This is a genomic window from Desulfitobacterium sp., assembly GCF_035539115.1.
Classification (GTDB): Bacteria; Bacillota; Desulfitobacteriia; order Desulfitobacteriales; family Desulfitobacteriaceae; genus Desulfitobacterium_A.
In genome coordinates, this window is sequence record NZ_DATLJA010000029.1 from 115,344 (window position 1) to 173,014 (window position 57,671).

Sequence of the window (57,671 nt, forward strand, 5' to 3'; positions counted from 1 at the left end):
AATTTAATAAGCCAGGTCACTCTAGCTATCAATCTCCTCCATAGTGGAATCAGCGAAATGACCCAAGACCAGAATTTTGAAAAGCGTCAGGAAATCGCCCTTCGGATCAGCATGGCCCAGGAAGAAGAGCGTCGGAGGGTTGCCCGCGAAATTCATGACGGTCCCGCCCAAAACTTGGCGAATATTGTTTTACGTTTGGAAATTGCGGAGAAACTATTAGAGCTTGACCCAAAGCAGGCCAAAAACGAACTCCAAGATTTAAAAGTCCTCGTCCGCGCTAACTTGCAAGATATTCGTCGAATAATTTTTGATCTTCGTCCAATGGCACTCGATGACCTTGGAATTGTTCCAGCCTTACGAAGGTTTATGGATAATTTTCAAGCAACCTACAACATTCAATGTGAATTTCAAATAACGGGACGGGAAAAGCGTTTACTGCCAGCAATGGAAGTAGCTGTCTTTCGACTGATCCAAGAAGCGATGACTAATGTTGCCAAGCATGCCCATAGTGAACACGTGAAAATCGAGCTTATCTTCAAAGATGATATAACCCTTGCCCGAATCATTGATTTTGGGCAAGGATTCAACGTTGATCAGGCTTTGGATAACCCTGGTGATCATTTTGGGCTCATTGGAATGAAAGAAAGGGTAGAGATGTTTTCTGGACAGTTTTCGATTATATCACCCTCGGGTGTTGGAACAACAGTTGAAATGACAATCCCATCTAAGAAAGAGGAGGACATTGAATGATACGTGTCGTAATTGCGGACGATCATCCGCTCCTCCGTGAAGGTTTAAGACGAATTCTCGAATTTGAAGATGGTATTCAAGTTATTACAGAAGTCGGTGATGGTCAAGGAGCCATTAATATCGCGAGAACTCAAAAATTTGATGTTTTACTTATGGATTTAAATATGCCAAGAGTCAATGGTTTGGAAGCGTGTCGCGTTATCCGACGAGAACACCAAGAAATTGGTATTCTCGTACTCACGGTTGATGACTCAGATGATAAAATCTTTCAAGTTCTTCAACTCGGAGTTGCAGGATATTTACTCAAAGATGTGGAACCGAAGACCTTAGTTGAATCCATTCATAAAGTCTATTCCGGTGAACCCATTCTTTCTCCAGCTGTCACGGGTAAACTACTAGGACAATTAGCTAACCCCGCCTTGCATAAAGAAAATCATGGACTTAGTGATCGAGAATTGGAAATCCTCACCTATGTCGTAAAAGGCGCTTCGAACAGAGAGACGGGACAAGCTCTCTTTATTAGCGAGAAAACAGTGAAAAACCACCTCTCCAGTATTTTCCGAAAACTCGAGGTAGAAGATCGCACCCAAGCCGCCTTAAAGGCAATTAAGCTCAAGTTGGTAAGTCTGGATTAGCAATTTCTATTAATGGAGGATTGTCTATTGATGAAAATTAGTTTTTTCGGCGCTGCCCAGGTTGTCACAGGTTCTTCATATCTAATTGAAGTTGATGGGTTCCGACTCCTGATTGATTGTGGGTTATTTCAAGGGACAAAAGCACTTAAAAAACTGAATTACAATGATTTTCCTTATAATCCAGGCGATATCGACGCTATGATTTTAACCCACGCCCACACCGATCACTCCGGACTTATTCCTAAGCTTATTAAAAAAGGTTACCAAGGAAAAATCTGGGCAACCGCTGAGACGATTGAACTTTGCACTGTCATGCTTCCTGACAGTGGACATATTCAGGAAATGGAAGTAGAACGTCTCAATCGCAAACGTACGCGTGCCAACTTAGAGTTGTTAGTACCTATTTATACGGCGGAAGAAGCACTCGAATCACTCCCATTTTTTCAACCCGTCAATTATCTTGAGAAAATTGAATTGGCTCCAGGTCTAACTTTCACACTTTATGATGCGGGCCATATCCTTGGTTCAGCTCATATTTTTCTTGATATTGCAGAACCCAACTTCCACAAAAAAATTGTCTTTTCTGGGGACATTGGAAATCAGGATCAACCGTTTATTCAGAATCCTCAAATTCTTAGCGGTGCAGATGTCGTTCTTATGGAAACAACCTATGGTGATCGCTTACATAACCAAAAAACCAACCGAAGTGAACAGTTGGCTGAAGTTATCCGTTCTGCCCATGAAGCAGGGGGAAATCTAATTATTCCTGCTTTTGCCATTGAGAGAACTCAAGATCTCTTATATTATATTCACGAACTACAAGCATCCAAGCGAATCCCTGTCTTACCAATCTATATTGATAGTCCTCTCGCAATTTCAGCGACGAAGATATTTCTTACGAATACCGCTCATTTTGATGATGAAACACGGGCTCTCCTTAACCAGGGCGAAAACCCGCTCATGATGTCAAACCTCCATTTTAGTCAATCGACTGAAGAATCAATGGCCCTGAATAAGATTGAAGGAGGCGCGATTATTATTGCAGCCAGTGGTATGGCCGATGCTGGACGAATCAAACATCATTTAAAACATAATCTTTGGCGGGAAAATGCCACAGTAGTATTCGCCGGTTATCAGGCCGAAGGAACTTTAGGACGACGCATTGTTGAAGGCGCTAAGGAAGTTACGATTCATGGCGAAAAAGTGGCTGTTCGGGCACGGATTATGAGGATTGAGGGTTTTTCAGCCCACGCGGATCAATCCGAACTGATGAACTGGTTATCCAGCTTAAGTACCCAAGCCGGAAATATCATTTTGGTACATGGCGAACCCGATGCTCAGCACGTATTTGCTGAGCTTGTCGAGAAAACATTTAGCATCAAGCCGTTGATTCCGCAACTAGGAGAAACCTTCGAATTTACAGATCAAACGCTCGATCGCATTTTACCTGACCATACTTGGTTACGCCCTGAACTTACATTTCCTACAGCCTCGAAGGCCCAAGAATTGGAGTTAGATCCACCGTCAACGCAGATTCATTTCCAACCCATTTCTCCCAATCGCTCAGAACGTCATATCTCGCAATCTCAGGTTAACAAGTCTTACCTCCGTTTACAGCATAAGTTAAAAGCATTAATTTCTCAGGGGCAAAGAACGTATCAATTAGATCAAGTCCTTAATCAACTCGATACCATCTCACGTTGGTTAGATGAACTGCAACATCGAAAGAAACATTAGCCTTTAGATCCTCGCGGTGTAAAATTACACCGCTTCCTTTTTCAGTTATAGTACCGCAGCGAATTCAGCTGCTTGCCGTTTTATTCCTGAGAGGAAACGTAACATTTCCTCTCGCCGTTTTACAGCTAGACGTCGTCCAGCTTTTGTCGAGACTTTATTGGGTAAGGCTTCAGCAAAGGTCCGAGCCCGTTCGAGTGCATCTTCAGGTGTTTGGATTAAATCATCCTGACCGATCAGGCTAAATAACCTCATTAAGCCGATGTTTCCCAAATTATCTAAGATATCCGCATCTCTTAGATAGACTGCGACATCGCTCCGGCCTGGTTCGGAATAATACATATGCGCTTCGATCGCTTCAAGGACAATCGGAATCTTTTGAGGAGAAAAGGCCATACGTTGCAAGATATTACTCGCCACTCCCTTAGAACGGAGAGTATGATCGATATTGGGCCGTGCATAGGCTGGATATCTTCCCGTATCATGGAGCATCGAAGCGATATAAAGGATTTCCTCATCCAGGCACAAATTTGGGGAAAGCTCTTTACTCAAATGATAGACCCTGGTACAATGTTTGATGCCCCATGCAGAATGTGCCCCTGATTTATCAAAGATACGTAACACATCTTCTCTTTCGCTCATGCGACTAACCTCCTTGTTAAACTCCTCTAAAGGTATACTCCAGAACAGTGAGTTATACCTTCCATATATTGGGTAAATTATCTCTATTATCTTGTATAACGAGCTCATTTTTTTATACTCACCATGAATCTCGTCATTTAACGCTTAGATTCGGAAGGATTAGTGTAATTAATATCGAATAAATAATAGCTGAATTTTTGCATTTCTTCATAATCCCTACTATTGAGGAGTGAATTGGATGTCTAAAGTCAATGTTTATGGGAGCTTTATGCAAGCTCTTTTCTTTTCGAACACGGTCTCCGTACCAAGTTATTTTCTTATACATTATTCTGAGCTAGGACTGAGCAATGAAGAAGCAATGCTCATTATTCATATTTTCGGAGAAGTCAATAATGCGAATGCTTTGAATCCCAAGAGCTTAGCTCAACGGATGAATCTTGATTTATCTCAAGTAGAGAAAATTCTCGCCAATCTAGCCAAACGAAACCTATTGACCGTTGAAAAACGCTGGAACTCTGCTGACAAGGTTTGGTATAATGGATATAATTTTGTAGGGTTAATCGATGAATTAGCAGAACGTTGGGCCATTGAACAGGTTAAACAATTTGAAGAAGAACAAAATCAGGCTCACCAAACTCAATCTCAATCAGACCCCTCCTTAGAACGTATAATGGGTGCTTTTGAACAAGAGCTTGCACGTCCTTTAACAGAAATCGAATGTAACTTCATTCGTGATTGGCTTACGGCGCATTTCACCGAAGAAATGATCTTAGAAGCATTAAAGCGGGGAGTCAGTGCTGGAATTCGTAATTTCCGCTATCTCGATTCCATCTTAAGAGAATGGGAAAAAAAGGGGCTTCGTACTCGGGCTGAAGTAGAAACTGATGATGCCTACTTCCAAACGCGTCAAGAAAACAAAGGGAAAGCCAAAGCGAAACCCGCTCGTAAAGTTCAACCCGATAAATATGAGAACTTTTATCTCTAAGAGAGGAGGAAAAATATGAAAAGCCTTAAAGAACTCATTCAAGCCGATTACCTTGATGAACTCAAAAAGCGCAGGGATTTAGTTCCAACTTCCGGGTCATCATCCCCAACTGAAATCCAGAACCAATGCCCGATCTGCTTTGACCGTGGAATTATTGTGAAAGACGACGTTGCTTATCCTTGTTCTTGCATGCAGCAAAAGAAAATGGAAAACCAATTTCGGCATGCACGCATGGCTAGGGGATTGCTCAATTGCCGATTTGAAAACTTTCGTCAGGACTTCTACCACTCTTTAAACTCCCAGGATCGAACCTATCTTGAATATGCACTAAAAGCATACACTGCTTCACAAGAATTTGTTCGGCAGTGTATACTAGAGTCCCATGGATTAGGACTCCTTTTCACTGGTCCAGTCGGTTCTGGAAAGACTTTTCTTGCTGCTGCTATCGCCAATGCTTTAATGGAAAAAGACAAACAAGTCTTATTCCTAGTGGTTCCAGATCTTTTAGATGAATTGAGAGCAACGTATAAATCTGAGGCCAACGAACTTGACCTTTTAGACACAGCTCGAGAAATTCCTATTCTGATTCTTGATGATCTTGGAGCTCATAACTATACGGAATGGACTCGGAATCGCCTGTATTCCATTATTAACTCCCGTTTAAATGAAGAATTACCAACCGTAATTACGAGCAATCTGTCCCTCGAGGAAATGGAAGAGCATCTTGGAGCTCGTACGACTTCACGTTTAATTCAAGCCTGTCGTATTTTTAGACTCAATGTTGATCAGGACATCCGCCTAAGCAAATACCAAGAACGAGAAAAAAGATAAAATAAATAATTTTATAAAAGTATGCATGTCTGACAAGGACATGCATACTTTTTTCTAAGAGAATAATTTATGGAGGTGGCTAGTCATGGCCAGAATTATTGCGATCAATCGTAAATATTTTACCCTAACCCTAAGTGTACTCTTAATTTGTTTTCTTGGGATTGCTGGAGTAACGCTCTGGAAAACAGCAAACGCTAGCGCGACTAAGACAGACATGGTTCCTGAAGTAAAAATGTTGGGCCTGGCTGTAGAACCGGCTTCCTTTACTCGTGATTTAACGTATGGCTCCGTAACGCTGAAAGGGAGCCAAGTTATATCCAGTAAAAACTTTGATCTCATCGTGACCGTGCAAAATACAACCGGACAAAAGATGTCCAATATTCCTATTGAATTAGAGGCTTCTCTTATCGGAGATGATAGCAAAAAGGTCAGCAAACTAGGAAATCTACCTTCTCTTGATCCCGGAGCAACGGCTCGGGTTGCTTTTAGACAAGTAAACGCACTGGGAGACGCTCAAGGGAAGAGTGCAACCACAGGGCAACATAAAATCACCTTAAGAGTTAAACCCAATGCAGCTGGGGGAGTAAATCAAGCCACAGAGGCCACGTTCTACTTCAATGTCGATACTACTGTAAAATCTCCTAAAGTAGCGACTCCTGTACCCCAAAACAATTAATTTCACACCTAGCAAGCACGACCTGTAACCTCGTACCAGTTATTCTGGGTACGGGGTTATTTTATACTAACAGAAAGTATAAATTTAGGGGCAGATAGCATAAGTGCAACTAAGGCTTCCGCCTACGCCAGAGGCTTGGCGCAAGCCAAGTTTTCTTTACTTTTCAGAAAAGAGCATAGTACTATTCACTCTAGGGTTATAATATTCGAGGGGAGGTATTTGCCGTGAAAATTCTCGTCGATCTACATACGCATACAATGGCAAGTGGGCACGCTTATAGCACGCTCTCGGAAAATGCTGCGGCGGCAGCCCGTAAAGGGTTAAGGCTTCTTGGCATGACTGACCATGGCCCGAGTATGCCTGGGGCACCTAATCTCTATTACTTTGGGAATTTTTCGATTCTTCCTCAGACGTTATCTGGAGTTCGAATTCTGCCTGGTGTCGAAGCTAACATCACCAGCCATGAAGGAGAATTAGATATTCCTTTACGATATTTAAAGCAAATGAGTATTGTTTTAGTCGGTTTACACGTGATTTGTTACCCTGGTGGCAACTCCGAGCAGAACACACAGGCTTACCTTAAAGCGATGTCCAACCCGTATATCGATATCATGGTGCATCCAGGCCGTCCCGATTTTGAGATGGATTTAGAGAAAATTGCGTACACTTCAGCACAATTAAGGATTCCTGTTGAAATTAATAACAGTTCTTTGGGTCAGGAAAAGGGTGGAGCCTGGGGCAATTGTAGCTATTTCGCCCGCAACGCAGCAAAGTATGGCGGGCCTGTTGTTCTAGGCAGTGATGCCCATTTCTGGGACCGGGTGGGAGTGTTTAATCTTGCACTTGAAATAACCGAGGAGGCTGGAATAAAAGAGGAGCAAATTCTCAATTATTCACCAGACCGGATTCTGGATTATCTTACCCAGCGGAGAGAACAAAGATCTTTGATTGATATGTAATAGCTGAACACAACGTTCTTTCTCCATCCATATATTGTCATAGATAAAGAAACTTACTTCTTCTGAAGTTTAATTAAGTATTTATCAGATAACGGAACGGAGGGAAGCTTATGAACCTCAATGATCCTTCCGTAACTCAAGAAACATTTACCCCCTTTAAAATGGGGTTGTTCTTGTCCGTCCCAATTAGCGCTACAACTGGCAGCCCAAGTTTATCATATCTACAACCTTTTATTTCCGGACATATTTTTTCCTCAGCTGGAGTATTAATTGGCGCCGAACTATTCCTTATTATTGCACAGTTTCTTTTTAAACTTGAATCTATTCCCATTTTAGACCTCCCGAATCAGCAAATTATTCAAATGCCTGTTCAGGATTTTCAGGAGTTTTTAAAGACCTTTACCCGGAATACAACAGGTTCATCCTTTTCTACTCAACCTTCAACAAGTTCGGCAGGAAGTAGAGGCTTTATTTCTCCATTGCCCCCAGAGGCACCTTTCGTCATTTCTTTGTATGTAACCTCAGATTTCTCAAATAACTTTTATTCTCCAAGTGTTTGGATCATTATCCCCATTATTGCTTTACCCGGCTTGCGAGGAGCTTTACCTTTATTAATTTTAAGCCTGCTGGCCACGATTTTTGTTCGTACAGTTGTGTCTCCACAAGCAACTGGGGCAAAACCAGTGCAAAAACAGGAAGAACTGCCAAATTCGTTCCTCAATATTAGCCCTGAAGAATTGTTGCGCTTTCTCAGCCGTTTTGGTAAATTTTTTAGCTCTCATTAATTTGTTCCTAATAAAGATTTATAGTACAATGAGCAATGTGTTAAACTAATATAAAGATTATCAAGAAAAGTAAAAGGACGTGCAACGTTTCATGCAACAAGAAAAATCTTTTTATAGGGAGCACTTCGCCGGGTTAATAATCTTCTGCTGCTTAGCTCTGATCATTCTTTCGATGATCGGTATTCAAGTTTTGGATGTAAAGGTTATTAATGTTGAAGGGGTTGATCGCGGACTCTATACCGTGATAACACAAAAGGGACCCGTAAATGTGGAACCTAATGACGTTTTAAGAATTGAACGAACATATACTAAGGCAGCTATTACGGGTACATCTGTAGAACTTGATAAAATCTATACCACTAAAGGTTTTATTTACGCTTCTTCGATTGATTCCTATCACGAAAATATAAGTCAATTAATGAACTCAGTTGACTTCGATGGTTTACCGACGTGGGAGCGTGAGAATACAACCTGGCAGTCGGTACAACCTTATGCTTTTGCAATTGGGACGCCTGAGCAAAAGATACCCTGGTTATTTTTCCTGCTATCTTTACAATATTTCATGCTAAGCATTGGAGGAATAACACTTGCAATTCTAGTTTTCCCATTTCATTGGAAAGAATCGAAGGAAGAGAAAACGGGTAAACGCCCCAGCCAACCTCATGACCAAGACTATTGTGCTGAGGAACAGCTGAGTGCGGTTGCCAAATAAAATTTATGAAACGCGCATTATTAATCGGCAATTCCCGGCAAATTTCAGAACTTAGAACAGTAATTCCCTTAGCAAATTACCAGGCTATCGCTACGACCTCCAGCGGGATTGAGGCTTTACGTCTACTTCATCGTTTTGAACCCGAATTAGTGATTATGACCTGGAATATTCTTGGTCTAAGTGCCTTTGATTTGTTGCAAAGCATTCTAACCCAGCAGCTTTGTCCAGTCATCGTCGCCATTTCCCAAGAAGATATTAATGCTTTACCTGAAATTATTAAGTCAAATGCGCATTATGTGCTTGTGCAACCCCTTCGCGCCTTTGATTTAATAACTGCCGTACTCTATACTGAACATCATTTTTTGCAAGAACAAGAGGCCCAGAAAAAAATAACCCGTTTAGAGGATGACTTGAAAATACGCAAGATTCACTACCAAGCGCTACTCACGGTCATTCAAAAAACAGGGCTCGACGAAAAAACTGCCTATCGAAAGATCCAACAATATGCAATGTCGAAGAGAAAGACTTTATCTTCTGTCTCGATGGAGATACTCAAAGGAAATTGGTTACCTGACTAAAAAAGAGCCCGAAGGCTCTTTTATTTTACTAACAGAAAGTATAAGTTTGGAGGCAGATAGTATAAGTGCAACCAGCGGCTTTCGTTCTCCTACGATGCAAGTGGTTAAGTCCGGCAGGATAAGGCAACTAGGCATACCACCTTCGCTAGGGTTTGGTGCTAGCCAAGTTTTCTTTACTAAAGTTGGCGTCCAACCCATTCAACTAAGTCGAGGACTCGGCAGGAATATCCCCATTCATTGTCATACCACGCTAAGACTTTTAATAGATTATCCTTCATTACCATCGTCGATAGCCCGTCGACGATCGAAGAGGCGGAACTGCCATTAAAATCACTAGAGACAAGTGGAAGCTCAGTGTAATCCAAAATACCCTCAAGTGAACCTCGACTTGCGTCTCTAAAAGCGGCATTAACTTCTTCCCGAGTGGTCGCTTTCTCAACTTCAAGCACTAAATCCACCACTGAAACATTCGGCGTAGGAACTCGCATCGAAAATCCATTAAGTTTACCCGCCAATTCCGGTAAAACTAAGGCCACCGCTTTGGCCGCACCCGTTGTCGTTGGAATAATATTTAGGCCTGCAGCCCGCGCTCTGCGAAAATCTTTATGAGATACATCTAATATTTTTTGATCATTAGTATAAGAATGAACTGTCGTCATGAATCCACGTTTAATATGAAAGGCCTCATTTAAAACTTTAGCGACAGGAGCCAAACAATTCGTAGTACAGGAGGCATTGGAAATCACATGATGAATCGAGGGATCATAACTCTGTTCATTAACTCCCATCACAATGGTGACATCTTCCTCTTTACCGGGAGCAGTTATAACTACTTTTTTGGCCCCATTTAGAATATGTTTGCGACAAGCAGGGCCGTTATTAAATTTTCCACTGGATTCAATGACTACATCAACGCCTAGGTCTCCCCAAGGAATATCAGCGGGGTCAGTATGAGAAACAACGTTAATCATCTGATTGTCAATCCGAAACCCGCCCTCCGTATATTCAACCTTTCCAGGGAAAACTCCATGAACAGAATCATATTTGAGTAAGTGGGGTAGGATTTCCCCTGTTGTTCGGTTATTAACTGCCACGATTTCTAAATTCTCGCGGCCATAAGCTGCTCTTAGAACATTTCTTCCAATTCGGCCAAATCCATTAATACCCACACGTATTGCCAATTACCGCACCCCTTTTCTTTAATGGTATTTCATGCATAATTATCTTAGCATTTTTTTAAGTATGACACAATTACTTTTTATGCATTACTTTATTCCTTAAGTAATTTTATTGTGACATACTTTAAATCAAGAAATAACCATTATACAAACTTTTTATCTGAGCCTGAATGAGGTACAATAATGATATTAAGCTTCAAGGAGGATTGGAAATGCAAGTTAAAGTTAGACATATTAAGGGAATGCATTTTGAAGGAGAAGGACAATCCAAAATTCGTACCCAATTCGATTCAAGTGTGACAGCTGGTGGAACTGGGATAGGATCAAGCCCAATGGAAATGGTCCTCATGGCCATCGCCGGTTGTAGCGGAATGGATGTCGTATCCATTCTTGAAAAAATGCGTGTTTCCTATCAACGTTTTGAGATTAGCGTCCAGGGCGAAAGGGCTGCTGAGCATCCCCGAGTTTTTACAGATATTGAAGTAATTTATTTTTTTTGGGGAGAAGGACTCGAGGAAGAACACATTCAAGATAAAATTAAGCGAGCCCTCGCTTTATCCATGGAAAAATACTGTAGCGTCGCTAATATGATTGATAAAGTTGCCAATTTGACCTATAAGTTGGAAATCAACCCAGTATGATCCTATGTGATGTTAAAATGGTTCTTTCGGGCTATTGAATGAATATAACTCATTTGCTATACTATGTTTGTCAAAGATAAAAAACGAATGCCGCACTCTTCAATGCGGCTTGTTTTTTTGAGCTTAGACTTACAAATAAACCATTTTAATCGCGAAAAAGATATGAAAAGGAATAATTTATATGAAAAAGAGAACTACGAAAATTCGTTGGAAGATGATTATTGGCTTTATAACCTTTAATCTTGCTTTAGCTGCCATTCTCGCTCCATTTATTGTTTTTTGGGGACCCTTTGAGGCGATAAAGGTCATGGCTGTAGGCTCCATAGCAACCTCCCGTCATCCGCAAGTTGTTGAGCTCTTTCTTTCTGAAGCTAAAATTAGTGAAATCATGCATACGTATGATGCCTCAGGCGCGGCATCTGGATCAAATGTCGAACGCGGTAAAGTCGTGACCGATCCGTCCTCAGGCATTACCATTGAGGATATCAAAGGTCAGAATTTTAAAGGAAAAGTAATGTTGATTAAAGATCCGAAGCGTGTCAAGGTTGCTGTGACCAAAGAAATCGGGGTAGCAGGTGAACGCGTGAGTGATTTTGTTAAAGATACCGGAGCGGTTGCCGCAATTAACGCAGGAGGATTCTACGACCTCAATGGGAAAGGAAATGGAGCCTTCCCTGATGGGTTAACCGTTCATAATGGAGAACTTGTTCACAACAATGTTGGTAATAAAGAGGTAAATCTGATTGCTCTTGATAATAACGGTAAGCTTACGATTGGGAACATGTCAGCCGATCAACTTTCTCAAAACCATATTCAAGAAGCTGTGACCTTCGAGCCTAATCTTGTTGTTAATGGCCAGCCCGCGGTTTCCGGGGATGGAGGATGGGGGATAGCCCCTCGGACTGGTATCGGTCAGACAGCGGATGGAACCATTATCTTTGTTGTCATAGATGGCCGTCAACCTACCTGGAGCATAGGTGCAACTTTACGTGATATGATGAATGTCTTTATCGACTACCATGCAGTTAATGCTGTTAACTTAGATGGTGGCTCTTCCTCTGAGTTAGTTTATGATGGAAAAGTTATCAATAAGCTTTGGAATGTTTTTGGCGAGCGGTATATCCCAACAGCTTTTGTTGTTCTGCCAAAATAATATTCAGAGTTAAAGAAGGAATTGAAAAGGGGTAACACTTTTGAAAAAAAAGTTACGAATGATCGTGAGCTGGACCCTAGTGTCCTTAATGCTTCAAATTCCAACTTACTATTATTTAAATCACCTGATCGAAAAAGTAATGGCACCACCCGTAACAGCTGTTACTGTCCGCACTCTAAAAACTACTATTCCAGGATCTGCTCTTGAAAGTATGCAGATTTCTTACGCTAAAGATTATATCGCCTATAAGGAAAATGGCGTTTTAAAAGTTTATAACCTCATACAAGAGAAACAGGTTTTTTCAAAAACAGCCCCGAGCAATGATAAAAATCTGGGTGTTCTCTATTTTCAATGGTTGCCAGATCGGAATACTTTAATCTATTTTTATGCCCGCAAGAACCCCAATCCTATGACTACTGAAGTAGTCCCAGTGACACCCACCCCAAGTTCCACTAATTCAACTCAATCTTCGAGCTCAAATACGTCTACAAAGAAATCTTCAACTTCTATAAATCAACCTCAAACCTCTCAAACATCCAAAGGAAACACTGCCCTTACTCAATCCACTCCATCAACACAAGCCACAAATCCCGATTCTATTAAGACTGAGGATCCGCAGCAAGCCCCTGCTACGAACTCTACTCCTGCCCCTAAACAACGGATTATCACGCACTACAATAACCCTCAAATAACAGATCTCTATACTCTCGAATTACCGGATAGTGACGAAACAACTGCCCCTGATGATCGATTCAATGAGAGCATTAATGGTTTTCCTGCAAGCGGACAGATAACCAATATGGTCGTCTCGACTTTTACCAATCTAATGTACCTAACCATCAAAAATGGGACGAATCTTCAACTCATGGAGATCGATGTCATGAAAAATGTAAGAACCTTAAATCAGTCTGGAGAGGTAATAACCGAAATGGCTGCTTCGGATAAATTTGGTACACTCTACATTGAGAGTAAAACAGGAAATTCAAAGATCATTCAAGCACTCGAAGGAACTAAACGTCAAACGATATCGAAGGATGAGACGGAAACGATTCTTGGAAATAGGGCAGGTACCCTTTATCTAGGGCAGATTGAAGGGAATAATCTGGTCCAAGTACGTTCAGCTGCTGATACTTCTGATTCCTCGAAAATAGAATTCAAGACAGTCTGGCAAGGTTCAATTCCCTTCAAGGATGTCAAGGTAGTCATCGGCACAAATAATCAAATTGTAATTTCTTCCAATCAAATGGCCTATATCATTCAAAGTGACGGTCAACAAAAACAAGTAACCTTAACTGGAAAAGATAACTTTGTTTCTCAAGATGGGGCTGAACTTATTGAACTTACCCCCAATGGCAATTCAACTGATATTGAACTTAAACCTCTTCAGTAATTCCAAGACGACTAACCTTCATTCTTCACTGATCCTAAAAGCTAACTATTCCAAACTAGATTTCGCTTTGCTTACCTTTCACAGTGAATCAAAGTAAGAAGAACCAAGCACTGCTTCATCGAAGTTGTGCTTGGTTCTTTTTGGTACTAACAGAAAGTATAAATTGGGGGCAGGTAGCATAAGTGCAACCAGCGGTTTTCGCTTTCCTACGATGCACGTGGTTAAGTCCGGCAGGATAAGGCGACTACGGCCATCGCTTTGGCGCTGGCCAAGTCTTCTTTATCCTACGATGCAAGTGGTTAAGTCCGGCAGGATAAGGCGACTACGGCCATCGCTTTGGCGCTGGCCAAGTCTTCTTTATCGCCAAGCTCGGCGAAAGCCGGGTTTTCTTTAACTATATCTTTCTCATCTTAGGGATAGGTAGCTGGTGCAGGCTGTAAAGACTTTAATTTGGTTTCCAATTGATCTAACATAGAGCGAAGTTGGCTCATCTGATCCAAGATCTTGGTAATATCATCCGTACTCATTGTTGGTGGATTAACTTTTTGATTCGGAGTTTGCGTCCCAGTGGGAGAAGAAACACTCTTGCCTGGTATCATTGTTTGGGGAGCATCTGAACCAAAAATCTGCTTTAGCGCTTCTCCTAAGGTTTCGGTCATTACAAGCTTATCCTGATAGGCCATGATCACCCGTTTCATTTCAGGGATACTTCCCGCTTTAGTCGATTGTAAGTAAATAGGTTCGATATAAATGAAGTTCCCATGCATCGGTAAAACCAGAAGATTACCCCGGACGACACTCGAACCTTCTTGATTCCAAAGTGAGAGTTGCTTGGAAATTTCAGGATCTTGGTCGATCCTTGACTCGATCTGTAGAGGCCCATCAATTTCTGTATTCTTGGGTAATTTATATAAAAGGAGTTCTCCATAATGAGCTCCATCCATTCTAGCGGCCATCCAAGCAATCATATTATTTCGTGTGTTCGTACTACTCGAAGCTGGGGTAAAGGGTAACATTAAAACAAACTCAGACTGCTCGGTACCAGGGATTTGCATTATCGTATAATAAGGATCCACATTCTGGGGTTCTGCCCCAAAAAGCTCTTTGGCGATATCCCAGGCATCCTCCTTATTATAAAATGCGGTAGGATCTGTCATATGAAAGTTCTTAACCATATTACTTTGGATGGTAAAGAGGGTTTCTGGATAACGCAAATGAGCTTTTAAGCTCGGGGACATCTGGGATAGATCCTTAAATACTCCTGGGAATATCTTCATATAGGTTTGAACAATCGGTTCTTGGGGATCAACAACGTAAAAATTGACCGTTCCATCATAAGCATCAACAACGACTTTTATCGAATTACGGATATAATTGATATTTCGATCGGGATAGATACTTGAGTAGGGAAGAGCATTAGACGTCGTATAACCATCAATGATCCATTGAAGATGTCCTTGATCAATAACTAGGTAGGGATCTTGATCATATTCTAAAAATGGGGCTAGTTTCTTAACGCGTTCCATTATGTTTCGATGTAATAAGATCCGGCTTTGGGAATTCACTTCATTGGCTAAATAGAAGCGAGCTGTTCCATGCTTGAGTGAAAGCATCAGCTTATTAAGAGGACTCATATAGATCCCCGTTTTGCCCTCGTAGCTGCTTTCGGCATTCACAACCCCTTGGGGATAATCGAATTCCTTGATTTTAGTATTTACTACCACCCAATCACTCGCCAATTCGCCATAATAAATACGAGGCTCCCGGAGATTAAATTCCGAGAACTCTGTGACAGAGGGAACATCCTTAATCGCAAAACTTGGAAGGCCTTCTGGGGTAACAGCATTGGCAAAAGATGCAGCAACTCCATAACCATGAGTATACTTAAAACGAAGATTGACAAAGGTCTTCGCATTGCTATCTAAATCAGTCGTTGACAGTTCTCGGCTGGCAAGCATAACCTGGCGATTTTCGCCCTGGATTTTGTAGCGGTCAATGTCAATATCATTAAATTTATAGTAAAGTCTGATCCCTTGTTTCTGATTAAACGTTTGGAGTAAGGGACGTGGATCATTTAAACGGATATTGTTAAGGGTTGATCGTTCCGCGCTTAAGCTTTGGGCTGTTAAGGGAATATTTCCCTGATAATCTTGCTCCTTAATTAAATCTAGGCCATAGCCAAAACGGGTCATAGCGATTTCATTCTGAATATATGGCGTTTCCTTCGCTAATTCATTGGGTATAACGACAAAGGATTGGATCAGAGTAGGATACACTCCATAGAGGAGTGTGCCTACGACAACGAGTGCAACAAGGGGAACCGTCAAGAGTCTTTCCTCCCGTATAAAAAGGGTGAGAAAAGCAGTCCCAAAGGCAAGTATGCTTAAACTAACGAGAATATTTAAAGCAGGCAAACTTGCCATTAAATCGGCGTAACCTGCCCCGACCACATGACCGTGCTGAGAATAGAGGAGTTGATACTTATCTAAAAAGTAACCGAAGGCTCTGAACGCAAACACTACCGCGAGTAATAAAGCCAGATGACGCCGTGCTGCAGTATTAAGCTCAACCGCATTCTTCTTCCAGAATTTAAAAGTGTGGAAACGCAAAACACCTGTAACGGTGTAGAAAAGTGCTGTAAAAAAGGTAAGAATAAAGAGGGGACCATAGAAAGCATTATAAATCGTTTGTAAGAAGGGCAACTGAAAAAAATAAAAACCTAAATCCTTGCCATAGACAGGATCTCCCTGCCCAAAGGGAGTATATTTCATAAAGGAAAGGACTTCCAACCAACCTGTAAATCCTGCGACAAAACTAACTCCAAAGCTGACCAAGGCTGAAATGACTAACAACCAAACCGTGACTCTTTTTTGGCTTAAATGATAAATTGGACGATCCATTTCATGGACTACGCGAAGACGGTTCCTCAGTTTTTCGTTAACAAAGGTCAAAATGGCATGCCGAATCGAGAAAAGCGTCCCGGCTATAAAGAGGAAGAGGATCGTTCCATTGACAGCTTGGATAAGCCCTTTACTTAAAAGTGGAGTCCAAAATAATTGTTCATACCCTAAATCTTTAAACCATACCCAATCTTCATATAAGCCACTCGACGTAGTTAAAAAAATAATAATTAAAGTAATTCCTACGATTATCCTTACAATACGGCTCAAAGCCAGACCTCCTTTGACTTTTTATTATGCCCAATGCCAACCTTTTTAACATAATTAGCATATATATTCTAACTAACGTTTGAAAATACCTTCAACAAAGGTAGAAGATGATTAATCTGAGTTCTTTATTATCTTTTATTTTATGCTATACTATAGATACCTACAAGGGGTATAAATTATCAAGTGGGAGGATTTATTTTGATGTATGATGTCCTCATTATTGGAGCTGGCCCAGCAGGACTGACTGCTGGAATCTATGCTGCCCGTGGTGGATTAAAGACCGGTATTATTGAAATGGGAATGCCTGGAGGGCAGGCTGCCTCAACAGAGAAAATTGAGAACTATCCAGGGTTTCCAGAAGGTATCGGCGGATATGAGCTCATGAATAACTTTCATCTTCAAGCCGAAGCCTATGGAGCTGAATTCATTTTTGAAGAGACTCAAACGCTTGAACTCCAAGGACCAGTAAAAAGAATCGCCACGGACACAAAAATTTTGGAGGCCAAAGCGGTAATCCTAGCTGCAGGTTCAAAACCACGTCTCTTAAATGTTCCTGGGGAAAAGACCTTTCATGGTCGAGGCGTTTCCTACTGTGCGACCTGTGACGGTGCTTTCTTCAAAGGTAAAAAAATCATCGTTGTTGGCGGGGGAGATGCAGCCTTAGAAGAAGGAGCCTACCTCACTAAATTTGCCAATGAGGTAACTATTATTCATCGCCGTGCGAATTTCCGAGCCACGCAAATTGCCATCGAACGAGCTAAGAATAATCCCAAAATCAGTTTTATTTATAATGCCGTTGTCGAGGAAGTCTTAGGCTCTGAGCATGTCGAAGGAATAAGGCTTCGTGATCTTCAAGCGCAAGAAACGAAGATCTTACCTGCAAGTGGAGTCTTTATCTATATTGGAACTGAACCGAACGATAAGTTTCTCCATGGGGAACTTGAAGTTGAGGAGCGGGGTTATATTAAAACAGATAATCTTCTCCAGACAAACATCGCCGGTATCTTTGCTGCGGGTGATATCCGCGACACTCCCTTGCGTCAAGTTGCCACTGCCGTCGGAGATGGTGCCCTTGCAGCTGTAGCAGTAGAAAAATACTTGACCCGACTTCAAAAATAGCTAATAAAAGGCGCTGTTTTCAAACAGCGCCTTATGCTTGAATGCATTCTTTAAAAAGCATAATTTCCATACCAATTTCGTGCGTATCATTCAGATATTTCAAAATCTTTGTACAACCTGCTAGAAATGCTTGTATTTTTCATAACTTTATACTATCATTTACATGTGTATTAGGAAGAAGTTCACAAGATAAAGGATAGAGGAGGGAGCTAATTTGCATTTCGTAGTCTGTTTAAAGCAAGTACCGGATACTTCCGAAGTCCGGATTGATCCTGAGACGAATACGCTTATGCGTCAAGGGGTACCGTCAATTATTAATCCTTATGATGCACATGCATTAGAAGAAGCAATCCGGCTCAAGGAAAAAGTAGGTGGAAGGGTTACCCTCGTTAGCATGGGACCACCACAAGCCCTGGAAGCTTTGAAAAAAGGCATGTCCTTTGGTGCGGATAGAGCAATTCTACTCAGTGACAGAGCCTTTGGTGGCTCTGATTCGCTAGCAACGGCTTATATCCTTTCATCAGCGATTCGTAAAATTCACGAAGAGGATCCCATTGATCTCATTTTTGCAGGTAAAGAGGCTATTGATGGAGATACCGCACAAACAGGTCCTGGAATCGCTCAACGTTTAGGTTTCCCCCAATTAACGTATTCAATTACGGTTCGTGAGCTCACGGAGACAACAATTACCGTTGAACGAAAAACAGAAGGCGGTCGTCAGGTAGTCCAAGCCCAATTACCCGCACTAATAACTGTTGAAAAAGAGCTTAACGATCTACGTTATGCTTCTTTGCCAAACATGATGAACGCTGCGAAATATGAACCAGAAATCTGGTCTGCCAAGTCCTTAGAATTTGATGCAACTCAGATGGGGCTCAAAGGATCTCCCACAAGTGTATCACGTATTTTCGCTCCTCCTGCTCGCTCTGGCGGAGAAACAATTGATGGCACAAAAGACCCAACTGGTACTGCCAAGTCTCTCGTAGAGACACTTTTTCAGCAAAATATTATACACCCCCTAGCGAAGGGAGGACAACATTAATGGCCGTTAATATTGACAAATCAAAATGTATTGGGTGTGGTGCCTGTACTGTCGAATGTCCAGTTGAAGCACTCGAACTCGTGGATGGAATCGTTGAAGTCAACGCAGAAAAGTGTACTAATTGTGGAAGCTGTGTCAAAGTTTGTCCAGCCGATGCCCTTAGTTTACCAGAACAAGCTGCCAAACCTCTAGAAAAGGGCGCAGAAACCGAAGCTACCCAAGCAGTTCAAGCTTCTTCACCGGAAAACGAGATAAAAGTTCAAAAAGCGCATATTGCTCCGGTCGCCGGTGGCGATGTTTGGAGTGGCGTCTGGGTCATCGCTGAATATATGAATGGCAATATTGCCCAAGTATCTTGGGAATTACTCGGTGAGGGTCGAAAGCTCGCTGATGCCATTGGCTGTGAACTTTGCGCTGTTGTTACTGGTTATCAAGTCGATCATGTTATTTCCGAGGCGTTTGCCTATGGAGCTGAGAAAGTCTATGCTGTAGATACCGAAATACTCAAAGACTACCGGACTGAGGCATACGCAGATGCCATTGTCGACCTCGTCCAAAAATATCAACCGGAAATTATTCTTATGGGCGCAACCTCAATGGGACGTGATGTCTTCCCGGCAGTAGCGACCAAAATGAAGACGGGATTAACGGCTGACTGCACGGTTTTGGAAATTGACCCTGAAACTAAATTCTTAAAAATGACTCGTCCTGCCTTTGGTGGAAATATTATGGCGACAATTCTTTGTCGTACACATCGTCCACAGATGTCTACGGTTCGTCCGCGGGTTATGGCAATGCCTGAACGCGTTGAAGGACGTGAAGGGACTATTATCCGTGAGAAATTGGAGCTCAATGATAATGATTACCGTTCGAAAGTAATTGAGTTCATCGCGTCTACCGCGAAAAGTGCTTTCCTCGATAAAGCAGAAATCATAGTTGCGGTTGGTCTTGGCTTAGGTTCGAAGAAAAATATGGTGATCGTTGAAGAACTCGCTGATGCTGTTGGTGGTACAATTGCGGGCTCCCGTGGTGCAGTTGAAGCGGGTTGGATTTCGCATGATCAGCAAGTTGGGCAAACCGGGGTAACTGTCCGCCCTAAACTCTATATTGCGATCGGGATATCCGGTGCGATCCAACACTTGGTTGGGATGCAAACCTCAGATTATATCATAGCTGTTAATAGTGATCCAGAAGCATCGATATTTAATGTTGCAAACTACGGAATCGTTGGAGACCTTTTCCAAGTGGTTCCTGCCTTAACAGCTGAATTCAAAAACCGCCTACAGCACAGCGTGGCGAAATAAGGAGGGGCATACATGGAAAACTTTGATGTGATCGTCGTTGGCGGCGGTCCTGCCGGCCTGTCTGCCGCGATTAGTGCTGCCAGAGCAGGCATGAAAACTGTAGTCATCGAACGTGGCGATTATCCTGGTACGAAAAATGTAATGGGTGGTGTTCTCTATTCCCGAGCAACAGAAGCTGTTATTCCTGAATTCTGGAAAGAAGCACCCCTTGAAAGACCAGTTATTGAACAACGTTATGGCCTATTAACCGGGAACGAGATTATTACCGCAGCCTATCGTGATCCTCTTTGGGCTGAACCTCCCTATAATGCCCATACCGTTCTACGGGTAAAATTTGATGGCTGGCTTGCTAAAAAAGCAGAACAAGCAGGAGTTATGATTATCCCTGAAACAGTTGTCGAAGATCTGCTTTATAAGGGAGATCTTGTTGTCGGAGTACGCACAGGACGTGCTGAAGGCGATCTGGGGGCTAAAGTTGTAATCTTGGCTGAAGGTGCTAACAATTTCGTGGCGCACAAAGCGGGGTTAGCTCAGGATCTGCAACCAGATACGGTCGCTGTTGCTGTCAAGGAAATAATTGCGCTTCCTCAGGAAAAGATAGAAGACCGTTTCTGTCTCGAACCTGGACAAGGAGCTACGATTGAATTATTTGGAGACTCCACAGACAGCATGTTGGGCACCGCTTTTATTTACACCAATCAAGATTCGCTTTCCATTGGAGTTGGCGTTATTCTTAAACAAATGATTGATAAAAAATGGACTCCTAATGACCTTTTAGAAAACCTGAAAGCGAAACCGTATGTTAAACGATTGTTGCAAGGGGGAGAAACCAAAGAATACCTTGCGCATTTACTTCCTGAAGGTGGCTATAAGGCCATGCCGAAACTGTACCGTCAAGGCGTTCTCGTTGCCGGAGACACGGCTATGCTCGTCAATGGATTAAACCGCGAAGGTTCGAATTTAGCAATGACTTCAGGTCTCATTGCCGGACAGGTAGCAGCTGAAGCTATTAAATCTGGTGATATCAGTGCCCATGGAATGAGTGTATATGAAACTCGACTTCGCGACTCGTTTGTGGTCAAGGACCTCTACAAATATCGCAATATCAATCACTTCTTTGAAAAGAATCCACACTTCTTTAAAGTTTATCCGGAAATAGTCTCAAATGCTGCTCGGACGTTCTTTAGTGCAAACGAAACACCAAAGAGTGAGGGGTTCAAGCAAATTGGCAAAATGATGTTTGAGCGGCGTTCTAAAGGCGCTATGTTCTCAGATATCTTTGGAGCATGGAGGGCACTGAAATGAAATTAGATGATAAATTGTATTTAGTGCGCTTTAATACTGACATCCAGAATCATATTAAAATAAAAGATTCTGAAGTTTGTCTTAAATGTCAAGATAAGCCTTGTACGCGTATCTGTCCAGCTCATGTGTATGACTGGGATGAAGAAGAGAACCGGATTTCTGTGGGATATGAAGGGTGCTTAGAGTGTGGTACCTGCCGTATCGGTTGTCCTTCTGGCAATATTGCATGGCAGTATCCGCGTGGTGGCTTCGGAGTATCCTGGAAAAACGGATGATGTTATTTAAATCATAAAAAAGAAGGCAGTGATTATCATTGCCTTCTTTTTTATGATTTGTTTTGACAGGATACGTCTAGCCCTTTAGAATGTTAACTATACGTTCAACTTAGCATTCTTTGATATTTAAAATACCATCTGAAGTATACTTTAGTTAAGACCGGATGAGAGGAGGCGTCACTTATCTATCGGCAGATTTTATCAAATCTTAGCTATGATGGCTGGAGAATTGAAACCTTAAGCTCAGGTTGGCACACCGCAATTAAAGATAACCAGGGGCTTCTTTTTTGGGTTTACCAACCCCGTCAACCTATGTTACCCCCACCTACCAATCCCGAAATTAAAAAGTGGGAAGCCTTTATTTTCTGCCCGGAAGGATTAAGATCCCAGGATCTCAATCAACCCGTTCTCCAAAACATTCAATCCTGGTTCATAGATCTCCAAACAGGGCTAGTCTTTCCTTATCCGCCGAATCCGAAGGAAAAAACCATGGATTGGCTGCTAACTTACGTGAATCTCAACAATCAATCTCTTCCTAGAAATAGTGAGAGCTCTTGGGAAAATGAAAACTTAGATACTCCACAATCGAAAAAATTTACGCCTTATGTTACGTCTATTTTGATTGCCCTTAATATTATTGTTTTCATCCTGATGATCCTAGCAGGTGATTCACCCGTCCAGCGTATACAAGTCTTATTTGGGGAGAACCAACGTATTCTCGTTTTATTTGGAGCAAAGGTTAATGATCTAATTCTCCAAGGACAGCTCTGGCGTCTTTTTACAAGTATGTTTATTCATATTGGTTTTTTTCATCTCGCATTCAACCTCTATGCGCTATGGGTATTAGGTACCTTTTGTGAGGAACGCTTCGGGCATCGACGCTTTCTCCTCCTTTATTTAATTAGCGGATTAGGCGGTTCGCTGTTCAGCTTCCTTTTTACAGATGCACTTTCAGCTGGAGCTTCAGGTGCCATTTTTGGTCTTCTCGGTGCCCTGATTCCGTATGCCTGGAAACAACCCCGCTTATGGAAGTCTGGGTTAGGGAAAAATCTTATTGTTATTATTGTCATTAACCTTGGACTAGGGATACTTCAACCGCAGATTGACATCTATGCTCATTTAGGTGGACTCCTCTTCGGTTTAATCATTGGATTTTTATTTCCATAAAATACATCTTTAGAAACTGCATGCTTTTACCATTCAGGGAAAAAATAGAATCGAAGCTCACGTTTTCTTAGCGAGGTGTTATCGAGGTAGTATTCTTGGTATCATCGATAGTTAAGAAAACTGAGCTTCTTATTTTTCTTCTTTCTTCCTTCCTTCAGAACATGCTATAATTGAGTTGGATAGTGGCTTCTAGTTGCTAGATTAAATGGTATTTGAGAGAGAGTGGGACAAACTGTGAAGACCCCCAAAAAACGCTCACGATTTAAGGGATACTTTAGACGCGAAAAAGTTGTTTACTTATTTTTAGTTGTACTAATCCTAGTCGTTGTCGGAAAACTGTTCAGTCTGCAAGTTGTTCAGGCATCAAACCTTAAGGCTGTCGGAATTGAACGACGTACACAAGATCAAAGCCTCCAGCCGGAACGAGGACAAATCTTGGATGCTCAAGGGCATGTGCTTGCCCAAAGTGTACCTGTCAAAGAAGTCTATGCGGACCCAAGGACTCTAAATACTTTAATCTCCGATGGTAAGAATTATAATAAAGAAGACATTTCCATTAAACTCGGAGATATTCTTGGCTTAAAAAGCGCAGATATCCTCAACAAGCTGAATCAAGATCTCGCTAGTGTCAGCCTTGCCCATCAGGTTGAATTAACTAAAGTCGATCAAATTCAGGCCTTAAAGATTCCTGGAGTCGGCTTTAACGATGAACAGAAACGTGCTTATCCCATGGATACCCTTGCATCTGCTGTCTTGGGAATTGTCAATCTCTCCGGGCATGGAGCCGAAGGGCTTGAATATTACTATGATAAAGAACTATACGGAACTCCCGGCTACGCCTCGCAGCAACAAGATTCCGGATTATCGTCCGTGTTGGAAACCCTCCATAATACTCAAACACCTCAAAAAGGAGCCGACTTAACGTTGACCCTAGACTCGACAATTCAGTATTTAGTTGAACAACAACTTGACGATTTAGCCAAAACTACACACGCGAATCGAATCTCGATCCTCGCTATGGATCCCATGACTGGCAAAGTCTTAGCAATGGGTTCTCGCCCTAACTTTAATCCGAATGACTATAACAAAACAGACCCAGAAAACCGCAAGAATCTAAATATTAGTATGTCTTATGAACCCGGATCCACCTTCAAAATTATTACTGGTTCCGCTGCCTTGGAAGAAGGAGCGATAACCCCCGATTCAAAATTTGAGGATCCAGGGTATTACAAAGTGGGTACACGTGTCATCACCAACTGGGACTCAGATCAAACGGTCCATGGTTGGTTGGATTTTACACAAGGCATGGAACTCTCGGATAACGTAGTTCTTTCACAAGTCGGAACGAAATTAGGTATCCCCCCTTTTTATACATATCTTAAGGCTTTTGGATTCGGGAGCAAAACAGGAATTGATATTGCTGGGGAAGAAAGCGGCTTACTCGTGCCCCAGAATCAAGCAAGAACGATCGATCTTGCCACCATGTCCTTCGGACAAGCGAACCTAGTTACTCCTATTCAACTATTATCTGCCATTTCTGCAGTTGCCAATGGGGGAACCCTCAATAAACCTTACGTTGTCGATAAAATAGTATACCCGGATGGCACGGTTCAGCAAAATAAACCTGTACCCATTAGGAAAGTCATTTCGAAAACAACCGCAGACCAAATGACTGGGATTCTGGAAAAAGTAGTGAATCAAGGGACCGGGCATCTAGCCCAGATTCCCGGCATTCGCGTTGCGGGGAAAACCGGAACCGCCCAGAAAGTGGATTCCAAAACGGGTCAATATTCAACAACAGATTTCATTGCCTCATTTACTGCCTTTGCACCAGCTGACGACCCCAAAATTGCCGTACTTATAACCATCGATACACCACGCGGGGATAGCCATCAAGGAGGTACTCTCGGCGGTCCAATAGCTAGAGCTATCATTGAAGGTGCTTTACAGCATTATGGCATTCCTGTCGCTAAAGAGACTCAAAGTGCTGTCTCTACTTTACCGGCAGGGTCGTTTACCCGCCCTGCCCCCCAACCAGTTACTCCTGTTCGTCAACCACTGGAAGGGGAGACAATCGTTCCTGACTTAACTGGCTTAACTCTCCGTCAAGCCGGAGATACCCTCGCCAAGTCTGAACTTCATTTTAACTTCTCGGGAACTGGTCTGGCCCAATCACAAACTCCTGCTCCTGGCCAAGTTGTTAACAAAGGCTCAACTGTGGAGATTAAGTTTTCTCCACTTAACGATTTAACAAATCCCATGCAAGGCGAGAGTTCACCTTAAAAATACAACTTCAACGCTTGAATAGGGTATGCTAGGATAATAATTGAAGCATCAGCGGAATCATTGAAACAAGCTCAAAGAAAATGGAGGAATCAGAATGCGTCTGGATCAAGCAATTGAAAAACTAAAAGAAGAATTGATAGCTGCTGTTCAAGGCTGTATCCAACTGGATAGTGTAAAAGATTTAGGAAAGGCCGGTCCAGGTGCACCCTTCGGACCTGGAATTCAACACTGCCTGGAGTGGACTCTTTCGCTTGGAGAAAAACTAGGATTTACGGCTCAAAACTTTGCGGGTTATGCCGGCCAAATTGAAATGGGAGAAGGGGAGCTTCTAGGAATTCTCGGACATTTAGATGTTGTTCCTGAGGGAGATGGGTGGTCTGTACCCCCCTTTAGCGGTCAAATTGTCGATGGGAAAATTTACGGTCGAGGGGCTACCGATGACAAGGGTCCAACTTTAGCTGCCTTATTCGCCATGAAAGCAATTCAAGATGCCGGACTTCCTTTGAATAAACGGGTGCGCCTAATCTTAGGAACAGATGAAGAATCGGGTTGGGCGGATATGGACTATTACAAACGACAGGTTGATCTACCCAAAATCGGTTTTGCACCAGATGCGGAGTTTCCACTTATCCACGCTGAAAAAGGGATCTTACACCTTGAACTGTCAAAGGAGCATGCACCATTTCCACACTTGCTTCTCCTCCAAGGCGGAGAACGAGCCAACGTTGTCCCTGATCTTTGCCATGTCACTTTAAAAGATTTGAACCTTCAAGAAGTCACCGCTGAATTAAACGCTTTCGATTTTCCCGACGGAGTAACCGCTCGACTTGAACCGCAGTCTACCGCATCGAATATTGAGCTCGTCTTCCAGGGCGTAGGTGCACATGGTAGTATGCCGCAAAATGGAAAAAACGCGGTACTTTATGCCTTACGCTTTCTCCAAACCTTATCCTTGAATTCTGAAGAACGTCAACTTATCACCTGGCTGAACCAACATCCAGGGACAGGCTTTTACGGCGAAGGCTTTGGCATCACGTTAAGTGATGAACATTCTGGCAAACTTTCCCTAAACTTAGGGATTATGAATCTTACCTCTCAAAAATCAACCTTCGTCATTGATATTCGTTATCCTGTCACCTTTAAAGATGTGGATGTACTCCAGCCGATTCAACAAATTGCTTCAGCTCAAAATTTTACCGTGAAAATCAACGAGCACCAAGCTGCTCACTATGTTCCTAAAGATAGTCCTTTAGTCACATCTCTCTTAAGCGCCTATACTGAAATCACCGGCCGAGAGGGGTACGCTTTTGCTATCGGTGGAGGGACCTATGCTAAGGTACTGCCTCAAGGGGTTGCCTTTGGTCCCACACTACCAGGTGAACCCGAAATAATTCACTGCCCAGATGAATATATTTCCATTGATAATTTAGTATTGACCACGAAAATCTATACCCAAGCCATTTTAAATCTTGCCTTAGACCCGAAATATAAAGACTAACTTCGCGCAAAGTGCCAATTCTGATGACAATTTGAGTGCTGAACCAAGATTTATAGCCCTTTTACAAAGTAGAAGGGCTATATTCTATTAATAACTCTAGCTTCATAAATTAATGAGATGCAGGAATTAGGACAACGAGAAAGAACGTTTTAAATAGATCTGGTTTCAAGATCGAGGGACAGGAAGGTGATATACCATGGAAAATGAACGTGTTAAGCACGCGAAAGAGTTTCTTAAGCTACTATCTGGACATCATGGCGTCTCTGGGTATGAGAGTTTGATCGCTCCCTTAGTTATTCAAGAATTTCAATCCAGCGCTGAAGAGGTTAAGACCGATCGATTTGGGAATATTTATGCGCTAAAAAAAGGAGAAACAGGACGTTATAAAATAATGCTCGCAGCTCATATGGACGAAATCGGATTAATGGTTAAAAAAATCGACCCTCGGGGGTTTCTTTGCTTTACCACAATTGGTGGCGTCGATCAACGAACACTTCTTTCACAGGAGGTCATCATCCATGGCCGTCAGCCTATTACCGGAGTCATAGGTTCGATGCCTCCTCATTTGGTTCAGGGCGATGGAGAAGATGGAAATGAAGCAGTAAAAATTGAGGACATGGGCATTGATGTCGGTCTGACACACGAAGAAATTCAAAAGGTCATCCAAGTTGGAGACATCATTACTTTCAAGCGGAGCCCCTTGGAATTATTGGGAGGGCTAATCGCCGGAAAATCCCTAGATGACAGAGCAGGTGTAGTCGTAATGCAGATCTGTCTTCAGGAACTTCACCGCCTTTACCATGCCCATGATGTTATTGCCGTCACTACCACCCAAGAGGAGATTGGTCTTCGAGGGGCTTTAACCAGTGCTTATACTTTGAATCCAGACCTTGCCATTGCTATTGACGTTACCCATGCAGCAACCCCAGACACAATGGGGCAGGTTAGTATTGAACTCGGAAAAGGGCCGGCCATAGCTCTTGGCCCAAATATCCACCCTCGCGTTTACGAAAGTCTTTCGGAGGCCGCTCAGAATGCTCGTATCCCATTTCAAATTGAACCCATTGCAGGAATGACGGGTACAGACGCTTGGGCGATCCAGGTCGCTCAAGCAGGTGTTCCTACAGGTCTGCTCTCGATTCCACTGAGGTATATGCACACCTCAGTGGAAACCATTGATATGCAAGATGTCATTAATTCTGGTCTCTTGCTCGCTCACTTCATCGCCAGCCTGCCAGAGGACTTGGAGGGAAGCTTATGTTATTAAAAAAGCTGAGTGAATTAAAAGGTACTTCTGGAGCTGAAAAAGCAGTTCGCGATACACTGCGTGAAGAAATCGCACCTTGGGTTGATTCTATTTCTGTTGATAAAATAGGAAATCTCATCGCCACTAAGAAAGGTTCGGAGCCTGCCCCAGAAATTCTTCTTACGGCCCATATGGATGAAGTGGCGCTGATGATTACCGAAATTACCCCAGATGGATTTCTGAAATTTCGTTCGGTTGGCCTAATCGATCCTCGGATTCTTGTTTCCAAACCTGTTCAAATTTCAGGTATCAACGGGGTTATTGGGGCTAAAGCAATTCATTTACAAAAGCCGAAAGAGCGTCAACATGCACTGAAACTTGAACAGCTTTACATCGATATTGGGGCAAAATCCCAAGAAGAAGCCAATAAGCATGTAAAGTTAGGAGATTATGCTTATTTTATGACTAAGTTTGAATCCCTAGGTAGTGGGTTTTTCAAAGGTAAGGCTTTTGATGATCGCGTAGGCTGTTATATTATTACTGAAATTCTAAAGAAGAACTTTAATCTTGCCCTAGTTGCCGCGTTTACCGTTCAAGAAGAAGTTGGCCTTCGGGGTGCGAAGGTTGCCGCTTATCATCTAAAACCTGACTTTGCTCTTGTCTTAGAAGGAACAATTTCAGCAGATATGGCCCATCTCGAGGAAGAGGACTGGGTTACAGAACTCGGTAAGGGTCCGGCCATCTCCATCCAGGACCGCACCACGCTTTACAATCCCCAGCTTATTCGACAAGTTGTGAACTTAGCCAAGGAGAAGGGGATTCCGTTTCAGTTTCGGCGGGATAGTAGAGGCGATAATGACGCGGGGAAGATCCATTCTAGCCGGGAAGGAATTCCGACCTTGTCGATTAGTGTTCCCTGTCGTTATATTCATTCAAGTGTTTCCTTGGTCAAACAAGAAGATATCGACCATACAATTCAACTTGTTGAAGAAATTCTTCAAGCCATTCCTGATCATTTTAAATTTTAGCAGGATGAAGGAGGACTTTAAAAATGTCCAACGCACAAAATTTGCCGGATTACACCTTATTAGAACGTCTAAGTCAAGCCTATGGTCCTTCTGGGGCTGAGAAGGGGATTTCCGAGAAGATTGCAGCAGTCATTCAGCCTTATTGTGATTCGCTCACTCAGGATAAACTCGGTAACCTCATTGCCATTCGCAAGGGAAGCGGAAAAAAAATCATGATTGCCACCCACATGGATGAAATCGGGGTCATGATTACTCATATCGATGAAAACGGGTTCTTGCGATTTACAACCGTGGGTGGAGTTCATGTTGCTGAACTTCCGCATCGCCGTGTCCAATTTCAAAACGGACGTACCGGCATCATCAGCATGGAGAAACTTGATAAGCCTTCCGATTTAAAGCTCTCCAGACTCTATCTCGATATTGGTGCGGCTAATCAAGAAGAAGCTGAGCAAATCGTCCAGATCGGTGACAGTGCAGTTTTTACCGGAGAATTGGTCCACTCTGGCTCACGTATTCTCTCGAAAGCCTTAGATAATCGGGTCGGTTGTTTTGTTGCAATTGAAGCCCTGAAACGGGTTCAGACAGAACATGAACTCTCCTTCGCTTTTACTGTTCAAGAGGAAGTAGGGCTTAGAGGAGCTCAAACTGCAGCCTTTGCCCTTGATCCCGATGTCGCCATTGCCGTTGATGTAACCCTAACCGGCGATACGCCTAAAGCCCATCCCATGGAGGTTAAACTTGGAAATGGTGTGGCCATCAAAGTATTTGATCATTCCATGATTACTCCCCCACAGATCAAACAGTGGATGACTACTACGGCTGAAAAGTATAAAATTCCTTATCAATTTGAAGTTCTCGAATTTGGGGGCACAGACTCAGGAGCTATCCATCTGACCAAAGGTGGAATTCCAGCTGGAGTACTTTCCATTCCAACGCGTTATGTCCATAGCCCTTCAGAAATGATTGATAGTAAAGATGTTGAAGCAGCCGTTAATCTTCTCGTCGCTTTGCTTGAAGGACCTATTAACTTGTAATCTTTGATGCTTCTGCTGGCCCAAAATAAATTGTCGAAAATGCTTGAATTTTGATAAAGAAACTTGTATACTAATAACGTTGTCTCAACGAGCGCCACTAGCTCAGCTGGTAGAGCATCCGACTCTTAATCGGCAGGTCCACGGTTCGAACCCGTGGTGGCGCACCATTAATTTTTGAAACATGCTAAATCAGGCATATCAGTTAATCTGAGATGCCTGATTTTATATTTTCAGGGTTACGATTTTTGAAGGAAAATTTTCTAGTCGGAAGGAGGGCATTTTCTATCTGCTTGCTAATAATTCCATATTAACATTGCTTAACACTAAAAAATGAAACCCTTGACTTGCAAGGGTTTCAGGAGATAGCTGAAGAGCGTTGTCTACTTATTTTCTGGTGACTGTTCGGTTTCGTTAGGAACTTTACTAATTTCTTCAACAGCTTCTACTTGTTCAGTAGCATCAGTACCCAAAGCGCTAACTTCAGGCTTAGCTAACACCGTTAAGCATTTTGAGACCTTTTGATTTATTATGCCCGTTGCAAATAAAATAAAAGCAATACCACCATAAACCGCGATTGGCTCAAATATTCCTGGGAGCAGTTGATTTGGTATTAATTGCTTAACAACTTCAGCTGAAGGATAGCCTTGAGCTACATATTGAGCAACACTATTTTTGAATAATAAAACATTATTTACCAAAAACGCAATTGCGATAAGAGTTACTAATATAGCTACAATATATAATACAATTGAACTGATAGGATGTTTGGAACTTTCTTTTCTTTTAAGTTTCATATGATTTTATTTCCTTTCTCAAAAAACAGGTTAAATTTTAAATTATGATTTCATTGCCAAAGAAGTATAAATTGCCATGAACGTTGCTCCACTAGTTATACCCAAATCTCCTTTTCTTAATTTATTAATACTATGTTTACTCCTTTCCAGATGCATGATAACGTTTTCTACTATGCTATTATATAGCTAGAAACTGAAAGATACCTGAGGATTATCTGAAAGTTTGTTGAGGGCTAGCAGATATATCAAGGTTTTGAAGTGCTTATTATTTATTTATAAGTTTTCAGGGAAGGTGTGACCTAAAACACATACTCTTTCAATTATTCTTGTTAAAATTTTGATAGAGTAAAAGATACGGAGGTATACATGGATACACATCAGGCTTATTCTTTTGAGCAATGTCGTGAACATTGCCCAAAAGCTGCCATGGATTGGGCAGATTTAGCTCAAGATCTTGAATTAGCTCTCCAGAATCTTAACCTGGATGCAATACTTAAAAAACGTTTTAAGCCCTTTCTTTTTCACCATATCCTTAAGATTGGGCTAGCGGGATGTCCCAATGCATGTTCTCGACCCCAAATTAAAGATATCAGCCTAACTGGTTTCGTAACTCCTCAACTTTCCGATAATTCTTGCTCTGGATGTCAAACGTGCGTATCCGTTTGTCTGGAAAAAGCGATTACCTGGGAAAATGACGTAATCGTTATCGACACTGATCTTTGCGTATCGTGTGGAGAATGCATTCGTAACTGTCTAACTGAAAAGATCGTTCCGCAAGAATCAGGTTGGATTCTCAGTTTGGGTGGGCGCTTAGGAAGGCATCCCCAATTGGCGAAATTTGTGAGTCGAGTCACAACTGACAAGGAAGCAAAGGATTGGCTAGTGCAAATTCTGAACGATTATTGTACTGAAGGGTTAACCGAAGAGCGATTTAGCCACTTTCTTGGTCGAAGAAAATGGGTTCATGAACCCAACCGTTCATGAACCCATTTTCTTAGTTCCTCTAGGTTTAAGATCTTAATTTTCTTATGCTCCACTTCGATAATCCCGAGTTCCTTCAATTCACTAAGGATTCTACTCACAGATTCGCGAGCTAAACTACACATTCCTGCAAGTTCAGTCGTTGAAAGAGGAATAGCAATTAAAATTCCATCTTCAACAACCTGACCATGAACATGGGCTAAGGAAAAAAGTTTAGCGCCAAGACGTGAACGCGCATCGCCAAGTGCCACATTCTTGATTTGACGATAAGCACGCCTTAAATCCAAAGCCATACTCTGATAAAACGCCATCAGAGCCTGAGGATTTTCTTTAAGATAATGGAGCAGGATTTTCTTATTCAGGACCAAGACCTCCGAATTTTCAACAGCTAAAGCGGCATAGGGATATGTTTTCCCATCGAGAATGACTTCTGGAAAGAAAGTAGGAGTTTGAACAACCCGGAAGATTTTTTCCGTAAATTCACTCGTTAAAAGGAACTCAATTCTCCCTTTAAGAAGAAAGAAAGCTGAACTGGCTTCTTCCCCCGAAAAAAATAAGTACTGTTTTGAAGTATAACGACGAATACGTCCTTGGGATTGGCAGAGTTCCCAAAAGCTTGGAGGAAGCTGATCCCATGTAGAATTAGTAATGAGCTGATCGAACTGATTTCCGTTATTCGACATATTCTAATATTATCTCCTTTTATCTTTATACTTGCTTTAAAGTAAAGTTCGTCTAAGATTATCTAAAACCTCTTTAAACATTAATGTTTTTTCCCGTTATTAAAGGGTATCATTCTGAGGATGAATGTTATGTGTAATTTCGATCTTCGGAAGCCCTGGTACAAGCACTCTATAAGAGTTATGACTGGAATGCGTAATGAGATGATATTATGTTACCTGCCCGGGGTATAGGGGTAAACCCAAGAAAATGATCCCTATGCCGACCATTAAAGTGATTAGTGAATATAATCAACAAAAAATGGCCATTTTTGTCGTTCGCGAAAAACCCCAAGAAACGCTATATTCTTTCTGGAGCAGGCCCCTCCACGGACCATACCCTTACCACTCGGTTTAGTGCAGTTGAGCCTAACCCAAATACAAAAGGGACTGCGGACATTCTTTTTGGGTTCGCCCAAGGCTTCGGAATGACTGATCGTTTAGTTCAAACGATTAGCGAACTCAATGGTATGAATCTTAAGGCTCTCCAAGAAGAGATTGGCAAAGCAGTTAAAGGTCAGCAAACTTATACTCAAGCCCTGCGGAATGTCTCCTTTGAGGAACATGCCAAGAACTTGGGAATGACAGCGGATAAGCTCGAACAAACCCTTCGCGAAAAAGGAGTGCTTGTCATCGAGTCCGCCAGTAAAATGAGGGAGCATGCAACAATAGCTAAAGATTTACCGGTACCTACTCCTTCTGGACGGATTGAAATCTATTCCTTGATGCTTGCTGGCTTCACTATGCAACAAGGCTATCACCCGAACTGGGATCCGGGGCTCGTTTACATTCCTCCGCAAGTTAACCAAGCGAAAAAGCCGGATGAATTCAATTTCGTTTATGGAAAAACGCCAACGATATCATATGCATCCACGAATGCAAATAACCCCATCCTCATGGCTCTATCCAAGGTTAAAGAAGACGAGTTTATGGGCTTATGGATAAACCCCCAAAAAGCAACCCTGTTGAATATTAAAACAGGCGATACCGTCACGGTTGAAAACTTGGTGAGTGGACAAAAAGCTCAAATCAAAGCCTTTGTTACCGAGATGGTCCGTCCCGATACCGTGTTTATGTCTTCATCCTTCGGAACTGAAAACCCACTATTGAAAACCGCTGCTGGAGTCGGAACAGCTATCAATAAGCTGATTCCCTATCAAGTTGAGCCCATTGTGAGTGCATTTCGGAGCCAAGAGTTCACTGTTCGCGTAACAAAGTAAGGAGGAAAAAACATGACACGCTATGGCATGGTCATCGATCTGCGTTCCTGTGTGGGCTGTCAGGCCTGTAGTGCAGCATGCGCCTTAGAAAATCAAACCCCGTATTGGTCCAATAAATGGCGGACTACTGTCAAAGATATTCAAGTCGGCCAGTACCCTAATACTGGTCGGCACTTTGTCCCAACCATATGTATGCATTGTAAAGAACCGGCCTGCATGACGGTCTGCCCAACCAAAGCAACCTTTAAAACTGATGATGGCTTCATCTTGGTCAATTATGATACCTGTCTTGGGTGTAAAGCATGTATAGCAGCTTGCCCGTATGGTGCGCGCTATGTTTATAGCAAAGAGGACGTGCAGCAAGATAAAGAAATCTATGGTGATAATGCTCAACATACAAAAGTGCATATTGACAAGTGTACTTTTTGCCAAGACCGGATAGCCCGTGGGATGGAACCCGCCTGTGTCAGCACCTGTCCCACCACTTCCCGAATGGTTGGCGATTTGGACGATCCAACGAGCGCAGTAGCCAAAGCAGTCTCTTCTGGTTTGGCCAAACCACTCCGTCCTGATCTCGGTACTGAACCGCGTGTTTATTATATTTATTAAGGGGGGAATAATCCATGGCAAATCCGATGCATCCTGAACGCCAAGAAGGCTATGAATGGCCGGTAGGCGTCTATCTGTTTTTCGGCGGCTTGGGCGGCGCATTAATCACTTTATCCTATATATTTCATTTCTTTGCAGCAACTGTTCCGATGATCCGATTGGCAACTCTGAGTGGGCTCGTATTATTCGCCATTGCCGGTGTTTTCCTGATCTTTTTTGATTTAGAACGCCCGCTCAATGCGATTTACTCCTTGAATAACGTAACCAAGTCCGGAATCTCTTGGGACGTTGTGTTAATTATTCTCAACTTCGTATTTGGAATTCTCTTCGTGATTCCCGAATTCTCCAACTATAGTATATTCAGTGGTTTAGCTAGTTTGCTGGCACCTTATCAAGTCTTTTTTGGCTTAATAGCTGCTATTTCCGGATTCTTGTTCCCCATCATCTCCGCTGGCTTACTTGCTGCTCCGGCTGCAATTCCGCTTTGGCATACACCGGCCCTTCCACTTCTTTATCTCATAACTTCTTTCTCTTTAGCCATCGCTTATCTGGGAGCGCTTTTTAGCCCAGTAGGTACACTTTACACGACTTTTCTCGGCGGAATATTTGCCTTAACTGCTTTAACCTTTGCTATTTCCTTAGCCTATCTCGAACATACCCATAATGGCCCCATCGAAGCTAAAGAGGGTATGCACCGTATGTTAAAGACTCCCCGTTTCATTTTACTCTATCCTGTGGTAGGTGTTTTATTTCCTTTGGTTCTAAGTGCTTACTTATTTTTTACAGGTGCTACTTTGACTTGGGCTATGCTAGCTCTAACTATCGCTTTATTCCTTGGAGGTTTTGCTGCTCGGAACTGCGTGGTTAATAACGGAATTGAAACCTATCCCTGGCCTTATTGAGAAAACCATAAACCATAGACGAGCAAACAAGAGGGGAAGAACCCCTCTTGTTTTTATCACTATAATTAATACCTAAATTCATGTTATAATATTAAAGCCGAGCCTAGAGACCTAAAGTTTTTCCATGGTGCTAGGCCGTTTCAGAATTTCTGAAACCGGGGTTTATTTAGAAATGAATAAGCCTTCCATAACGAAAAGGAGGTTTTTTAGCGTGGAAAAGATTCGCGTCGAGGATGCTGTTGGAACCGTGCTCATGCATGATATGACTCAAATTATTCCTGGGAAAAGCAAAGGTCCCCGCTTTCGCAAAGGTCATATTGTTCAGGAAGAAGATATCCCAATCCTTTTAAGCATGGGAAAAGAGCATATTTATGTATGGGATCACACTCTAGGACTTATTCATGAAGATGAGGCTGCTGAACGATTGGCTAAAGCAGTAACCGGTTCCGGGCTCTCCTTATCGGAAACCAAAGAGGGAAAAATCAATATGGTTGCCGAGAAAGATGGGTTACTCTACGTTTCCGAAGAAACGATTTTGGCTCTGAACTCTCTTGAATATGTCGTTTTGGCTACGCTCCATAATTTCCGTCCTGTCAAAAAAGGAGAGAAAATCGCTGGTACTCGAGTCGTTCCCCTCATGGTCGATGAAAAAATCATTCTGGAAGCGGAACGCATTGCGCGTGAGTATTCAGAACCTATTTTACAGATTCGTCCCCTGAAATCTCATAAAATTGGAATTGTAACTACTGGGAGCGAGGTCTACCACGGTCGAATTCAGGACAAATTCGGTCCCGTACTCCGTTCAAAAGCGGAGAAGTGGGGTTCAGTTATCATCGGACAAAGCTTTGCCGATGATGATATATCCATGATTCAGGGCCAGATTCACGAACATCTTCGCCAAGGGGCAGAAATGATTTTCGTTACGGGCGGTATGTCTGTTGATCCAGACGATGTTACCCCGACAGCCATCCGTGGCCTGGGTGCTGAAATCGTAACCTATGGTGCCCCAGTTTTACCTGGAGCTATGTTTCTGTTAGCTTATTTTGACGGGATCCCAGTTATGGGGTTGCCTGGCTGTGTGATGTATTCCCGGACTACAGTCTTTGATTTAGTCGCAACCCGAATCTTAACGGGCGAACGGTTAACTCGTAAGGATATTGCTCAATATGGGCATGGGGGATTATGTTTAGAATGTCCAGAATGTACCTATCCTCATTGCGCCTTTGGAAAATAATTAGGCTTGATGAACAGCTGATGAATCCTAAATTAACAAGGTTTCTAGGGCCTTATGTCGAATTCTAATGCAAGGAAATATCGCAATTCAGGTTAGGAGGATCACCATGTACCGTCTACCGAATGGTCAAATGAGAATAGAAGATTTCGTCTTACCTTTTGAGGGAAAACTCAATCCGGACAATCGCTGGGTTAAGTTGTCACAGCTTATTCCTTGGGAAGAGATCGAAAAGACCTATGCTCAACTTTTTCCGTCCGATACAGGAACCGAAGCGAAACCCCTTCGGATGGCGCTGGGATCGCTTCTTATCAAAGAAAAATGTGGCTTTTCCGATCGAGAAACGGTTGAACAAATCAAGGAGAACCCGTATTTGCAGTTTTTTATCGGTTTAGAACGCTATTAAGATCGTAAAGATCCTTTTGACCCGTCTCTGATGGTTCATTTTCGCAAGCGCTTAACCTGATCGCCATCAACGAAATGATTTATCAGCCGGATACACAAGCTGAAACTGAAACTGAAACTGAACCTGAAAACGGAAACAAGAATTTTCAAGAACCTGGAAAGCCTGAAACGAGCAATTCTCCAAGATCCTCAAGATCCTGGAGAATTGCTCGTTTCAGGCGGCAGTCAAGATGAAAGCCCGGAAACCACGAGAAAGCCAACTCACAAAGGAAAACTGCTTCTCGATGCAACGTGTGCGCCAGCAGATGTTCGTTATCCAACGGATCTCTCTTTGCTGAATGAAGCGAGAGAAAAAACAGAAACGATGATCGATACCTTGTACCATGTTAATCTCGGGCTCAAGAAGAAACCTCGCACTTATCGCAAAAAGGCTCGCAAGCAGTATTTGGTCGAAAAACCCATACGAAAGTCATTCGCAAAGCCATCGGTAAACAACTTGGATATGTGGGAAGAAACTCAAAAACCATGGATCAACTGCTGAGTCTAGAAGGCCATGGGGTCTTAAGTCGTCGCCAATCCCAAAACTTGGAGACCATCCGCGTCCTTTATCAACAGCAGAAAACCATGTACACCTTAAAAACACACCAGGTGGATGACCGGATTGTAAGCATCAGTCAGCCTCATATTCGCCCGATCGTGAGAGGTAAAGCTAAGGCAGCAACAGAATTTGGAGCCAAAGTAGCGATCAGCATGGTTAACGGATACATCTATGTGGATGAGCTGAGTTGGGATCCCTTTAACGAAAGTGTTAACTTGCAGCAAGCCGTCGAAGACTACAAAAAGCGCTTTGGCTATTATCCTGAAGCCGTTTTAGCAGACCAAATCTATCGGAACCCAGATAAACCCAGATAACCGAGCTTTTTGCAAGAAAGAGGGTATTTGCTTGAGTGGTCCGTGTTTGGGACGACCGAAAGCGGGCGAAACAAGGATCAAAGAACGTATTGAATATCAAGACATGGGAGAACACAACGCAGTTGAAGGCGGATTCGGAGTAGGCAAGCGAAAGTACGGTTTAGCCCGAATCATGGCTCATTTAAAAGAGACGGCGGAGAGTGTAATTGTGCTGCAATTTATTGTGATGAACTTGGAGCATCGTCTCAGGGTTCTTTTTTACCCTTTTTACATTTTCGTATTAAGATGGGTTCAGAACGTTATTAGACAGGCTGATTATTAAATGTTTTAAAACTTGGAAGCTGTTCAGCAAACCCTAATTAATCCTAAAATTAGAGTCCTCAGATAAGGCTGTAGCTGTTATAGTCACTGGAATCAACATATCACTTATTAACTTGTAAGGACAAAACGTTATTTTCATCAACTGAATTAACCGTAACATTTATTTGCTCTTTGTAACCTTTCTCAATATAATCTACAAGGTATTCTTCGTGATCATTTCCTAGTTTATCTAAATAAAATATCTTTATTGACCCTTCAGTAAAGTTATTTGGTAATAACAATTTGGTTTTATACATTTTCTTTGGTAGTATTTCCGGAACTTCTGTATTATTATTAGAACTTGAATATATGATTTTTAATCCTGATATAGTTTCATCGGTTTTATTATTAATAGAAAGAGTGATACCTCTTGATGAATAGGAAATAAGCGCAAAAACGCAAATAATAATAGCTACTGGGATTATTGCTATAAGTATATAAGAAAATTTATTTTTTAACATATTTGTACCCTCCTAAAATTAAGAATGTTAAATCAACTATTATGGTTATATAGAATCGTAAACGGGCAACTTACTGTAACAGATTCTACTGGAAGACTATAGAATAAATCAGGAGAATAAATCAAGAGATATAAGGATCAGGATAAAACCTGGTCTTTATATTTTATTACGTTCTAATAAATTAGTATAATAGTTGATTTAACCAACGAAAGTACGACACTGATAGACTGCATAGAGAGGTTCAAAGCGCAGACAGGCGTTATCCCCAGAGAATCTTAGCCGACAAGATCTATTGCATCCGAAAGAATTTGGATTACTGCGAAATAAAACCTAAGCGGTCCGAAGCTTGGTCGTCCACCCAAAGATAAGGAAATCTATCGCGAGCAGTGCTGTCAGGAAAGAATGGAGGCGGGTGAACGAAACGATGTGGAAGGTGAATTGGGAAACGGGAAGCGGCGATACACCTTGGATCGTATCATGATGAGATTACAGGAGACATGTGAAACACAGATTCACATGGTATTTCTGTCTATGAATTTATGGAAAAGGCTAAGAGTCTTTTTAAACCCATTTTTCTCGTGGCTGCTTAGGGCCTTTCAGGATGCCACGGAAACAAAGTATTTTCCAAAAGTGAGGGTTGTTCAGCAAACCCTAATTAAATAACTTTAAATCACTAAAAAACCTTTCGACTTACAAGTTGAAGGTCTTTAACTGTTCTGCATCGGAAAATCTCAGAGCAATACGGTTTATATTCCTTTAAAACATTATCTGAGGTGAACCAATCTTTTTCATCCAAAGGATTCAGCCAGTATACCCGATTGACCTTCGCATTAATTTCTTGCAAATATTCCGCTTGTGCAGGACGATAATTATTTCGCCCATCACCAAGAATTAAGAGTGTAGCCTGGGAAGAGATGACAGCCAACCAGTCGGTTTGAAACTCTGCAAACACTTTTCCGTAATCTGAATAACCTGAGGAGTTACGCCGACTCCAGGCTTGAATCTTCTGGGATCCCCCTTGACTAAACTCCTCCTCATTCGTAACATCCCAAAGAGAATCAATAAAAAGGAAAATTCTAACTTTGCGAAACCGCAACTTAAGATGTGAGACTAAGAAAAGTAAAAACTCTGAATAGGGGAGAACTGAGTTGGAAATATCGCAAAGAACAACAAGCTCCGGCCTTCGCGGTACACGCTTCTGATATTCCAAGCGAAAAATACAGCCTTGCCCCCGAATAAGCTCCTGAATGGCTCTTTGCATATTGATTTCACCGCGAACAGAGGCTTTTTTTCTGAATCCTGGCCGTTGAGCTAAGCGTTTACCCAATAATTTAAGGGCCTGTTGGACAGTATTTTTTTCTTCCTGACTAAAAGATTCTAAAGGCCGATAAAGCCAATGCTCCGTTTTGAGAATTCCCCACTGATTTTCCTTCTGAATATGGTTCCAAAGCAATTCGTTACGGATTTTCTTTTGCCATTGAGCTTTTATAGTGATGAAATGGTCTAATTCCTCTTCAGTGATTTCGCCCCTCTGATAAGACAGCTCTTTGGAGTTAAGAACTTGATGTAGGTTCATCTGCCCTAAGACCCACTGAACTTGATCTTCCGTGGCCAATTCTTCTATTTCCTTAGGCATAGCCTGAAGAAATGCTTGAACGTTTTGCGGTGAAACGAGCTCACTCTCCGAACCTGTAGGATTAGGGAATACACTAATTCCCCCAAATCCTCGTCCTAATCCTTGACCACCAAGTGAGATCTGACTCTGTACGGGTATAACCCCATCTTCCTTCGGATCTGAGTCATCGAGGGACTCTCGCCTCAGCATGGACCAAATCGCCTCAAAAAGTTCATTCTCCGCAGAACGATGAATAAAATTTACTCTCAGCACTGTCTTTAGATCAAGATCGGGAAATCGTTTCAAGCAAGCTAAAACATTTTTCAGATCAGAGAGAGATATCGCAAATCCAGCTTCCCGCAACGCGTAGATCAGCTGAAGAAGGGACCAACCGTTCACCTTTGTCCCTTTTGAATTCATAGCTCTCACTCCAGACTCTCTTTTCCCCGAGATTCTTCGAGTTGCCAAGTTTTAAGACGCTCTTCCAATTTTCTTAAGTCACCTGGATATTTGAGCAGAAGGTTTAACGCCCCAGATAATTGATCAAACTCTACGCGCTCTTGTCTGAGAACCTGTAAAGCCTGAACAAAGTCAATACTTTCGGATACACTTGGTAATTTGCGCAACGGAAGTTTACGTACTCGAGCCACAAAACGACAAACGTCCTCAATCAATTCTGATCCTATTTCGGGATTTTTCCTTTTAAGAATCGTAATTTCCCGCAACAACGAAGGATAGTCTAGTTCAAGCAGGACACATCGTCTCCGTAGTGCGTCACTTAACTCCCGAGTGTTATTGCTCGTTAAAATCACGATCGGGCGCGTTACAGCGCGGAAAGTCCCTTGCTCAGGAATCGTGACTTGAAATTCGCCTAAGAGTTCGAGTAAAAAACTTTCGAATTCTTCATCACTCTTATCTAATTCATCAATCAGTAAGACCACAGGTTCAGGCGATAAAATCGCCTGAAGCAGGGGACGAGCGAGTAAAAATTCTTCATTGTAAAGATCATCTTTAATCTCATCCCAACCAGAATCTACACTTTGCAGACGTAAAAGCTGTTTGCGGTAATTCCAATCATAGAGTGCTTTTTGAACATCGAGTCCTTCATAACATTGTAACCGAATTAAAGGGCGCTTACTAACTCTTGCTAAGGCCAAAGCGAGTTGAGTTTTCCCCACTCCCGCAGGCCCTTCAATCAGACAGGGTTTTTCTAATGCTAAAGCTAGAAATAAAGTGGTTCCTTTTTGCTCATCAAGAATGTAATCTTCCTGTTCCAAGGATTGGATCATCTCAACCGGAGAATTCCATCTCATTCTCCAACTACCCCCTTATTACATAGATTTTAACACAGAAAACAAGAGTTTCTATGTTAAAAACGTCATTTGACACCACTTCACTCATAGATTATATTTATCAAATAATATGATGAACACCATCAATGAAGTGAAAGGAAGCGAATTAAACGTGAGTAAGAAAATTGCCATACCTACTGATGGAGAAATTGTCAATGGTCACTTTGGCCGTACTCAGGCCTTTACCATTTTTGAAATTGAAAATGGCCAGGTTCTTAACCAAGAGTTAATCGATACTCAAGGTTTTGAGCATCAGCACGCTGGAATTGCTCAACTTTTAAAATCAAAGGGTGCTGAGACGATTATTTGTGGTGGAATTGGATCGGGAGCGATTCAAGGCTTAGAAAGCGCAGGGCTAGAAGTTCTCAGAGGAGCCGGTGGTCCGATTCGAGATGTCGCCCAATCTTTCGCTAAGGGAACGTTTAAAGGGACAGATGCCGTATGTGACCATGAACACCACCAACATTAATTACTAATCAATAAAATTAAGGTATAAGGAATTCCTCTCTCGCAGAAAATATAATGAGTTTTCTTTAAATCCAAATTCCGTGGAAAGGATGGAGATGGAATGGGAGCACATAAAAAGGTCTCACGTGCCAAATCCCCGATTAGTGTAAGGGACCCACATTACACGGAGTATGATGTTCAGAAAGGACGTGATACGTTTCCAGCAAAGCATCCACCGAAAGGATAGTTCTCAATGCTCACATTGAGAATTTTTTAGAAGTGGTTTCTCATTAGTTCACTGAACTTTTGGGAAGCCTCTTTCTTCATTGTTTTTTGTAACATGTAGATAAACCGCTTTGGTCGTTTCTCCGTCACTGTGCTGAGTGTCCGCAGAATGCTTGGGGATCAGGCAAAGAAGGCAGAGGAAAGGCCTGCAAGGGAAAAATGCGGCGAATGTTCCGCTTGACACAGGACAATGTGCTTCCGATTCAGGTTTCTTTCGCGCCTAAAAGTATTAGCGTGATCGACAATTTCTTCAGTACTCGCTTAACGAATCGAATTTCCGATATCGCGAAGTAAGTCAAATTCACCTTGGGTAAAGCATCCAGCTATGGCTTTGGCTTTGGCTTTAATTTTGCTCATCCTGCATGTAGTCCTCATCATCGATCGCGATATTGCGCCATCGGGAATTTGATGCTACTAATTACCAGTATTTTTAGAAGGTTACCTACAGAAATTAACTTCGAGGTGAAAAGTCATGGGATTACAGGAACTTATTAACTCGGATAGTAAAGAGTTTTGGAAATGGTGGAATGGTGCGCATAAGGAATCGGAGTTTAGACCTTACATTATGGAAGTCAAGTATAGCGCTCATCGGCGTGATAGGTCTTGATTATTTTTGGGCAATTTTTTGGTAGAACGTTGGCAGTCTCATTACAGAAAATAATGTTAAGATGATAGTAGGTAGAGCCGTCCGAAAAGACGGCTTTTTTAATAAACTGAACAACGCAGAAGATGGAGAATATAAATATTATTGGAATAGAACTCAAACACGCTTCATATTCTTTAAATTGTATGAAACAAAAATTCGATAAGGATATTGGTCCTTATCGATGCGGGCAAAGCAACCATATTGTTCGGTGCGAAAAGTAGCTCGGCTTGGTAGGTTAGCTATTTTTCGCAGATAAATTGGCTCTGCTGTCAAACGTAAATCAGGTAAAAGGATGCTAATTCGAACTTAGTTTAATTAATTGCACGACGAATGCTAGCAAACTTATTAGAAGCGAACAGGAACCTAGAATAACCATAATTGTTTGATACGGTTTCAGCATATTCCAATTCCTCCTCTCAAGAGAAAGAAATTGGTTGCAACCCGCAAAAAGGGCATAGGGGTAGAAATTTATTTCTAATAGAATATATTGTTGAATATGAGCAAATATTTGCCAGTTGCGTAAATGAAGTCCAAAATTTTAGAAATATACAAAAAGGCGTCCCAAAACGGGGCGCCTTAGTTGATTAAAACATTTTTTTATTCAACCCTTATTCTCATCTTTACGCTCTAGTTCTTCAACTTCGTGAAGAATTGCTAATAGAATCGTAATAATAACTGCCAATTCTACTACGACTATTCTACCGATCACATGTTGACGTTCTTGAGGCTTTTCTAATTCAGGCAACGTACTATTTCCTAATTCAAACATGATACTACCTCCTAAAAAAAATTATATCGTTGTTGGTATAGTTTATGAGACAAGGTTGACAAGTGTGAAGAACATTGACGAAAGGCTCTGTATATTTGTTTAAAGGCTCTGTATATTTGTTTAGAGGTGTTGAGGCAGGATGGCTAAGTGCTGGCATTATGATACTAAGAATAAGCGAGAGAAAGTCAACTGCCTTAATTGTACGCATTGGAATGGGAAGAGATGTAAGGATGAGGCGCTTTTAATTGAGCATTATGAAAAGAGCAAACTGTCCTAGCGGAAGATAAGCCTGCCGATACTCAGAATGAATCGCTCCATCCAAGTTGAAGGAGCATTTGGAGATAAGTTACACCACAAAATCCAAAAAGACAGATGCGGCTGCTTATTGCATGAAATAGAGGTTGCTTAATTCTGAGTGGGCCCTCAATAGGGAAGATTTTAGAGAGATTCAAACGGATCCTCTTTTTTGGTGTTCCTAAAATAATTTAAGAGTGTAAAATCAGCGATATCTCGGTTGATTTTACACTCTTATTCTTGTAGAAAGTGAAAAGGAGCTGTCTTCAAGGACGTCATTTGACATCATTTTGAGACAGCCCCTTTTTATGCTTATGATACCTTAATCCCCAACGCTTAGAAACCTCTTAATCTTTGATAACAATCCCGACAATAAACAGGTTTATCTCCAGAGGGGCGAAAAGGAACTTGAGTCTCAACCCCGCATTCGCTACATATAGCCGGGAACAGCTCACGTTTAGGCCGTTCACCTCCTGCAGTGCTTTGACGACGAACAGCACGACAAGCCGGACAGCGCGAAGGCTCATTCTCAAATCCTTTTTCGGCAAAGAATTCTTGTTCACCTACTGAGAAAACGAATTCGTTACCACAGTCGCGGCAAACCAAAACCTTGTCTACAAATGCCATAAAAAAACTACCTCCCTTTACTCAAGAATCACGGCCTCCTGAGTGGAAGTAGCAGCACAAATCACCTTGTGTTTGGTCCAACGTGTCCGACAAACTAACTCTCACCTCTAAGGCTCTAATTAGATTATACTTGAAAATTCAGAAATGTTACAGTCCCCCTGAAAAGGAAAAAGAATTTTTTTTATCTTTTGTCCACTGGCAATCTTAGAATAAATTCCGCATAACTATAATCTTGCAGAGGAATTACGCGAAAGGGAGCATCACGATAGCAAATAAAGCTAAGATCAAAATAATGTTTTCTGGGGCAATTACTTATCAAGGTTTTTACTCCTTCTATAATTATATGATTGAACCAGACGCTCGCATATCTTCGTGATTAAAGGCGGTCCCGGTTTCAGATAATAATTCCATTGACGGCTTAGTCATTCCCGAACTCAATATTGCTCTCTTAGACGGAACCGCTCCGCATATCGTCGACCCCAAAAATCCAGGCACTGTCGATGAAATCATTAATCTTGGTGAATACTGGGATGAGGCCCAAATGCTAAAATCGAAGACCGAAATAATGGCCTGTAACCGTCAGGTGAGTCGTTTCGAAACTTTAGAGAAAATTTTAGATATAGCAGGGGAGCAAGCCATTGCCGTGACCTCAACCACTCCTCCTGCAAACGCAAATATTTAAACCTGTGAAGCACGTAAGATAAAAATGCAAAGTATAAACTTTGCATTTTTTTTATCCCTCTTGGAAAATCTATATGAGAAATAAATTTTTTGATTTAATGATTGAATGAATAAAAGGAGGCAATTATTATGACAGCACGTGTTGCCATCAATGGTTTTGGACGAATTGGTAGATTATCCTTAAGAGCAGCCCTTGAAAGCAAAACTCAGCTTGAGATTGTTGCCGTCAATGATTTAGGAAGTACGGATCTACTAGGACACCTATTTAAATATGATTCTGTTCACGGAATTCTTCCCTATGAAGTCGAAGTGAAAAAGGATATAATGAGCGTGAATGGACATTCTATCCAATTTCTCGCTGAAAAGAACCCTGAGAATCTTCCTTGGAAAGATCTCGGTGTGGAGATTGTTATTGAATCAACTGGACATTTCACAGAACGAGATAAAGCTGCTCTTCATTTACAAGCAGGTGCCAAAAAGGTTGTCATTTCCGCGCCAGGTAAGAATGACGACCTTACTGTTGTCATGGGCGTTAACGAGGCGCAATATGATCCTCGCCAACATCATGTCCTCTCCAATGCCTCCTGTACCACGAACTGTTTGGCCCCTGTCGCTAAGGTCTTACTTGACGCGTTTGGGATCGAGCAAGGGATGATGACTACGACCCATTCCGTAACCAACGATCAACGAATTCTTGACTTGGAGCATAAGGATTGGCGGAGAGCTCGAGCCGCCTTCCAATCGATGATTCCCACAACCACAGGTGCTGCTAAAGCAGTTGCTCTTGTATTACCGGAATTAAAGGGAAAATTAACAGGATTGGCAGTGCGAGTTCCTACTCCGAATGTCTCCCTCGTTGATTTTGTCGCTAACTTAACGAAACCCACGACCAAAGAAGAGGTCAATGCTAAATTGAAGGAAGCAGCGGAAGGAAAGCTCAAAGGGTATTTAGCCTATACGGATTTACCCCTAGTCTCGCATGATTTTAATGGAAATCCGAACAGCTCAACCGTAGATGGCCTTTCGACAATGATGCTCGGGGATCGAATGGTCAAAGTTCTTGCCTGGTATGATAATGAATGGGGCTATTCAAACCGAGTTATTGACCTCGTCAGCTTTATCTCTCATAAGGGATTATAACCTATAACGAAAATACTTAAAATATAGGGAGGATAAGATGAGAAGGACAAAAATCGTCTGTACGATAGGCCCGGCCAGTGACTCTCCTGAAAAAGTTAAAAAACTTCTCTTGGCCGGTATGAATGTTGCTCGGCTTAATTTTTCTCATGGTAATCATGAGGAACATGGTCAACGGTTTCGAATTTTAAAAGAAGAAGCCAAGAAATTAGGAAAACATCTCGGCATTTTATTAGACACCAAAGGTCCGGAGATTAGGACAGTCATGGTGCCGGAAACGGGTGTTGAATTAAAGAATGGGGCGCCTTTCATTCTTGATACCGAGCTTGAAGGCCTAGGTTCTTCTGAAAGAGTGGGAATTACCTATCCTAACCTTTGGCAGGAAGTGATCCCCGGAACGCATATTCTTTTAGATGACGGTTTAATCGACTTAGAGGTCGAGTCTACCCAAAACGGAAAGATTCACACTCGTATTTGTAACGAAGGCATTCTCAAATCTAAAAAGGGAGTTAATGTCCCAGGAATTCCGATTCAGCTTCCTGCTGTCACCGAGAAGGACATTAGCGATATTCGTTTTGGAATTGACCAAGGCATTGATTTTATTGCAGCGTCCTTTACCCGCAAAGCATCAGACATTCTTGCTGTTCGCAGAATTGTCGAACAGGCAAAAGCGAGTGTAAAAATCATCGCCAAAATTGAAAGCCGCGAGGGTCTAGACAATCTTGATACCATCCTCGAAGTCGCAGATGGCTTGATGATCGCTAGGGGAGACCTAGGAGTTGAGATTCCAGTAGAAGAAGTGCCCATGGCTCAAAAAGAAATGATCCGCAAATGTAATCTCTTAGGTAAACCGGTCATTGTCGCGACGCAAATGCTCGATTCGATGATCCGCCAACCCCGCCCAACGCGAGCCGAAGCGAGTGATGTGGCTAATGCAATTTTAGATGGAACAGATGCGATCATGCTTTCCGGTGAAACTGCCGCGGGACAGTATCCGGTTGAAGCCGTGGAAATGATGGATAAAATTGCGCGTCATACGGAAACTGGTTATTTTGACGGGCAGACTTCACGTCATCCTCATCTGAACGTAGCTGAAGCGATTAGTTATGCGAGTTATACCATTGCCCATGACTTGGACGCTTCGGCTATTTTGACTCCCACACATTCTGGTTTAACCGCCCGGATGATTTCTAAATATCGACCCAAATCCTTAATTATTGCTGCTACTCCCTTTGATTCGGTAGCACGGCAGCTTACATTGCAATGGGGTATCACTCCCTTGATTATCTCCGAACGTTCTGGCACCGATCAACTTATAGCGAGCGCTGTCAATGAAGCGTTAACCCATGACTTGATTAAGACTGGAGATATCGTTGTAATTACTGCAGGGGTACCAGTTGGAAAAGTGGGAACAACTAATATGATCAAGGTCCAAATTATGGGTACTGTTGTCGCCAAAGGGACGGGTATCGGTCGTAAATCCGCTTACGGTCCAGCACGTCTTATTCATGATCCGAAGACGACACCCTTTGAAGACGGAGATATTCTCGTCTCAAGGTTTACGGATGCTGAATATATTTCCTTGATTTCCCGAGCGGGGGCTTTGGTGATCGAGGAAGGTGGATTAACGTCGCATGCTGCCATAGCCGCTCTTAATTACGGTATTCCTGCAATTGTAGGCGTTCAAGGGGTAATGGATAAATTTACCGACGGACAACTTCTCACAGTTGATGCCCTTGGTGGGGTTGTCTATGAAGGAACAGTGACAATTCTTTAAGAAATTATCGTGATACCCATTACTTGATATAACTAGAATAAAACGAGGCAGGATCAGAAAGATACGTTTGATCCTGCCTCGTTTACATGCTCAAAATCTCCCTAATTTTCTAGGATTCGCTTGAGAGATCATCGACTAAATCCTGATCAATTGTACTATGCTCGCGCTCATTCAGAATTTTTATCAAGCCAGCTTCACTGAGCTCACTAGCGACTTCAAACAGGGAATCCTTTTTATGGTGTGGCAATTTATTAACGAATCGGTTAATCTTGACAGGGGGTACAAGGTTTCGAAATTTAACTCCACCATATTTCATCACACGTTCAGGCAAAAAGATCCCTCCTTAAACTCTAGCTCACACAATCGTTAAATCGTTCCGTAAAAATAGTATGCTTTAGTTTTTCGAATTCATGCAAAAAAAATGAGACCTACTTCACCGATGAAATAAACCTCACTAAAACCCTGAATTTTATTAGTTTGTACCTTTAACTTGGCTTAACGACTCCTGAACCTGCCCACGAATAAAGCCTAAATATTCCTGGCGTAGAGCTTCCTGTTCATCCTGCTCCCATTCTTCAAGGCCTACGCTTCTCTGCTTGCGGGATAATTCGTTAATTCTCTCGATTAGGGCATTGATCTCCACTCGATAATCTCCTTTTCATTGTGATGATATGCATTGTTTCATTATAACATAAACCTGATGCGAAGACAGTTTCCCGCTAGCTTTCAAATTCGATGAATCTTAAGTTGGTCTCACAATTCTTGAATGATATAATAGATTTTATTGAGTTCGCGATTCCACCAATTACTCATAAGGTGAAGGAGAGTTTATGATGTCTTTATCTTCCGAAACTAAATTGAGAGTCCGTTATGCCGAGACCGATCAAATGGGTGTCGTTTATCACTCCAACTATTTGATTTGGTTTGAGGTTGGAAGAACGGAGCTATTTCGCAATTTGGGTTTACCTTATACTATTTTTGAAGAACAAGGTCTGTCGCTTGCAGTTGTTGAAGCATCGTGCCGCTATCGTCGGCCAGCAAAATATGACGATGAACTAGTAGTCTATACGCACATGGAGAATCTTTCCTCGCGCATAATCATCTTTTCTTACAAAGTTCTGAAAGGTACTATTCTCTTAACAGAAGGAAAAACATCCCATGTTTTTCTTGACCAAGAGGGTAGGGTGGCTAATGTTCGAAAGTATCCAGTCTGGGAGCAAGTCCTCGCCAAAATCCCGTCATAAATGGATATTTATTTTCAACACTATTTAAATAAATACTAAGCTTGAATTTGCTATTTTCCCATGGTATTATGTATACAAAATACCATGGGAGGTGTTCCGATGTTTCTTGTAACCTGGATCGAGGGTGAAGAAGTGAACTACCGACTTGTGAAGAAGCAAGATCTCCCTGCATTAATGACCACCATCGGACAACACGTCATTGTCCAGAAATTGACATCTTGACGTTGGAAACGTATAGGATTTAATGACTTTTTAAGCTCACCTAAACGGTGGGCTTTTTAATGCCCTGAAAATATGTTCTTATTTGCCGCCTAAAATATTAATCTTTAAGCCAAACTGTTAAGGTAGCAGGAAAAAAGAATAATTTCCCGAATAAAGTACGGATGCCTTGATACCATCCGAATTAATTTTACTCTCATTAAGGAGGGCTTTGTATGGCTTTTGTTGTTGTTGTTGACAGTTCCGCGGATATTCTCCCAGAGGTTGCCCAAGAAGAAGGAATTGTTGTTATTCCTATGGCCGTGAATATTGACGGACAAACCTTTCTCGAGGGAGTAGATATTTTCTCTGAAAACTTTTATTCGAGATTTGGCACCTTTCAAGAATTACCGAAGACCTCCCAGCCTAACCCCGGAATACTTAAGGAAAAATACGAAGAAATCCTAACTAACGGGCATGAAATTGTGGCAATTCATCTTTCCTCAGGTTTAAGTTCGACTTATGCAACTGCCCTGATGGTTCGTGATATGTGTTCTGCCCCAGAAAAAATCCATATTATTGACAGCCTAGGCGCTTCCTTTGGTTATGGTTTATTGGCAATTCAGGTTAATCATCTGCTCAAAGCAGCCTCTTCTTGGGAAGAAGCTGAAGTACGCATTCTTCAGCTTCGGAATCAAATGCGTTATATTTTCACCCTTGATACTCTGGAGTACTTGGTCAAAGGTGGCCGAGTTAGCAAAACGACTGGCTTCATCGGGGGACTACTTGATGTAAAACCTGTTTTACATATAACCCCTGATGGACACATTGAACCTTTTGCTAAAGTCCGTTCGCGTAAAGCCGCTTTTCGTAAACTCCTTGAGATTATGCTTCAGGAAATCGATCAGCCTGAAGAACAAATTATTGGGATTTCTCATGCCAACTGCTTGGAGGATACCCAAGCTTTTGCTGAAGAAATCCGCAAACATATCACTGTCAAGGGTATCATGATCAGTGAAATCGGTTGTGTCGTTGGCAGCCACACTGGTCCAGGTACCGTTGCCTTATTCTACAAACGAGCTCGTAAATAATACTTACTTCAACTAGGGGGATCAGTCTTGAAAATCGTCACTGCTCTAGTCAGCATAATCTTCATCCTGCTTAATAGTGTTTCTCCTGTCTATGCGCTGTCGAGTTCTGCTCCTCCACAAATTCATGGCGAAGGGGCTTACCTAATTGATGTTCAATCTGGGCAAACGTTATATAGCAAAAATGGAGATGAACTGCTGGCGCCTGCAAGTACCACTAAGATTATGACCGGATTGTTGGCAATCGAAAATGGTAATCTCGATGATGTCGTTACTTTAAGCTCAAGCATCCTCGATTACCAAATTGTTTATGGTACGCGGATCTATCTTGAACCGGGAGAAAAAATGTCCCTGCGTGATCTTCTTTATGCCTTATTGCTCAACTCGGCGAATGATGCTGCCGTGGGTGTCGCTGAACATATCGGGGGTGATCTCCCTCATTTTGTATCAATGATGAATGATAAGGCAAAGTCTCTGGGGCTAACGAATACGACCTTTAAAAATCCCACCGGACTGACTGAAGCCGGACATTTGACGACAGCCCATGATCTCGCCCGCATTGCCCAGGCAGCCTATGCAAACCCGATATTTCGAGATTATGTGCAAACGAAAAAACATACGATAACCCGCACTAACCCAAATGTACCTAGGGAAATGATTAACGAAAATAAGCTTTTAGGACAAAATCCTTCCGTCAACGGTATGAAAACGGGTTATACTGCTGTCGCTGAGAATTGCTTAGTGACCTCAGCCTCGCAAAACGGCCGAGATCTTATCGCGGTTATCCTTAAATCACCGGGTCGAGAGATCTATACCGATATGGAGAATCTTCTTAACTATGGCTTTTCTCAATTTCAAACTACAGTTTATAAACCTGCAGGTAGTGCAATTACCCAGACTTCAATAGGAACAGATGAGATTAATCTTCTCCTGGCAAAACCCATCCTTATTACCCATAAAATTAACGAAGCCAGCTCAGAACCTACACTAAAAATCTTTCCTTCAGCAAAAAATTTAACGAAAGTCGATCAAGGACAAACGTTAGGAACTGTCGAAGTCTGGGATGGTAAGGAGAAGATTAACGAGATACTACTCACTTCAGATCGGAGTGTCATACCTAAACCAGCCTTACTTAAGAGCCCCCCGTGGGTTACTTATCTTCTTATCTTCGTTATTCTAGGCGTAATTTTTATCCTTGTTCGGAATAAGCGACGTGCTGCCCGGCCGCTTCGCAGTATATGTTTGCCAGATGAAAAAACCAAAACCCATGAATCCAATGACCATGATATTTCTTAAATTTTGACGAGATTACGCCAAAATAAAAAAAGGAATCGGGAGCCCCGGTTCCTTTTTTTCTGCTCGTATTTAACTTCATGTTTAACGGAATCTAAAGTCTGAATGGATAGCACTCAAACTTTTTCTCCTCCATCACCCAGTTCAAAGGTTCCACAATCGGTAGCTTCTGTCGTCCGAACCTCTGCATGATGCTTTGTGACTTGAATTTGACCGGCATGACATAATTTTGCTGACTCATTGTATTTGCATTCAACTACATTGCAAGAAACCTCAGGATTAGTATTTGGCATTCATATCACCTCCGTGTTTAAGAATAACCCAAACGAAGGAAGGATATGTATCCTCTTGCCAAACCCCATTTTCTTCGTCATAATTATAGATGAATCCAACGATAGGTCAGGAGCTGAATAAAAGGAATGTCCACTAATAATAAAAAAGTCGTTACTTTAGCCTATGGGTGTCAAATGTCTGAACGTGATGCCGATACGTTAACTGAAATTTCCGCTCAAGAAGGATATACGCGTACCGACGATCTAGAAAACGCTGATCTCGTGATTATCAATACCTGTTGCGTTCGTGAAAGCGCTGAAAATAAGATTCTTGGTAAAATTGGAGAATTGAAAAAGCTTAAAGAAAGAAATCCCCACTTAAAAATTGCCGTTTCAGGATGCATGGTGCAACAACCAGGTGCCCTAGAGCGTCTACAACACCGAGCCCCTCATGTGGATATCTGGGCAGGGACACACAATCTTCCGGAATTTGGCCGTCTCATCCGGCTGGCCGAAGATAATCAGAAAGTAGCTGAAGTCTGGAAAGAACCCGGACCGGCCTTCGAGGCTACTCCGTTGGCTGAGAAGGGGAAGTTAAAAGCAAATGTCAATATCAGCTATGGCTGCAATAACTTTTGCACGTATTGTATTGTTCCCCATGTTCGGGGGAGGGAACGAAGCCGGAAACCTGAAGATATTATCCGCGAAATTCAAGAGCTCGTAGCGTCTGGTTGCAAGGAAATCACGTTACTGGGGCAGAACGTCAATTCATATGGCCATGACTTGAATATTTCCTATGATTTTGCCAATTTACTCAAGCAGGTTGACGAGATTCCAGGTTTGCTCCGCGTCCGCTTTTTAACATCCCACCCCAAGGATCTTTCGGATCAATTGATTGAAACTGTTGCTGCGGGACAACATCTCTGTGAACATTTTCATCTTCCTATCCAGGCAGGAAGTAATGAAATTCTTAGGCACATGAATCGTAAGTATACACGGGAATACTATCTCGATCGGATCGCCAAGATCCGCGAGATTATCCCCGATGCCAGCTTAACCACCGATTTAATTGTCGGCTTCCCTGGAGAAACAGAGGTAGATTTCGAGCAAACTTTGGATATTATTAGTCGAGTCCATTATAGCCAAGCCTTCACTTTTATTTACTCCAAACGTTCCGGGACACCGGCCGCAGTGATGACGGATCAAATTCCCCTAGATGTCAAAAAACGTCGTCTGCAGTACCTCATGAATCACCAGAATGCCCAAAGCTTGGAATGGCGGAAAGCGATGGTCGGTAAAATCTACGAAGTTCTCGTGGAAGGCCCCAGCAAATCGAATCCTGACCGTTTAACAGGTCGTACGCGGGGCAACGAACTTGTGGTCTTCCCAGGTGATCCCAAGCTTAAAGGTACACTCGTTAAGGTACGTATGCGGGAAGCACGTTCATGGACACTCTTAGGCGAAATTTTAAGCGAACATTAAAGCGTTAAGAGATTTAACCTAGATAGCAGGAATCTCTTAAATAGTGTAGAATGAACTCCATGGAGGTGTTTTAATGACGGCGGATATCTTGGCAAAAGCCGAAGCCCTAGCAGCAGCAATTGGTCAAAGTTCTGAACTTGAAGATTTAAGAACAGCCGAACAAGCAATGCTGGCAGATGAGCAGGCTCAAAAAATTATTGCTGATTTCAATCAGGAACAGCAACGGTTCTTCGATCTTCAATCTGGAGGTCAGGAGCTCTCGGAAAAGGACCAAAAGGCAATTGACGAAATGGAAAAGACTGTTGAAAGTCACCCTTTAATCTCTGCCTATTTGCAAACCCAAGATCACTTTACGCAAATGCTTGATAGCATAAACTCGATTTTAGCGAGTGCCATTGCTGCAGATCAAGATCAGGCTTCAGGTTGTTCTACCTGCGGGTCAGGGTGTGGTGATAGCGAGGGTGGATGTAGTTGTGAAGGCTGTTAAGACTATACTCTAGTAATCCAACGTTCAATACCCTAAGCCTAAAAGAGAAGGGAAGAGTTTAGTGCTCTTCCCTTTAGAATATTTTTGTCATTTTGATATGTTCTATTTTCAGTACACTACTTTTAATTCTTTGGAGGCTTATGAACGATGACAACTCCAATGATGGTTCAATATAAATCCATTAAAGCACAAGTTCCCGATGCCCTTCTCTTTTTCCGTCTCGGAGATTTTTATGAGATGTTCGCGGAGGATGCCTTAACAGCTGCTCCCATTCTGGAAATAGCCTTGACCGGGCGAGAAACGGGCGGGGGAGAGCGGACACCCATGTGTGGCGTACCTTATCATGCCGTCGAGAATTATCTCAACAAGCTTGTTGCTGCGGGCTATAAAGTTGCAATTTGTGAGCAAGTCGAGGACCCGCATTTGGCGAAAGGAATTGTGCGCCGTGAAATTATCCGGATTATTTCACCCGGAACCCAAACTGAATCCATTGCCGAGAGAATGAACAATTATTTAGCCTCGATTTTTCACGAAACCAATTGGGGCTTAGCTTTTCTTGACGTCTCTACTGGAGAATTCACGATTTTCGAAAATGCTTCTTTAGATATCGTTCTCACCGAATTGTCCAGAATTCATCCTGCGGAACTCGTCCTTCCTCCAGAACTCGTCCGCTTAAAACACTGGCGGGAGTATTTTATCACAACCCGGGACCGGAAATCGTTTACCCAAACCGACTTAATTTATGAACGTTTTCAAAAGCAGCAAGCTCTCCTCGCTGAGTCCCCGGTGGCTGCCAAGGCTGCCAATGCCCTCTGGAATTACCTTGAGGAGACTCTGCCTGGTAATGAACTAACCCATATTCTTGAGATTCAAACCTATCGTCCTGATCACTGGATGATCCTCGATCAATGGACCCGCCGTAATCTCGAATTAACCGAGCCCCTTCGGGGACAGGGGAAAAAAGGAACGCTCCTTGCTGTTCTCGATCTGACGAAAACCGCCTTTGGCGGACGGCTTTTAAGACATTGGATCGAGCAACCACTCATCGTGAAACCAGAAATTGAGCATCGTCTGGAGATCATTGGCGATTTAACTGAAGATAGTTTTTTGCGCGGAGATTTGTCTCAATTACTGACTGGAATATATGACCTCGAACGCCTGATGGGAAAAGTCTCCTTTGGAACTGCCCATGCACGCGATTTACTTGCTTTGAAGCAGACCTTGGCAACTTTACCTAAAATCTGCTCGGCCCTGTCCGCCAGCCATTCTGAATCCTTAAAAAACTATCTTGATCATCTCACAGGATTGGATGAATTGGCCGAAAAACTTGAGGACGCACTCAATCCTGAAGCTCCCCTTTCCTTAAAAGAAGGAAATCTGCTCAAAACGGGTTATTCCGCTGAAGTTGATGAACTCAGGGGGACCTCCTCAGGAGGTAAAGATTGGGTCGCTCAATTAGAGGCGCAAGAGAAGGAACGCACGGGGATTCGTTCTTTAAAAGTTGGCTATAATAAGGTTTTCGGCTATTATATCGAAGTCACCCATGCTAATGCTCAACTCGTTCCCCCCGAGTACATCCGTAAACAAACCTTAGCTAACGCTGAACGTTTTATTACCCCCGAATTGAAGGAATATGAGCAAAAAATTCTTGGGGCAGAGGATAAAATCATTCAATTGGAATATCAACTCTTTTTAGAACTTCGTGAGACTGTGCGCAGACATATTCCTCAGATTATAAATGCCGCTCATGCCCTTGCGGAAATTGATATCTTTGTCAGCTTGGCTGAAGTAGCCATCCGTCATCACTATGTTCGCCCTGAAATCACGCAAGGGGGGGAAATTCAGATTCTTGAAGGACGTCATCCTGTTGTGGAAAATATGCTCGAGGATGACACCTTCGTTCCTAACGACACACTTCTCACCCATTCCAAACATCTTGCTTTAATTACTGGTCCGAATATGGCCGGAAAATCCACCTATATGCGACAGGTTGCTCTGATTGTGCTGATGGCTCAGATCGGTAGCTTTGTCCCGGCTGAAAAAGCCAGTATCTCGATCGTCGACCACATTTTCACTCGGGTTGGTGCTTCAGATGACCTAGCCTCCGGGCAGAGCACATTTATGGTTGAGATGCGGGAAGTCGCGTATATTCTCCATCACGTCACAGAGCACAGTCTGGTCATACTTGATGAAGTCGGTAGGGGGACAGCAACCTTTGACGGGTTAAGTATCGCCTGGGCTGTCACGGAATATCTTGCCGATCAGAAAATCAAACCAAAAACCCTTTTTGCGACCCATTATCATGAATTGACAACTCTGGAGGATACTTTGCCTGGAATTTTTAACTTACACGTTGGGGTACGCGAACACGGCGAAGATATTATCTTTCTCCATAAAATCATTTCTGGTAGAGCCGACCGAAGCTACGGAATTCAAGTCGCCAAACTTGCTGGGCTGCCTGCCTCACTCTTACAAAGGGCTAGAATCATTCTTCAGCAGCTTGAAGCTTCCTCCACGCTTAAGGAAAAGTCTTTTCGGCCGGAAGCGACAACTCAACTCGCTCTATTTGAACTACCGGCACTTCACCCCTTACTCCAAGAAATTTCGGAGATTAATGTTGATGATTTAACTCCTCGTCAAGCACAGGAGTATCTCTATGACCTAAGGGAACGGATTAAGGCTTTAGAAACCTTATAAGCTTAATCACGGATTGGAGGAATTAATCGTGCGCCCAATAGAAATCCAAGTTGGTATCGATGTGGGGGGAACTTTTACAGATGCCGTTCTTCTTAAGGAGAATGTGATTCTCGAAAAAGCTAAAATTGCCACTCGACCGGACAACTTGTTGGGTACTGTTCTTCAAGCCCTTGAGGTTTTAAAGATCTATCATCAGCCAGTTGCCCAAATTACGGTTAGCACAACCCTGATTACTAATGCTATCCTTCAGCAGAGGCTACCTGAGGTTGATCTTTTGCTCTTTCCAGGATCAGGGATGAGTCTTGATTCCTTGACTTGGCCAGTCTCTTATCAGGTATTAAAAGGAGAGCTTGATTATCGAGGCCGAGAGATTTCTCCCCCCGATGAACTCGAATGGCGTCGACTACTTAATCGTTATCAGGAATTTCCCCAGGCGAAAGTGGCCATCGTCGGCAAATTTTCGCATCGCAATGATCTTCATGAGCATAATTTAGCGCTTTTCCTTCACAAACACTGTCCAGACCTCGACTTAAGCTTAGGCCACGAGTGGGGACAAGCTAACT

56 protein-coding genes, 1 tRNA gene, 3 pseudogenes and 1 riboswitch (2 of these 61 cut by a window edge) are annotated in these 57,671 nt (G+C 42.4%); of the genes and pseudogenes, 46 read left to right on the plus strand and 14 right to left on the minus strand.

The genetic code is table 11. The features are described from left to right. The 3 genes in view from VM640_RS05605 to VM640_RS05615 are tightly spaced (at most 30 nt apart) and all read left to right on the plus strand, a layout consistent with a single transcriptional unit that may run on beyond the window. Nucleotides 1–750: the 3' portion of a sensor histidine kinase gene (locus VM640_RS05605; RefSeq protein WP_325390436.1), read on the plus strand. Its footprint begins 390 nt before the window's first position; only the last 750 of its 1,140 coding nucleotides appear in the window; its start codon lies off the left edge, out of view; its stop codon occupies nucleotides 748–750. Continuing rightward, nucleotides 747–1,385, plus strand: a complete 639-nt coding sequence (locus VM640_RS05610; protein ID WP_325390437.1) for a response regulator transcription factor — start codon at nucleotides 747–749, stop codon at nucleotides 1,383–1,385. Before VM640_RS05605 ends, VM640_RS05610 begins: the two co-directional genes overlap by 4 nt. A gap of 30 nt (nucleotides 1,386–1,415) precedes the next feature. After that, nucleotides 1,416–3,122: an MBL fold metallo-hydrolase gene (locus VM640_RS05615; protein WP_325390498.1), complete on the plus strand. Its 1,707-nt coding sequence runs from the start codon at nucleotides 1,416–1,418 to the stop codon at nucleotides 3,120–3,122. A gap of 45 nt (nucleotides 3,123–3,167) precedes the next feature. Here the strand turns inward: VM640_RS05615 and VM640_RS05620 are convergent, their stop codons facing one another. Beyond that, on the minus strand, nucleotides 3,168–3,761 hold the full coding sequence (locus VM640_RS05620; protein ID WP_325390438.1) for an HD domain-containing protein: 594 nt from the start codon (nucleotides 3,759–3,761) through the stop codon (nucleotides 3,168–3,170). Nucleotides 3,762–3,999: 238 nt separating this feature from the next. Here VM640_RS05620 and VM640_RS05625 point away from each other — a divergent pair, with 238 nt between their 5' ends. From VM640_RS05625 to VM640_RS05655, 7 genes are all read left to right on the plus strand, one after another. Then, nucleotides 4,000–4,746 carry a DnaD domain-containing protein gene (locus VM640_RS05625; RefSeq protein WP_325390439.1) on the plus strand — a complete coding sequence of 249 codons (747 nt, stop codon included), beginning with the start codon at nucleotides 4,000–4,002 and terminating at the stop codon, nucleotides 4,744–4,746. A 15-nt stretch (nucleotides 4,747–4,761) separates the two neighbouring features. Beyond that, nucleotides 4,762–5,577: an ATP-binding protein gene (locus VM640_RS05630; RefSeq protein WP_325390440.1), complete on the plus strand. Its 816-nt coding sequence runs from the start codon at nucleotides 4,762–4,764 to the stop codon at nucleotides 5,575–5,577. A gap of 85 nt (nucleotides 5,578–5,662) precedes the next feature. Continuing rightward, on the plus strand, nucleotides 5,663–6,253 hold the full coding sequence (locus VM640_RS05635) for a hypothetical protein (RefSeq protein ID WP_325390441.1): 591 nt from the start codon (nucleotides 5,663–5,665) through the stop codon (nucleotides 6,251–6,253). A gap of 224 nt (nucleotides 6,254–6,477) precedes the next feature. Continuing rightward, on the plus strand, nucleotides 6,478–7,212 hold the full coding sequence (locus tag VM640_RS05640) for a phosphatase (protein ID WP_325390442.1): 735 nt from the start codon (nucleotides 6,478–6,480) through the stop codon (nucleotides 7,210–7,212). A gap of 110 nt (nucleotides 7,213–7,322) precedes the next feature. Then, nucleotides 7,323–7,997 carry a hypothetical protein gene (locus VM640_RS05645; protein ID WP_325390443.1) on the plus strand — a complete coding sequence of 225 codons (675 nt, stop codon included), beginning with the start codon at nucleotides 7,323–7,325 and terminating at the stop codon, nucleotides 7,995–7,997. Between the two features lie 91 nt (nucleotides 7,998–8,088). Further along, on the plus strand, nucleotides 8,089–8,709 hold the full coding sequence (locus VM640_RS05650; RefSeq protein ID WP_325390444.1) for a hypothetical protein: 621 nt from the start codon (nucleotides 8,089–8,091) through the stop codon (nucleotides 8,707–8,709). A gap of 5 nt (nucleotides 8,710–8,714) precedes the next feature. Then, a complete protein-coding gene (locus VM640_RS05655) occupies nucleotides 8,715–9,287 on the plus strand; it encodes an ANTAR domain-containing response regulator (protein ID WP_325390445.1) in 573 nt (190 codons plus the stop codon). 176 nt (nucleotides 9,288–9,463) lie between these two features. On the opposite strand, the gene gap (VM640_RS05660) is transcribed toward VM640_RS05655, so the two are convergent. Continuing rightward, the gene (gap, locus tag VM640_RS05660) at nucleotides 9,464–10,468 is read right to left on the minus strand and encodes a type I glyceraldehyde-3-phosphate dehydrogenase (protein ID WP_325390446.1); all 1,005 of its coding nucleotides are present in this window, start codon (nucleotides 10,466–10,468) and stop codon (nucleotides 9,464–9,466) included. A 209-nt stretch (nucleotides 10,469–10,677) separates the two neighbouring features. Between gap (VM640_RS05660) and VM640_RS05665 the strand changes: the two genes are divergently transcribed. From VM640_RS05665 to VM640_RS05675, 3 genes are all read left to right on the plus strand, one after another. Then, nucleotides 10,678–11,106, plus strand: coding sequence for an OsmC family protein (locus tag VM640_RS05665; RefSeq protein WP_325390447.1), 429 nt, complete (start codon nucleotides 10,678–10,680; stop codon nucleotides 11,104–11,106). A gap of 181 nt (nucleotides 11,107–11,287) precedes the next feature. Then, nucleotides 11,288–12,259, plus strand: a complete 972-nt coding sequence (locus VM640_RS05670) for a phosphodiester glycosidase family protein (protein ID WP_325390448.1) — start codon at nucleotides 11,288–11,290, stop codon at nucleotides 12,257–12,259. A gap of 40 nt (nucleotides 12,260–12,299) precedes the next feature. After that, on the plus strand, nucleotides 12,300–13,649 hold the full coding sequence (locus VM640_RS05675; protein ID WP_325390449.1) for a hypothetical protein: 1,350 nt from the start codon (nucleotides 12,300–12,302) through the stop codon (nucleotides 13,647–13,649). Nucleotides 13,650–14,059: 410 nt separating this feature from the next. Here VM640_RS05675 and VM640_RS05680 read toward each other — a convergent pair whose 3' ends face one another. Continuing rightward, nucleotides 14,060–16,819: a UPF0182 family membrane protein gene (locus VM640_RS05680; protein WP_325390450.1), complete on the minus strand. Its 2,760-nt coding sequence runs from the start codon at nucleotides 16,817–16,819 to the stop codon at nucleotides 14,060–14,062. 201 nt (nucleotides 16,820–17,020) lie between these two features. Between VM640_RS05680 and trxB the strand changes: the two genes are divergently transcribed. The 12 genes from trxB to VM640_RS05740 all read left to right on the plus strand — a co-directional run bounded on the left by trxB (nucleotide 17,021) and on the right by VM640_RS05740 (nucleotide 30,290). Beyond that, on the plus strand, nucleotides 17,021–17,938 hold the full coding sequence (gene trxB / locus VM640_RS05685) for a thioredoxin-disulfide reductase (protein WP_325390499.1): 918 nt from the start codon (nucleotides 17,021–17,023) through the stop codon (nucleotides 17,936–17,938). 214 nt (nucleotides 17,939–18,152) lie between these two features. Then, complete coding sequence (locus VM640_RS05690; RefSeq protein WP_325390451.1) at nucleotides 18,153–18,980, plus strand: electron transfer flavoprotein subunit beta/FixA family protein; 828 nt, start codon at nucleotides 18,153–18,155, stop codon at nucleotides 18,978–18,980. Continuing rightward, a complete protein-coding gene (locus VM640_RS05695) occupies nucleotides 18,980–20,284 on the plus strand; it encodes an FAD-binding protein (RefSeq protein WP_325390452.1) in 1,305 nt (434 codons plus the stop codon). Before VM640_RS05690 ends, VM640_RS05695 begins: the two co-directional genes overlap by 1 nt. Nucleotides 20,285–20,296: 12 nt before the next feature. Further along, nucleotides 20,297–21,589: an FAD-dependent oxidoreductase gene (locus VM640_RS05700; protein ID WP_325390453.1), complete on the plus strand. Its 1,293-nt coding sequence runs from the start codon at nucleotides 20,297–20,299 to the stop codon at nucleotides 21,587–21,589. After that, nucleotides 21,586–21,864, plus strand: a complete 279-nt coding sequence (locus VM640_RS05705; RefSeq protein ID WP_325390454.1) for a ferredoxin family protein — start codon at nucleotides 21,586–21,588, stop codon at nucleotides 21,862–21,864. Before VM640_RS05700 ends, VM640_RS05705 begins: the two co-directional genes overlap by 4 nt. Nucleotides 21,865–22,176: 312 nt before the next feature. Then, entirely contained in the window at nucleotides 22,177–23,031 is an 855-nt protein-coding gene (locus VM640_RS05710) for a rhomboid family intramembrane serine protease (RefSeq protein WP_325390455.1), read from the plus strand. A 234-nt stretch (nucleotides 23,032–23,265) separates the two neighbouring features. After that, the gene (locus VM640_RS05715; RefSeq protein WP_325390456.1) at nucleotides 23,266–25,314 is read left to right on the plus strand and encodes a penicillin-binding protein; all 2,049 of its coding nucleotides are present in this window, start codon (nucleotides 23,266–23,268) and stop codon (nucleotides 25,312–25,314) included. A 97-nt stretch (nucleotides 25,315–25,411) separates the two neighbouring features. After that, complete coding sequence (pepV, locus tag VM640_RS05720; protein ID WP_325390457.1) at nucleotides 25,412–26,815, plus strand: dipeptidase PepV; 1,404 nt, start codon at nucleotides 25,412–25,414, stop codon at nucleotides 26,813–26,815. Nucleotides 26,816–27,011: 196 nt separating this feature from the next. Beyond that, nucleotides 27,012–28,082, plus strand: coding sequence for a M42 family metallopeptidase (locus VM640_RS05725; protein ID WP_325390458.1), 1,071 nt, complete (start codon nucleotides 27,012–27,014; stop codon nucleotides 28,080–28,082). Next, complete coding sequence (locus tag VM640_RS05730) at nucleotides 28,073–29,089, plus strand: M42 family metallopeptidase (protein ID WP_325390459.1); 1,017 nt, start codon at nucleotides 28,073–28,075, stop codon at nucleotides 29,087–29,089. The genes VM640_RS05725 and VM640_RS05730 overlap by 10 nt, the downstream gene beginning before the upstream one ends. Before the next feature lie 23 nt (nucleotides 29,090–29,112). Next, nucleotides 29,113–30,123: a M42 family metallopeptidase gene (locus VM640_RS05735; RefSeq protein WP_325390460.1), complete on the plus strand. Its 1,011-nt coding sequence runs from the start codon at nucleotides 29,113–29,115 to the stop codon at nucleotides 30,121–30,123. A 91-nt stretch (nucleotides 30,124–30,214) separates the two neighbouring features. Then, nucleotides 30,215–30,290: transfer RNA gene (locus tag VM640_RS05740), tRNA-Lys, on the plus strand. 213 nt (nucleotides 30,291–30,503) lie between these two features. On the opposite strand, the gene VM640_RS05745 is transcribed toward VM640_RS05740, so the two are convergent. Beyond that, nucleotides 30,504–30,917, minus strand: a complete 414-nt coding sequence (locus VM640_RS05745) for a hypothetical protein (RefSeq protein WP_325390461.1) — start codon at nucleotides 30,915–30,917, stop codon at nucleotides 30,504–30,506. 366 nt (nucleotides 30,918–31,283) lie between these two features. Between VM640_RS05745 and VM640_RS05750 the strand changes: the two genes are divergently transcribed. Then, the gene (locus VM640_RS05750; RefSeq protein WP_325390462.1) at nucleotides 31,284–31,901 is read left to right on the plus strand and encodes a 4Fe-4S dicluster domain-containing protein; all 618 of its coding nucleotides are present in this window, start codon (nucleotides 31,284–31,286) and stop codon (nucleotides 31,899–31,901) included. On the opposite strand, the gene VM640_RS05755 is transcribed toward VM640_RS05750, so the two are convergent. Beyond that, the gene (locus VM640_RS05755) at nucleotides 31,880–32,581 is read right to left on the minus strand and encodes a Crp/Fnr family transcriptional regulator (protein ID WP_325390463.1); all 702 of its coding nucleotides are present in this window, start codon (nucleotides 32,579–32,581) and stop codon (nucleotides 31,880–31,882) included. The two genes, VM640_RS05750 and VM640_RS05755, sit on opposite strands and share 22 nt — an antisense overlap. A 308-nt stretch (nucleotides 32,582–32,889) precedes the next feature. Here VM640_RS05755 and VM640_RS05760 point away from each other — a divergent pair, with 308 nt between their 5' ends. From VM640_RS05760 to VM640_RS05780, 5 genes and pseudogenes are all read left to right on the plus strand, one after another. Further along, on the plus strand, nucleotides 32,890–33,837 hold the full coding sequence (locus VM640_RS05760; protein WP_325390464.1) for a molybdopterin dinucleotide binding domain-containing protein: 948 nt from the start codon (nucleotides 32,890–32,892) through the stop codon (nucleotides 33,835–33,837). A gap of 12 nt (nucleotides 33,838–33,849) precedes the next feature. Further along, on the plus strand, nucleotides 33,850–34,446 hold the full coding sequence (locus VM640_RS05765) for a 4Fe-4S dicluster domain-containing protein (RefSeq protein ID WP_325390465.1): 597 nt from the start codon (nucleotides 33,850–33,852) through the stop codon (nucleotides 34,444–34,446). 14 nt (nucleotides 34,447–34,460) lie between these two features. Further along, complete coding sequence (nrfD, locus tag VM640_RS05770) at nucleotides 34,461–35,348, plus strand: NrfD/PsrC family molybdoenzyme membrane anchor subunit (protein ID WP_325390466.1); 888 nt, start codon at nucleotides 34,461–34,463, stop codon at nucleotides 35,346–35,348. A gap of 83 nt (nucleotides 35,349–35,431) precedes the next feature. Continuing rightward, nucleotides 35,432–35,565: riboswitch (molybdenum cofactor riboswitch) on the plus strand. Then, nucleotides 35,560–36,582, plus strand: coding sequence for a molybdopterin-binding protein (locus VM640_RS05775; protein WP_325390467.1), 1,023 nt, complete (start codon nucleotides 35,560–35,562; stop codon nucleotides 36,580–36,582). (Overlaps the previous riboswitch by 6 nt.) Nucleotides 36,583–36,688: 106 nt before the next feature. After that, nucleotides 36,689–38,218 (plus strand): annotated as a pseudogene (locus VM640_RS05780) (IS5 family transposase). A 100-nt stretch (nucleotides 38,219–38,318) separates the two neighbouring features. On the opposite strand, the gene VM640_RS05785 reads toward VM640_RS05780, so the two are convergent. Beyond that, entirely contained in the window at nucleotides 38,319–38,717 is a 399-nt protein-coding gene (locus VM640_RS05785; RefSeq protein WP_325390468.1) for a hypothetical protein, read from the minus strand. Nucleotides 38,718–39,059: 342 nt separating this feature from the next. Between VM640_RS05785 and VM640_RS17150 the strand changes: the two are divergent. After that, nucleotides 39,060–39,380 (plus strand): annotated as a pseudogene (locus VM640_RS17150) (transposase); the annotation flags it as partial. 10 nt (nucleotides 39,381–39,390) lie between these two features. Here the strand turns inward: VM640_RS17150 and VM640_RS05790 are convergent. Together VM640_RS05790 and VM640_RS05795 are read right to left on the minus strand one after the other, a co-directional pair. Then, nucleotides 39,391–40,752, minus strand: coding sequence for a VWA domain-containing protein (locus VM640_RS05790; protein WP_325390469.1), 1,362 nt, complete (start codon nucleotides 40,750–40,752; stop codon nucleotides 39,391–39,393). A gap of 5 nt (nucleotides 40,753–40,757) precedes the next feature. Further along, a complete protein-coding gene (locus VM640_RS05795) occupies nucleotides 40,758–41,645 on the minus strand; it encodes an AAA family ATPase (RefSeq protein ID WP_325390470.1) in 888 nt (295 codons plus the stop codon). Nucleotides 41,646–41,796: 151 nt separating this feature from the next. Here VM640_RS05795 and VM640_RS05800 point away from each other — a divergent pair, with 151 nt between their 5' ends. Together VM640_RS05800 and VM640_RS05805 are read left to right on the plus strand one after the other, a co-directional pair. Continuing rightward, nucleotides 41,797–42,153 (plus strand): NifB/NifX family molybdenum-iron cluster-binding protein, encoded by a 357-nt coding sequence (locus VM640_RS05800; protein WP_325390471.1) that lies wholly within the window; start codon nucleotides 41,797–41,799, stop codon nucleotides 42,151–42,153. A gap of 99 nt (nucleotides 42,154–42,252) precedes the next feature. Then, complete coding sequence (locus VM640_RS05805) at nucleotides 42,253–42,378, plus strand: hypothetical protein (RefSeq protein WP_325390472.1); 126 nt, start codon at nucleotides 42,253–42,255, stop codon at nucleotides 42,376–42,378. Nucleotides 42,379–43,357: 979 nt separating this feature from the next. Here VM640_RS05805 and VM640_RS17155 read toward each other — a convergent pair. Continuing rightward, nucleotides 43,358–43,462, minus strand: a complete 105-nt coding sequence (locus VM640_RS17155) for a putative holin-like toxin (protein WP_414647913.1) — start codon at nucleotides 43,460–43,462, stop codon at nucleotides 43,358–43,360. Between VM640_RS17155 and VM640_RS05810 the strand changes: the two genes are divergently transcribed. Further along, on the plus strand, nucleotides 43,441–43,650 hold the full coding sequence (locus tag VM640_RS05810) for a hypothetical protein (protein WP_325390473.1): 210 nt from the start codon (nucleotides 43,441–43,443) through the stop codon (nucleotides 43,648–43,650). The genes VM640_RS17155 and VM640_RS05810 overlap by 22 nt on opposite strands. A 13-nt stretch (nucleotides 43,651–43,663) precedes the next feature. Here VM640_RS05810 and VM640_RS05815 read toward each other — a convergent pair whose 3' ends face one another. Together VM640_RS05815 and VM640_RS05820 are read right to left on the minus strand one after the other, a co-directional pair. Next, entirely contained in the window at nucleotides 43,664–43,831 is a 168-nt protein-coding gene (locus VM640_RS05815) for a hypothetical protein (protein WP_325390474.1), read from the minus strand. A 630-nt stretch (nucleotides 43,832–44,461) separates the two neighbouring features. Further along, entirely contained in the window at nucleotides 44,462–44,752 is a 291-nt protein-coding gene (locus VM640_RS05820; protein WP_325390475.1) for a zinc-ribbon domain containing protein, read from the minus strand. 265 nt (nucleotides 44,753–45,017) lie between these two features. On the opposite strand from VM640_RS05820, the pseudogene VM640_RS17160 reads away from it, so the two are divergent. The 3 genes and pseudogenes from VM640_RS17160 to pyk form a co-directional block, all read left to right on the plus strand. Further along, nucleotides 45,018–45,344 (plus strand): annotated as a pseudogene (locus VM640_RS17160) (PRK06851 family protein); the annotation flags it as partial. A 218-nt stretch (nucleotides 45,345–45,562) separates the two neighbouring features. Further along, nucleotides 45,563–46,573, plus strand: coding sequence for a type I glyceraldehyde-3-phosphate dehydrogenase (gap, locus tag VM640_RS05830; RefSeq protein WP_325390477.1), 1,011 nt, complete (start codon nucleotides 45,563–45,565; stop codon nucleotides 46,571–46,573). Between the two features lie 37 nt (nucleotides 46,574–46,610). Next, nucleotides 46,611–48,347 (plus strand): pyruvate kinase, encoded by a 1,737-nt coding sequence (gene pyk, locus VM640_RS05835; RefSeq protein WP_325390478.1) that lies wholly within the window; start codon nucleotides 46,611–46,613, stop codon nucleotides 48,345–48,347. Between the two features lie 109 nt (nucleotides 48,348–48,456). On the opposite strand, the gene VM640_RS05840 is transcribed toward pyk, so the two are convergent. After that, entirely contained in the window at nucleotides 48,457–48,678 is a 222-nt protein-coding gene (locus tag VM640_RS05840; RefSeq protein WP_325390479.1) for a hypothetical protein, read from the minus strand. A gap of 141 nt (nucleotides 48,679–48,819) precedes the next feature. Further along, nucleotides 48,820–48,990, minus strand: a complete 171-nt coding sequence (locus tag VM640_RS05845) for a DUF896 domain-containing protein (protein ID WP_325390480.1) — start codon at nucleotides 48,988–48,990, stop codon at nucleotides 48,820–48,822. A 190-nt stretch (nucleotides 48,991–49,180) separates the two neighbouring features. Here VM640_RS05845 and VM640_RS05850 point away from each other — a divergent pair, with 190 nt between their 5' ends. From VM640_RS05850 to VM640_RS05865, 4 genes are all read left to right on the plus strand, one after another. After that, nucleotides 49,181–49,591 (plus strand): acyl-CoA thioesterase, encoded by a 411-nt coding sequence (locus VM640_RS05850; RefSeq protein WP_325390500.1) that lies wholly within the window; start codon nucleotides 49,181–49,183, stop codon nucleotides 49,589–49,591. Nucleotides 49,592–49,690: 99 nt separating this feature from the next. Further along, nucleotides 49,691–49,813 (plus strand): hypothetical protein, encoded by a 123-nt coding sequence (locus VM640_RS05855; protein ID WP_325390481.1) that lies wholly within the window; start codon nucleotides 49,691–49,693, stop codon nucleotides 49,811–49,813. A gap of 212 nt (nucleotides 49,814–50,025) precedes the next feature. Continuing rightward, nucleotides 50,026–50,880 carry a DegV family protein gene (locus tag VM640_RS05860; protein ID WP_325390482.1) on the plus strand — a complete coding sequence of 285 codons (855 nt, stop codon included), beginning with the start codon at nucleotides 50,026–50,028 and terminating at the stop codon, nucleotides 50,878–50,880. A 27-nt stretch (nucleotides 50,881–50,907) separates the two neighbouring features. Beyond that, complete coding sequence (locus tag VM640_RS05865; protein ID WP_325390483.1) at nucleotides 50,908–52,173, plus strand: D-alanyl-D-alanine carboxypeptidase family protein; 1,266 nt, start codon at nucleotides 50,908–50,910, stop codon at nucleotides 52,171–52,173. A 113-nt stretch (nucleotides 52,174–52,286) separates the two neighbouring features. On the opposite strand, the gene VM640_RS05870 is transcribed toward VM640_RS05865, so the two are convergent. Continuing rightward, nucleotides 52,287–52,463 (minus strand): DUF1540 domain-containing protein, encoded by a 177-nt coding sequence (locus VM640_RS05870; RefSeq protein ID WP_325390484.1) that lies wholly within the window; start codon nucleotides 52,461–52,463, stop codon nucleotides 52,287–52,289. A gap of 126 nt (nucleotides 52,464–52,589) precedes the next feature. Here VM640_RS05870 and miaB point away from each other — a divergent pair, with 126 nt between their 5' ends. The 4 genes from miaB to VM640_RS05890 form a co-directional block, all read left to right on the plus strand. Then, nucleotides 52,590–53,924: a tRNA (N6-isopentenyl adenosine(37)-C2)-methylthiotransferase MiaB gene (gene miaB, locus VM640_RS05875; RefSeq protein WP_325390485.1), complete on the plus strand. Its 1,335-nt coding sequence runs from the start codon at nucleotides 52,590–52,592 to the stop codon at nucleotides 53,922–53,924. A gap of 73 nt (nucleotides 53,925–53,997) precedes the next feature. Next, entirely contained in the window at nucleotides 53,998–54,411 is a 414-nt protein-coding gene (locus tag VM640_RS05880) for a YlbF/YmcA family competence regulator (protein ID WP_325390486.1), read from the plus strand. 147 nt (nucleotides 54,412–54,558) lie between these two features. Next, the gene (mutS, locus tag VM640_RS05885) at nucleotides 54,559–57,108 is read left to right on the plus strand and encodes a DNA mismatch repair protein MutS (protein ID WP_325390487.1); all 2,550 of its coding nucleotides are present in this window, start codon (nucleotides 54,559–54,561) and stop codon (nucleotides 57,106–57,108) included. Between the two features lie 37 nt (nucleotides 57,109–57,145). Continuing rightward, on the plus strand, nucleotides 57,146–57,671 hold the start of the coding sequence (locus tag VM640_RS05890; RefSeq protein ID WP_325390501.1) for a hydantoinase/oxoprolinase family protein. It continues 1,139 nt past the right edge of the window; only the first 526 of its 1,665 coding nucleotides appear in the window; the start codon lies at nucleotides 57,146–57,148; the stop codon falls past the right edge of the window.

Excerpts from the sequence above, each read along its gene's own strand:
- VM640_RS05610 (WP_325390437.1), top strand. The coding sequence starts at position 747 with ATGATACGTGTCGTAATTGCGGACGATCATCCGCTCCTCCGTGAAGGT.
- VM640_RS05615 (WP_325390498.1), top strand. The coding sequence starts at position 1,416 with ATGAAAATTAGTTTTTTCGGCGCTGCCCAGGTTGTCACAGGTTCTTCA.
- VM640_RS05620 (WP_325390438.1), bottom strand. The coding sequence starts at position 3,761 with ATGAGCGAAAGAGAAGATGTGTTACGTATCTTTGATAAATCAGGGGCA.
- VM640_RS05625 (WP_325390439.1), top strand. The coding sequence starts at position 4,000 with ATGTCTAAAGTCAATGTTTATGGGAGCTTTATGCAAGCTCTTTTCTTT.
- VM640_RS05630 (WP_325390440.1), top strand. The coding sequence starts at position 4,762 with ATGAAAAGCCTTAAAGAACTCATTCAAGCCGATTACCTTGATGAACTC.
- VM640_RS05635 (WP_325390441.1), top strand. The coding sequence starts at position 5,663 with ATGGCCAGAATTATTGCGATCAATCGTAAATATTTTACCCTAACCCTA.
- VM640_RS05645 (WP_325390443.1), top strand. The coding sequence starts at position 7,323 with ATGAACCTCAATGATCCTTCCGTAACTCAAGAAACATTTACCCCCTTT.
- VM640_RS05650 (WP_325390444.1), top strand. The coding sequence starts at position 8,089 with ATGCAACAAGAAAAATCTTTTTATAGGGAGCACTTCGCCGGGTTAATA.
- VM640_RS05655 (WP_325390445.1), top strand. The coding sequence starts at position 8,715 with ATGAAACGCGCATTATTAATCGGCAATTCCCGGCAAATTTCAGAACTT.
- VM640_RS05665 (WP_325390447.1), top strand. The coding sequence starts at position 10,678 with ATGCAAGTTAAAGTTAGACATATTAAGGGAATGCATTTTGAAGGAGAA.
- VM640_RS05670 (WP_325390448.1), top strand. The coding sequence starts at position 11,288 with ATGAAAAAGAGAACTACGAAAATTCGTTGGAAGATGATTATTGGCTTT.
- trxB (WP_325390499.1), top strand. The coding sequence starts at position 17,021 with ATGTATGATGTCCTCATTATTGGAGCTGGCCCAGCAGGACTGACTGCT.
- VM640_RS05695 (WP_325390452.1), top strand. The coding sequence starts at position 18,980 with ATGGCCGTTAATATTGACAAATCAAAATGTATTGGGTGTGGTGCCTGT.
- VM640_RS05700 (WP_325390453.1), top strand. The coding sequence starts at position 20,297 with ATGGAAAACTTTGATGTGATCGTCGTTGGCGGCGGTCCTGCCGGCCTG.
- VM640_RS05705 (WP_325390454.1), top strand. The coding sequence starts at position 21,586 with ATGAAATTAGATGATAAATTGTATTTAGTGCGCTTTAATACTGACATC.
- VM640_RS05710 (WP_325390455.1), top strand. The coding sequence starts at position 22,177 with ATGTTACCCCCACCTACCAATCCCGAAATTAAAAAGTGGGAAGCCTTT.
- pepV (WP_325390457.1), top strand. The coding sequence starts at position 25,412 with ATGCGTCTGGATCAAGCAATTGAAAAACTAAAAGAAGAATTGATAGCT.
- VM640_RS05725 (WP_325390458.1), top strand. The coding sequence starts at position 27,012 with ATGGAAAATGAACGTGTTAAGCACGCGAAAGAGTTTCTTAAGCTACTA.
- VM640_RS05730 (WP_325390459.1), top strand. The coding sequence starts at position 28,073 with ATGTTATTAAAAAAGCTGAGTGAATTAAAAGGTACTTCTGGAGCTGAA.
- VM640_RS05735 (WP_325390460.1), top strand. The coding sequence starts at position 29,113 with ATGTCCAACGCACAAAATTTGCCGGATTACACCTTATTAGAACGTCTA.
- VM640_RS05745 (WP_325390461.1), bottom strand. The coding sequence starts at position 30,917 with ATGAAACTTAAAAGAAAAGAAAGTTCCAAACATCCTATCAGTTCAATT.
- VM640_RS05750 (WP_325390462.1), top strand. The coding sequence starts at position 31,284 with ATGGATACACATCAGGCTTATTCTTTTGAGCAATGTCGTGAACATTGC.
- VM640_RS05755 (WP_325390463.1), bottom strand. The coding sequence starts at position 32,581 with ATGTCGAATAACGGAAATCAGTTCGATCAGCTCATTACTAATTCTACA.
- VM640_RS05765 (WP_325390465.1), top strand. The coding sequence starts at position 33,850 with ATGACACGCTATGGCATGGTCATCGATCTGCGTTCCTGTGTGGGCTGT.
- nrfD (WP_325390466.1), top strand. The coding sequence starts at position 34,461 with ATGGCAAATCCGATGCATCCTGAACGCCAAGAAGGCTATGAATGGCCG.
- VM640_RS05785 (WP_325390468.1), bottom strand. The coding sequence starts at position 38,717 with ATGTTAAAAAATAAATTTTCTTATATACTTATAGCAATAATCCCAGTA.
- VM640_RS05790 (WP_325390469.1), bottom strand. The coding sequence starts at position 40,752 with ATGAATTCAAAAGGGACAAAGGTGAACGGTTGGTCCCTTCTTCAGCTG.
- VM640_RS05795 (WP_325390470.1), bottom strand. The coding sequence starts at position 41,645 with ATGAGATGGAATTCTCCGGTTGAGATGATCCAATCCTTGGAACAGGAA.
- VM640_RS05805 (WP_325390472.1), top strand. The coding sequence starts at position 42,253 with ATGGGAGCACATAAAAAGGTCTCACGTGCCAAATCCCCGATTAGTGTA.
- VM640_RS17155 (WP_414647913.1), bottom strand. The coding sequence starts at position 43,462 with ATGCTGAAACCGTATCAAACAATTATGGTTATTCTAGGTTCCTGTTCG.
- VM640_RS05815 (WP_325390474.1), bottom strand. The coding sequence starts at position 43,831 with ATGTTTGAATTAGGAAATAGTACGTTGCCTGAATTAGAAAAGCCTCAA.
- VM640_RS05820 (WP_325390475.1), bottom strand. The coding sequence starts at position 44,752 with ATGGCATTTGTAGACAAGGTTTTGGTTTGCCGCGACTGTGGTAACGAA.
- gap (WP_325390477.1), top strand. The coding sequence starts at position 45,563 with ATGACAGCACGTGTTGCCATCAATGGTTTTGGACGAATTGGTAGATTA.
- pyk (WP_325390478.1), top strand. The coding sequence starts at position 46,611 with ATGAGAAGGACAAAAATCGTCTGTACGATAGGCCCGGCCAGTGACTCT.
- VM640_RS05850 (WP_325390500.1), top strand. The coding sequence starts at position 49,181 with ATGTCTTTATCTTCCGAAACTAAATTGAGAGTCCGTTATGCCGAGACC.
- VM640_RS05855 (WP_325390481.1), top strand. The coding sequence starts at position 49,691 with ATGTTTCTTGTAACCTGGATCGAGGGTGAAGAAGTGAACTACCGACTT.
- VM640_RS05860 (WP_325390482.1), top strand. The coding sequence starts at position 50,026 with ATGGCTTTTGTTGTTGTTGTTGACAGTTCCGCGGATATTCTCCCAGAG.
- VM640_RS05870 (WP_325390484.1), bottom strand. The coding sequence starts at position 52,463 with ATGCCAAATACTAATCCTGAGGTTTCTTGCAATGTAGTTGAATGCAAA.
- miaB (WP_325390485.1), top strand. The coding sequence starts at position 52,590 with ATGTCCACTAATAATAAAAAAGTCGTTACTTTAGCCTATGGGTGTCAA.
- VM640_RS05880 (WP_325390486.1), top strand. The coding sequence starts at position 53,998 with ATGACGGCGGATATCTTGGCAAAAGCCGAAGCCCTAGCAGCAGCAATT.
- mutS (WP_325390487.1), top strand. The coding sequence starts at position 54,559 with ATGACAACTCCAATGATGGTTCAATATAAATCCATTAAAGCACAAGTT.